Origin of the sequence: Streptomyces odontotermitis (genome assembly GCF_050510915.1) — a bacterium.
Taxonomy (GTDB): domain Bacteria; phylum Actinomycetota; class Actinomycetes; order Streptomycetales; family Streptomycetaceae; genus Streptomyces.
Genome location: NZ_JBNJLS010000002.1, coordinates 736,833 through 793,917 on the forward strand (window position 1 = coordinate 736,833; position 57,085 = coordinate 793,917).

50 protein-coding genes (2 of these 50 only partly in view) are annotated in these 57,085 nt (G+C 72.2%); 20 read left to right on the forward strand and 30 right to left on the reverse strand.

Annotated elements, in window-relative coordinates; all coding sequences use genetic code 11:
* From ACQB60_RS09480 to ACQB60_RS09510, 7 genes are all read right to left on the reverse strand, one after another.
* On the reverse strand, window positions 1–321 hold the 5' portion of the coding sequence (locus ACQB60_RS09480; protein ID WP_496925388.1) for a methylated-DNA--[protein]-cysteine S-methyltransferase. The gene continues 189 nt to the left of window position 1, outside the view; 321 of the gene's 510 nt are visible here — the first part of the coding sequence; the start codon lies at window positions 319–321; the stop codon falls past the left edge of the window.
* A 13-nt stretch (window positions 322–334) separates the two neighbouring features.
* Window positions 335–1,834: a DNA-3-methyladenine glycosylase 2 family protein gene (locus ACQB60_RS09485; RefSeq protein WP_496925660.1), complete on the reverse strand. Its 1,500-nt coding sequence runs from the start codon at window positions 1,832–1,834 to the stop codon at window positions 335–337.
* Window positions 1,835–2,033: 199 nt separating this feature from the next.
* Window positions 2,034–2,636 carry an O-acetyl-ADP-ribose deacetylase gene (locus ACQB60_RS09490; RefSeq protein WP_496925389.1) on the reverse strand — a complete coding sequence of 201 codons (603 nt, stop codon included), beginning with the start codon at window positions 2,634–2,636 and terminating at the stop codon, window positions 2,034–2,036.
* Window positions 2,633–4,045 (reverse strand): phytoene desaturase family protein, encoded by a 1,413-nt coding sequence (locus ACQB60_RS09495; RefSeq protein WP_496925390.1) that lies wholly within the window; start codon window positions 4,043–4,045, stop codon window positions 2,633–2,635. Before ACQB60_RS09495 ends, ACQB60_RS09490 begins: the two co-directional genes overlap by 4 nt.
* 126 nt (window positions 4,046–4,171) lie before the next feature.
* Window positions 4,172–5,023, reverse strand: a complete 852-nt coding sequence (locus ACQB60_RS09500; protein ID WP_496925391.1) for an inositol monophosphatase family protein — start codon at window positions 5,021–5,023, stop codon at window positions 4,172–4,174.
* Between the two features lie 209 nt (window positions 5,024–5,232).
* On the reverse strand, window positions 5,233–7,065 hold the full coding sequence (locus ACQB60_RS09505) for a gamma-glutamyltransferase family protein (protein WP_496925392.1): 1,833 nt from the start codon (window positions 7,063–7,065) through the stop codon (window positions 5,233–5,235).
* 21 nt (window positions 7,066–7,086) lie between these two features.
* Window positions 7,087–8,181 carry an acyltransferase family protein gene (locus ACQB60_RS09510; RefSeq protein ID WP_496925393.1) on the reverse strand — a complete coding sequence of 365 codons (1,095 nt, stop codon included), beginning with the start codon at window positions 8,179–8,181 and terminating at the stop codon, window positions 7,087–7,089.
* 131 nt (window positions 8,182–8,312) lie between these two features.
* Between ACQB60_RS09510 and ACQB60_RS09515 the strand changes: the two genes are divergently transcribed.
* Window positions 8,313–9,287: an SGNH/GDSL hydrolase family protein gene (locus ACQB60_RS09515; RefSeq protein ID WP_496925394.1), complete on the forward strand. Its 975-nt coding sequence runs from the start codon at window positions 8,313–8,315 to the stop codon at window positions 9,285–9,287.
* Window position 9,288: 1 nt separating this feature from the next.
* Here ACQB60_RS09515 and ACQB60_RS09520 read toward each other — a convergent pair whose 3' ends face one another.
* Window positions 9,289–10,011 (reverse strand): M15 family metallopeptidase, encoded by a 723-nt coding sequence (locus tag ACQB60_RS09520; protein ID WP_496925395.1) that lies wholly within the window; start codon window positions 10,009–10,011, stop codon window positions 9,289–9,291.
* 214 nt (window positions 10,012–10,225) lie between these two features.
* On the opposite strand from ACQB60_RS09520, the gene ACQB60_RS09525 reads away from it, so the two are divergent.
* From ACQB60_RS09525 to ACQB60_RS09550, 6 genes are all read left to right on the forward strand, one after another.
* Window positions 10,226–10,396 (forward strand): hypothetical protein, encoded by a 171-nt coding sequence (locus tag ACQB60_RS09525; RefSeq protein WP_496925396.1) that lies wholly within the window; start codon window positions 10,226–10,228, stop codon window positions 10,394–10,396.
* Window positions 10,397–10,874: 478 nt separating this feature from the next.
* Window positions 10,875–11,087, forward strand: a complete 213-nt coding sequence (locus ACQB60_RS09530; RefSeq protein WP_496925397.1) for a hypothetical protein — start codon at window positions 10,875–10,877, stop codon at window positions 11,085–11,087.
* 104 nt (window positions 11,088–11,191) lie between these two features.
* Window positions 11,192–14,215 (forward strand): helix-turn-helix transcriptional regulator, encoded by a 3,024-nt coding sequence (locus tag ACQB60_RS09535; RefSeq protein ID WP_496925398.1) that lies wholly within the window; start codon window positions 11,192–11,194, stop codon window positions 14,213–14,215.
* Window positions 14,216–14,390: 175 nt separating this feature from the next.
* Entirely contained in the window at window positions 14,391–15,416 is a 1,026-nt protein-coding gene (locus ACQB60_RS09540) for a terpene synthase family protein (RefSeq protein WP_496925399.1), read from the forward strand.
* Window positions 15,417–15,664: 248 nt separating this feature from the next.
* Window positions 15,665–16,696, forward strand: coding sequence for a sphingomyelin phosphodiesterase (sph, locus tag ACQB60_RS09545; RefSeq protein WP_496925400.1), 1,032 nt, complete (start codon window positions 15,665–15,667; stop codon window positions 16,694–16,696).
* A gap of 116 nt (window positions 16,697–16,812) precedes the next feature.
* Window positions 16,813–17,463, forward strand: a complete 651-nt coding sequence (locus ACQB60_RS09550; protein WP_496925401.1) for a M23 family metallopeptidase — start codon at window positions 16,813–16,815, stop codon at window positions 17,461–17,463.
* A 21-nt stretch (window positions 17,464–17,484) separates the two neighbouring features.
* On the opposite strand, the gene ACQB60_RS09555 is transcribed toward ACQB60_RS09550, so the two are convergent.
* From ACQB60_RS09555 to ACQB60_RS09575, 5 genes are read right to left on the reverse strand one after another with little or no spacing between them, the layout of a single operon-like run.
* Window positions 17,485–18,765, reverse strand: coding sequence for a cytochrome P450 (locus ACQB60_RS09555; RefSeq protein ID WP_496925402.1), 1,281 nt, complete (start codon window positions 18,763–18,765; stop codon window positions 17,485–17,487).
* Entirely contained in the window at window positions 18,762–19,409 is a 648-nt protein-coding gene (locus ACQB60_RS09560; RefSeq protein ID WP_496925403.1) for a GTP-binding protein, read from the reverse strand. The genes ACQB60_RS09555 and ACQB60_RS09560 overlap by 4 nt, the downstream gene beginning before the upstream one ends.
* Entirely contained in the window at window positions 19,390–19,761 is a 372-nt protein-coding gene (locus ACQB60_RS09565; protein WP_384828376.1) for a DUF742 domain-containing protein, read from the reverse strand. Before ACQB60_RS09565 ends, ACQB60_RS09560 begins: the two co-directional genes overlap by 20 nt.
* Entirely contained in the window at window positions 19,758–20,168 is a 411-nt protein-coding gene (locus tag ACQB60_RS09570) for a roadblock/LC7 domain-containing protein (protein WP_384828378.1), read from the reverse strand. The genes ACQB60_RS09565 and ACQB60_RS09570 overlap by 4 nt, the downstream gene beginning before the upstream one ends.
* 4 nt (window positions 20,169–20,172) lie before the next feature.
* On the reverse strand, window positions 20,173–21,921 hold the full coding sequence (locus ACQB60_RS09575; RefSeq protein WP_496925404.1) for an ATP-binding protein: 1,749 nt from the start codon (window positions 21,919–21,921) through the stop codon (window positions 20,173–20,175).
* A gap of 584 nt (window positions 21,922–22,505) precedes the next feature.
* Between ACQB60_RS09575 and lplB the strand changes: the two genes are divergently transcribed.
* Entirely contained in the window at window positions 22,506–23,624 is a 1,119-nt protein-coding gene (gene lplB / locus ACQB60_RS09580) for a lipoate-protein ligase small subunit (protein ID WP_496925405.1), read from the forward strand.
* Between the two features lie 27 nt (window positions 23,625–23,651).
* On the opposite strand, the gene ACQB60_RS09585 is transcribed toward lplB, so the two are convergent.
* From ACQB60_RS09585 to ACQB60_RS09595, 3 genes are all read right to left on the reverse strand, one after another.
* Window positions 23,652–24,332 (reverse strand): DUF4232 domain-containing protein, encoded by a 681-nt coding sequence (locus ACQB60_RS09585; protein ID WP_496925406.1) that lies wholly within the window; start codon window positions 24,330–24,332, stop codon window positions 23,652–23,654.
* Window positions 24,333–24,435: 103 nt separating this feature from the next.
* Window positions 24,436–25,104: a response regulator gene (locus ACQB60_RS09590; protein WP_496925407.1), complete on the reverse strand. Its 669-nt coding sequence runs from the start codon at window positions 25,102–25,104 to the stop codon at window positions 24,436–24,438.
* The gene (locus ACQB60_RS09595; protein ID WP_496925408.1) at window positions 25,101–26,312 is read right to left on the reverse strand and encodes a sensor histidine kinase; all 1,212 of its coding nucleotides are present in this window, start codon (window positions 26,310–26,312) and stop codon (window positions 25,101–25,103) included. Before ACQB60_RS09595 ends, ACQB60_RS09590 begins: the two co-directional genes overlap by 4 nt.
* A gap of 342 nt (window positions 26,313–26,654) precedes the next feature.
* On the opposite strand from ACQB60_RS09595, the gene ACQB60_RS09600 reads away from it, so the two are divergent.
* Complete coding sequence (locus ACQB60_RS09600; RefSeq protein ID WP_496925409.1) at window positions 26,655–27,557, forward strand: class I SAM-dependent methyltransferase; 903 nt, start codon at window positions 26,655–26,657, stop codon at window positions 27,555–27,557.
* 78 nt (window positions 27,558–27,635) lie between these two features.
* Here ACQB60_RS09600 and ACQB60_RS09605 read toward each other — a convergent pair whose 3' ends face one another.
* Window positions 27,636–28,604 (reverse strand): LysR family transcriptional regulator, encoded by a 969-nt coding sequence (locus tag ACQB60_RS09605; RefSeq protein WP_496925410.1) that lies wholly within the window; start codon window positions 28,602–28,604, stop codon window positions 27,636–27,638.
* A gap of 81 nt (window positions 28,605–28,685) precedes the next feature.
* Between ACQB60_RS09605 and ACQB60_RS09610 the strand changes: the two genes are divergently transcribed.
* The 3 genes from ACQB60_RS09610 to ACQB60_RS09620 all read left to right on the forward strand — a co-directional run bounded on the left by ACQB60_RS09610 (window position 28,686) and on the right by ACQB60_RS09620 (window position 32,084).
* A complete protein-coding gene (locus tag ACQB60_RS09610) occupies window positions 28,686–29,945 on the forward strand; it encodes an MFS transporter (RefSeq protein ID WP_496925411.1) in 1,260 nt (419 codons plus the stop codon).
* Window positions 29,946–30,041: 96 nt separating this feature from the next.
* A complete protein-coding gene (locus tag ACQB60_RS09615; RefSeq protein WP_496925412.1) occupies window positions 30,042–30,692 on the forward strand; it encodes an NAD(P)-dependent oxidoreductase in 651 nt (216 codons plus the stop codon).
* Window positions 30,693–30,893: 201 nt separating this feature from the next.
* A complete protein-coding gene (locus tag ACQB60_RS09620; protein ID WP_496925413.1) occupies window positions 30,894–32,084 on the forward strand; it encodes a glycosyltransferase in 1,191 nt (396 codons plus the stop codon).
* Window positions 32,085–32,146: 62 nt separating this feature from the next.
* On the opposite strand, the gene ACQB60_RS09625 is transcribed toward ACQB60_RS09620, so the two are convergent.
* Window positions 32,147–32,746: a hypothetical protein gene (locus ACQB60_RS09625; protein ID WP_496925414.1), complete on the reverse strand. Its 600-nt coding sequence runs from the start codon at window positions 32,744–32,746 to the stop codon at window positions 32,147–32,149.
* 80 nt (window positions 32,747–32,826) lie between these two features.
* Here ACQB60_RS09625 and ACQB60_RS09630 point away from each other — a divergent pair, with 80 nt between their 5' ends.
* Window positions 32,827–33,705: a 5'-methylthioadenosine/S-adenosylhomocysteine nucleosidase family protein gene (locus ACQB60_RS09630; RefSeq protein WP_496925415.1), complete on the forward strand. Its 879-nt coding sequence runs from the start codon at window positions 32,827–32,829 to the stop codon at window positions 33,703–33,705.
* 126 nt (window positions 33,706–33,831) lie between these two features.
* Here the strand turns inward: ACQB60_RS09630 and ACQB60_RS09635 are convergent, their stop codons facing one another.
* From ACQB60_RS09635 to ACQB60_RS09645, 3 genes are all read right to left on the reverse strand, one after another.
* Window positions 33,832–34,062 (reverse strand): DUF7683 domain-containing protein, encoded by a 231-nt coding sequence (locus ACQB60_RS09635; protein WP_496925416.1) that lies wholly within the window; start codon window positions 34,060–34,062, stop codon window positions 33,832–33,834.
* A gap of 125 nt (window positions 34,063–34,187) precedes the next feature.
* On the reverse strand, window positions 34,188–35,354 hold the full coding sequence (locus ACQB60_RS09640; protein WP_496925417.1) for a barstar family protein: 1,167 nt from the start codon (window positions 35,352–35,354) through the stop codon (window positions 34,188–34,190).
* Between the two features lie 101 nt (window positions 35,355–35,455).
* Window positions 35,456–38,956: an ALF repeat-containing protein gene (locus tag ACQB60_RS09645; RefSeq protein ID WP_496925418.1), complete on the reverse strand. Its 3,501-nt coding sequence runs from the start codon at window positions 38,954–38,956 to the stop codon at window positions 35,456–35,458.
* 398 nt (window positions 38,957–39,354) lie between these two features.
* Between ACQB60_RS09645 and ACQB60_RS09650 the strand changes: the two genes are divergently transcribed.
* The 3 genes from ACQB60_RS09650 (at window position 39,355) to ACQB60_RS09660 (ending at window position 43,650) form a co-directional block, all read left to right on the forward strand.
* On the forward strand, window positions 39,355–39,927 hold the full coding sequence (locus ACQB60_RS09650) for a hypothetical protein (RefSeq protein ID WP_496925419.1): 573 nt from the start codon (window positions 39,355–39,357) through the stop codon (window positions 39,925–39,927).
* Window positions 39,928–40,052: 125 nt separating this feature from the next.
* Window positions 40,053–41,615 (forward strand): S1 family peptidase, encoded by a 1,563-nt coding sequence (locus ACQB60_RS09655; RefSeq protein WP_496925420.1) that lies wholly within the window; start codon window positions 40,053–40,055, stop codon window positions 41,613–41,615.
* A 130-nt stretch (window positions 41,616–41,745) separates the two neighbouring features.
* Window positions 41,746–43,650: a trypsin-like serine peptidase gene (locus ACQB60_RS09660; protein WP_496925421.1), complete on the forward strand. Its 1,905-nt coding sequence runs from the start codon at window positions 41,746–41,748 to the stop codon at window positions 43,648–43,650.
* Between the two features lie 214 nt (window positions 43,651–43,864).
* Here the strand turns inward: ACQB60_RS09660 and ACQB60_RS09665 are convergent, their stop codons facing one another.
* From ACQB60_RS09665 to ACQB60_RS09685, 5 genes are all read right to left on the reverse strand, one after another.
* Complete coding sequence (locus tag ACQB60_RS09665; protein WP_496925422.1) at window positions 43,865–45,109, reverse strand: MFS transporter; 1,245 nt, start codon at window positions 45,107–45,109, stop codon at window positions 43,865–43,867.
* Window positions 45,106–45,909: a TfuA-like protein gene (locus tag ACQB60_RS09670; RefSeq protein WP_496925423.1), complete on the reverse strand. Its 804-nt coding sequence runs from the start codon at window positions 45,907–45,909 to the stop codon at window positions 45,106–45,108. The genes ACQB60_RS09665 and ACQB60_RS09670 overlap by 4 nt, the downstream gene beginning before the upstream one ends.
* A gap of 30 nt (window positions 45,910–45,939) precedes the next feature.
* The gene (locus ACQB60_RS09675) at window positions 45,940–47,301 is read right to left on the reverse strand and encodes a YcaO-like family protein (RefSeq protein WP_496925424.1); all 1,362 of its coding nucleotides are present in this window, start codon (window positions 47,299–47,301) and stop codon (window positions 45,940–45,942) included.
* The gene (locus ACQB60_RS09680) at window positions 47,298–48,716 is read right to left on the reverse strand and encodes a radical SAM protein (RefSeq protein ID WP_496925425.1); all 1,419 of its coding nucleotides are present in this window, start codon (window positions 48,714–48,716) and stop codon (window positions 47,298–47,300) included. Before ACQB60_RS09680 ends, ACQB60_RS09675 begins: the two co-directional genes overlap by 4 nt.
* Before the next feature lie 79 nt (window positions 48,717–48,795).
* Window positions 48,796–48,966: a hypothetical protein gene (locus tag ACQB60_RS09685; protein WP_496925426.1), complete on the reverse strand. Its 171-nt coding sequence runs from the start codon at window positions 48,964–48,966 to the stop codon at window positions 48,796–48,798.
* Between the two features lie 249 nt (window positions 48,967–49,215).
* Between ACQB60_RS09685 and ACQB60_RS09690 the strand changes: the two genes are divergently transcribed.
* Complete coding sequence (locus tag ACQB60_RS09690; protein ID WP_496925427.1) at window positions 49,216–50,784, forward strand: NCS1 family nucleobase:cation symporter-1; 1,569 nt, start codon at window positions 49,216–49,218, stop codon at window positions 50,782–50,784.
* A 43-nt stretch (window positions 50,785–50,827) separates the two neighbouring features.
* Window positions 50,828–51,193, forward strand: a complete 366-nt coding sequence (locus tag ACQB60_RS09695) for a hypothetical protein (protein ID WP_496925428.1) — start codon at window positions 50,828–50,830, stop codon at window positions 51,191–51,193.
* Window positions 51,194–51,208: 15 nt separating this feature from the next.
* On the opposite strand, the gene ACQB60_RS09700 is transcribed toward ACQB60_RS09695, so the two are convergent.
* Window positions 51,209–52,702: an amidase gene (locus ACQB60_RS09700; RefSeq protein ID WP_496925429.1), complete on the reverse strand. Its 1,494-nt coding sequence runs from the start codon at window positions 52,700–52,702 to the stop codon at window positions 51,209–51,211.
* 126 nt (window positions 52,703–52,828) lie between these two features.
* Here ACQB60_RS09700 and ACQB60_RS09705 point away from each other — a divergent pair, with 126 nt between their 5' ends.
* Window positions 52,829–53,425: a TetR/AcrR family transcriptional regulator gene (locus ACQB60_RS09705; protein ID WP_496925430.1), complete on the forward strand. Its 597-nt coding sequence runs from the start codon at window positions 52,829–52,831 to the stop codon at window positions 53,423–53,425.
* A gap of 6 nt (window positions 53,426–53,431) precedes the next feature.
* Here ACQB60_RS09705 and ACQB60_RS09710 read toward each other — a convergent pair whose 3' ends face one another.
* Window positions 53,432–54,262: an SDR family oxidoreductase gene (locus ACQB60_RS09710; protein ID WP_496925431.1), complete on the reverse strand. Its 831-nt coding sequence runs from the start codon at window positions 54,260–54,262 to the stop codon at window positions 53,432–53,434.
* Window positions 54,263–54,434: 172 nt separating this feature from the next.
* Between ACQB60_RS09710 and ACQB60_RS09715 the strand changes: the two genes are divergently transcribed.
* On the forward strand, window positions 54,435–55,397 hold the full coding sequence (locus ACQB60_RS09715) for a helix-turn-helix transcriptional regulator (protein WP_496925432.1): 963 nt from the start codon (window positions 54,435–54,437) through the stop codon (window positions 55,395–55,397).
* Here the strand turns inward: ACQB60_RS09715 and ACQB60_RS09720 are convergent.
* Window positions 55,295–56,704 (reverse strand): M20/M25/M40 family metallo-hydrolase, encoded by a 1,410-nt coding sequence (locus ACQB60_RS09720; RefSeq protein ID WP_496925433.1) that lies wholly within the window; start codon window positions 56,702–56,704, stop codon window positions 55,295–55,297. The genes ACQB60_RS09715 and ACQB60_RS09720 overlap by 103 nt on opposite strands.
* Before the next feature lie 80 nt (window positions 56,705–56,784).
* Window positions 56,785–57,085, reverse strand: the 3' portion of a protein-coding gene (locus ACQB60_RS09725) for an antibiotic biosynthesis monooxygenase (protein WP_496925434.1). The gene runs 290 nt beyond the window's last position; 301 of the gene's 591 nt are visible here — the last part of the coding sequence; the start codon falls outside the window, past its right edge; the stop codon is at window positions 56,785–56,787.

A 57,085-nucleotide genomic window follows, 5' to 3' on the forward strand; every position in this document is an offset into this window, starting at 1 on the left:
CGGCTTGCCCAGGGCCTCGGCCAGTTCGCCGTACGTGCGGGTCTCCCCGTACGGGATCTGCTGGAGCAGGCGCCACACGCTGCGCTGGAACGGGGTGCCGTCGAGCCGCAGCTCCAGGTCGAAGTGGGTCAACTCCCCCGCGAAGTAAGCCTCCAGCTGGCGGATGGTCTCCCCGAAGGGGGCCGGGTCGCGGTCGCCGAAGGTCTCCTCGGGCGGGCGGTGGCGCTGGTCGGTCATGTAGAGGCCGCTGAGCGTGCCGTCGGTGGCTACGAGCGTGAGGGGCCCGTAGGGGCTGTCCATCAGGGTGTGCTGACGATGCATGGCGTGATGTCCCTTACGCGGGGAGGTGGTTGATCGGGTGGTCGTCCGTCGCCCACAGGTACTGGACCGCGTACGCCCGCCACGGGCGCCAGGCCGCCGCGCGGGCGGTGAGCGCGGCCGGGGTGTGCGGGAGGCCCAACTCCTGTGCGGCGCGCCGCATTCCGAGGTCGGAGGGGAGGAACGCGTCCGGGTCGCCGAGTGCCCGCATCGCGATGACCTCGACCGTCCAGGGGCCGAAGCCGGGCAGTTCGGTGAGGCGGGCGCGGGCCTCGTCCCAGTCGCTCTCGACACCGAGGTTGAGGGAGCCGTCGACGAGGTGGCGCACGAGGGTCGTGAGGGTGGTGCGGCGGCTGCGCGGGAGCGCGAGGGTCTCGGGGTCGAGGGCGGCGAGCGACTCGGGGGACGGGAAGAGGTGAGTGAGGCCGCCCTCGGGATCGTCGATCCGCTCGCCGTGCGCTGTGACCAGGCGGGCGGCGTGCGTGCGGGCTGCGGCCGTGGAGACCTGCTGTCCGAGCACGGCGCGCACGGCGAACTCGGCCTCGTCCACGGTGCGCGGCACCCGCCGCCCCGGCGCCTTGTCGACGAGCGGCGCGAGCAGCTCGTCCCGGCGCAGCTGGCCGTCCACGGCGGCCGGGTCCGCGTCCAGGTCGAGCATGCGGCGGCAGCGGCTGATCGCGATGGTGAGGTCGCGCAGGTCGGTGAGGCTGAGGCGGCAGCCGATGTGGTCGGGGGCCGGTGTCAGGGCCACGATGCCGTGCCCGTACGGGAGCCGCAGGGTGCGCCGGTAGGCGCCGTCGCGCCACTCCTCCACGCCGGGCACGGCCGTGGCGACGAGGTGGCCGAAGAGGTTGTCGGGGTTGAGGGGCGTGCGGAACGGCAGCCGGAGGGTGAGCGCGCCGCCGTGTCCGGCGGGGGCCGTGCCAGGGCCGCCCTTCTGTGCGCGGGCGGCGCGGGCCGCGCGGGCCCGGAGCTCGCTCGGCGCGAGCGCGAACACCTCACGCACCGTGTCGTTGAACGTGCGGATCGAGGAGAAGCCCGCCGCGAAGGCGATCTCCGCCATCGGCAGCGGCGTCGTCTCGATGAGCAGCCGCGCGGTCTGGGCGCGCTGGGCCCGGGCCAGGGCGAGCGGGCCGGCGCCCAGCTCGGCGAGGAGCTGCCGCTCGACCTGGCGGGAGCTGTAGCCGAGGCGGGTGGCGAGTCCGGGGACGCCGTCACGGTCGACGACGCCGTCGCCGATGAGCCGCATGGCGCGGGCCACCAGGTCGGCGCGCTGGTTCCACTCGGGCGAGCCGGGGCTGCTGTCGGGGCGGCAGCGCTTGCAGGCCCGGAACCCGGCCTGCTGGCAGGCGGCCGCGCTCGGGTAGAACGTCATGTTCTCCGGCTTGGGCGGCACGACGGGGCAGCTGGGGCGGCAGTAGATGCGGGTGGTCAGGACGGCGGTGAAGAACCAGCCGTCGAAGCGGGCGTCCTTGGACTGCACGGCCCGCACGCACCGCTCGGCGTCGGTGTGGATGGCGCCGGCGGGAGCCGTGACGGGAGCGGCGAGGGGGGCCGCGGCAACCCGGCCGTCGGCAGGGGCTGCGGCGGTGTCCTTCGTGGTCGGCATCGGCGTCGGCTTCGGCATGGCTCAAGCATCGGACATCCCACGCCCACCTGGCTGGCGAGAATCCGACATCAACCTCGCGCTGCCTGGGCTGGGCCTGACCTCCCGCCTACGCCCGACCATCCCCCTCCTCCAGAGCCCGCTCGAACGCCCCGTACGCCGCCTCGTCGAAGAGCACGAACCGCACCTCCTCGACGGACGAGGCGACCCCGCCCGCCCCCGCGGCCTCCCGCACCGCCCCGACCGCGATGCGCGCCGCGTCGTCCAGCGGCCAGCGGTAGATCCCCGTGGAGATCGCCGGGAAGGCGACCGTACGGGCTCCCGCCTCGGCGGCCACCCGCAGCGACTCCCGGTAGCAGGAGGCGAGCAGCTCGGAACGGTCCTCGGAGCCGGAGTACACCGGCCCGACGGTGTGCACGACGTGCCCGGCGTCGAGCCGCCCGGTCGTGGTCGCGACCGCGCGGCCGGTGGGCAGGCCCTTCCCGAATGGGGTCTCCCCTGCTCGAACGGAGCTGAGAGCTTGGGGAAGCGCGGCACGGAGCCTGCGGCAGTCGGCCAGGATGTCCGGGCCGCCTTTGCGGTGAATGGCGCCGTCGACCCCGCCGCCGCCCAGGAGCGAGGAGTTGGCGGCGTTGACGATCACGTCGGCGGACTGCTGGGTGATGTCGCCCTGGACGAGGGTGATCCGCACCTCGTGCGCACGTCCCGTCATGACTCCTCCCGCAGCCGCCTCCAGACCGCCTTCGCCGCGTTGTGCCCCGACATTCCGTGGACGCCCGGCCCCGGCGGGGTCGCGGACGAGCAGAGGAAGATCGCCGGGTGCGGCGTCCGGTACGGGAACAGGGTGAGCCTGGGGCGCAGCATCAGCTGGAGTCCGCTCGCGGCGCCGCAGGCGATGTCGCCGCCGACATAGTTGGCGTTGCGCTCGGCGAGCTGGGGCGGGCCCGCGGTGGCCCGGGCCAGGACGCGGTCGCGGAACCCGGGTGCGAACCGCTCCAGTTGGCGCTCCACGGCGTCGGTGAGGTCGCCCTCCCAGCCGTTGGGCACATGGCCGTAGGCCCAGAAGACGTGCTTGCCCTCGGGGGCCCGCGTCGGGTCGACGACGCTCGGCTGGACGGTGATGAGGAACGGCGGATCGGGTGCCTTGCCCTCGCGGGATGCGGCGCGCAGTGCGGTGGCGATCTCGCGGCTGCTCGCGGCCACTTGGACGGTCCCGGCGGTGCGGGCCTCCTTCGCGGTCCAGGGCACGGGGCCGTCCAGGGCGTAGTCGATCTTGAAGACGCTGGCCCCGTAGCGGTATCCCTCATAGGCGCGGCCGAGGCCCGCGATCCGGGCGAGGGCGGTGGGCGAGGTGTCGAAGACGTACGCGCGGGCGGGCGGCAGGTCGTCGAGCCGCTTCACCTCGTAGTCCGTGTGGACGGCGCCGCCGAGGTCGCGGAGGTAGGCGGCGAGGGCGTCCGAGATCGACTGGGAGCCGCCGCGGGCGACGGGCCAGCCGCGGGCGTGCGCGGCCAGGGCGAAGACCATGCCGACGGCGCCGGTGGCGAGGCCGCCGAGCGGGGCGATGACGTGGGCGACGAGTCCGGAGAACAGGGCTCGCGCGCGGTCGTCGCGGAAGCGGCGCATCAGCCAGGTGGAGGGCGGCAGTCCGGCGAGGCCGAAGCGGGCGAGCGTCACCGGGTCGCGGGGCAGGGCGGTGAGCGGGAGCGTCATGAAGTCCCGCACCAGCGCGTCCCACTTGGGCACGAAGGGCTCGATCAGCCTGCGGTAGGCGCCCGCGTCGCGCGGCCCGAACGAGGCGGCGGTCTCGCCCACGGAGCGGGAGAGCACGGCCGCGCTGCCGTCGAGGAAGGGGTGCGCCATGGGGAGTTCGGCGTGCAGCCACTCCAGGCCGTACCGCTCCAGGGGCAGGGCGCGGAACGCCGGGGAGTTGATCCCGAGGGGGTGGGCCGCGGAGCACGGGTCGTGCCGGAAGCCGGGGAGGGTGAGCTCTTCGGTGCGCGCGCCGCCGCCGACCGTGGACCGCGCCTCGAAGACGGCGACGGAGTGGCCGCGGCGGGCCAGCTCGACGGCAGCGGTCAGCCCGTTCGGTCCCGCCCCCACGACGACGGCATCAAGCATGGACGGCACCTTCGGACTCCTTCGTCAGCCGGTGGCCTCTGCCGCCAGCATAGGCCGGGGCCCTGACAGCGCTTGCGGCGCGGGGCCCGCTGGGCGCGGGGACTCCCCCGGGCTCCCGAAGTGGAATCAGGCAGCCCCGCCCGTGAGCAGCCCGACGACGCGGTCGACCGTGGCGCGGTCGCGCGCGGCCGTGAAGGGAAGGGCGTTCCCGCCGGCTATGCGGAAGGGCTCTCCGGCGACCGTCAGGTTCGTGCCGCCCGCCTCGGCGACGAGGAGGAGGCCCGCGGCGTGATCCCACGCGTTCTCCCACGAGAAGGCGATGGCGTCCAACTCGCCCTTGGCGATGGCGAGATACTCCAGTCCGGCCGAGCCGCAGGGCCGCGGCCGCACCCCGTCCGTGCGCAGGCCGATGAGGGCCTGCTTCTGGTCGTCGGTGGTGAAGTCCGGGTGGGACGTGGCCACTTCGAGGGTCCGGCCGGGGGCGGGCGGGCCTGCCTGCAGCGGCGCGCCGTCCACCGTGGCGCCGTGACCGCGCACCGCCACGGCGCACGTGTCCAGGGCCGGGGCGAACGTCCACGACGCGAGGACCTCGCCGCGCAGGGCGAGCGCGACCAGGGTGCAGAAGCCGGGGTCGCCGTGGACGAACTGGCGGGTGCCGTCGACCGGGTCGACGATCCACACGGGTGCCTCGCCGCCGAGCGCGTCATATATCGCGGGGTCGGCGTGGACGGCCTCCTCACCGACGACGACGGAGCCGGGCAGCAGGGCCTTCAGCACCGGTGTGAGGTGCTCCTCGGCGCGGCGGTCGGCGACGGTCACCAGGTCGTGCGGGCCGTTCTTCTCCACCACCTCGTCCGCCGCGAGCTGGCGGAAGCGGGGCATGACCTCGGCTGCGACCGCCTTGCGGACGGCCTCCTCCACGTCGGTCAGGCCCCCGGCCAGCAGAAAGTCTTCGATCACTTCGGTCGCTTCGATCATGACTCCATGAGAGCACGCCCCTCTGACATTCCGTACGCCGCTGGTGTACGGAGGGTGGATTCCGCATGAATCCGGCGCTCCACCACCCTTGGCCCGGCGCTCCGCAACAGCCCGACGGGCCCCGTACGCCCAGCGGCCCAGCGACTCAGCGACTCAGCGACTCAGCGACTCAGCGACTCAGCGACTCAGCGACTCAGCGACTCAGCGACTCAGCGGCCGACCGCGTACCCCTGCATCCCCCGCGGATTCGCCCCCGCCGAGAGCACCCCGGTCCGCGGATCCCGCGCCACCGCGCACAGCCGCCCCTCCGACCACTCCTCCCCCACGGTCACGTCGTGCCCGCGCCGCCGCAGCTCCTCGACGACCTCCGGGTCCATGCGGGCCTCGACCGTGAGGCTGCCCGGCCGCATGCCGCGCGGGTGGAAGGAGCCGGGGAAGCTGTCGTTGTGCCAGTTCGGGGCGTCGATGGCGCCCTGCAGGTCGAGGCCGCCGCGCACCTGCGCACGGAGCGCGACCGCGAGGAAGAAGTGCACCTGCCACTGGTCCTGCTGGTCTCCGCCCGGCGTCCCGAAGGCCATGACGGGCACGCCGTCCCGCAGCGCGAGCGACGGGGTGAGCGTGGTGCGCGGACGGCGCCCCGGGGAGAGGGAGCCCGGCAGCCCCTCGTCCAGCCAGGCCATCTGGAGGCGGGTGCCGAGCGGGAAGCCGAGTTCGGGCACGACCGGGTTGGACTGGAGCCAGCCGCCGCTGGGCGTGGCCGCGACCATGTTGCCCCAGCGGTCCACGATGTCGAGGTGGCAGGTATCGCCCCGGGTGGCGCCCGAGCCGTCGACGGTCGGCTCCCCCGCGCCCGCGGTCCGCGCCGCGAGGGTGTCGGCGTCCAGCTCCCCGGAGGCCACCGCCCGGGCGTGGGCGGAGAGTCGGGGCTCCCGTCCGCCGGGGCTGCCCGGGCGCAGCTCGTACGAAGCCTTGGCGCCGATCAGTTCACGGCGCCCCGCGTTGTACGCCGCGGACAGGAGCGCGTCGACGGGCACGTCCGCCGCGTCCCCGTACCACGCCTCCCGGTCGGCCATCGCGAGCTTGCAGCCCTCGACGAGGAGGTGGACGTAGTCGGCGGACCCGTATGCCGGGAGCTCCTGCGGGAGCAGGGCGAGCTGCTGCAGGAAGGCGGGGCCCTGGCTCCAGCCGCCCGCCTTGCAGAGGGTCCAGCCGTTCCAGTCGTACGTCACCGGGTCCTCGTAGGTCGCCTGCCACCCGGCGAGGTCGGCGGCCGTGAGGGTGCCGGTGTGGCGGTGGCCGCTGGTGTCGAGGGTGGGGCGCCCGGCCTGCGCGACGAGGGCCTCGGCGATGAAGCCGGTGCGCCAGATCTCCCGGGCAGCGTCGATCTGCGCGGTGCGCGAGCCGGTGCCCGCCTCGGTGACGGCGCCCGCCTCCGCGAGGGTGGTGGCCTCGGCGATCAGCCGCCGCCAGGTGGCGGCGAGCGCGGGATTGCGCAGCAGCTCACCCGGCCGCGGAGCCGCACCGTCCACCAGATAGACGGCGGCCGAGGAAGGCCACTCGCTCTCGAACAGCTCCCGCACCGTCGCGACGGTCTCGCCGACGCGCTCCACGGGCGCGTGCCCGTCCTCGGCGTACCCGATGGCGTACTTCAGCACGTCGGCAAGGGACTTGGTGCCGTAGTCGCGCAGGAGCAGCATCCACGCGTCGAAGGCGCCGGGCACGGCGGCGGCGAGCGGCCCGGTGCCGGGGACCAGGTCGAGGCCGAGCGAACGGTAGTGCGCCACGGTGGCACCGGCCGGGGCCACGCCCTGCCCGCACACCACCCGCACCGGCCCGTCGGCGGGCCCGACGATGATCGGCACCTCGCCCGCGGGCCCGTTGAGGTGCGGCTCCACCACGTGCAGCACGAAGCCCGCGGCGACGGCGGCGTCATAGGCGTTGCCGCCGTCCTCCAGGACCGCCATCGCGGACTGCGAGGCGAGCCAGTGGGTGGAGGAGACCATGCCGAAGGTGCCCTGGAGCGTGGGTCGCGTGGTGAACATGGCCGCAGGCTAACCGCCGCGTCAACCGGTCTGCCGGGCGGGCCTCGTACGCTCGCCCGCCCCCTGACTCGCCCCCTGGCCCGCACCCTGACTCGCGTCCCCGCCCGCGTCCCGGCCCGCCCGCTGGAAGGCCCAGTCCATCCGCGGCTCCACCACCCATCTGAAGACGCGCCGCACGGGCGCGCTGCAGAGCAGGCTGATGCCGCCCACGGCGACGAGGGTCACGGCGACCTCACCGGCGGGGCTGTGCAGCCACGGGTGGTCGTACCAGTCCCAGAACCGCGCGGACTTGATGAGGAAGCCGTGCAGCAGATACGCGTACAGGGTCCCGGTGCCCAGCGTGCTGAACCACGTGTGGCGCCCCGGCACCCAGGCGAGGAAGCAGGCGCTGAGCATGAGGGCGAGCGCGAACAGCGCGGGCGTGGTGAACAGGGCCGCCCACCGCGGCGCGCCTTGGCCGACGATGCTGCCGCGGTGGTACAGCCAGCCGGCGTCGAACCACGGTGCGGCCCAGTAGGCGGCGAGGAGGGCGGCGAGCACGACGGGCAGCGCGGCGATCCGTACCCGCCGGGTGCGCAGCCGCTCGAAGTGCTCGGCGCGCAGGGTGAGTCCGAGGACGAAGAACGGCAGGAACGCCACGACCCGGTGCAGCGCCAGGTCCCCGCCCGCGTCGGGCATGGCCGCCATCGCCACGGCGCACGCGAGCGCGACGGGCACGGGATGCCTCAGCAGCAGCCAGATGGGGGTGGTGACCCGCCAGATGAACAGCGCGAGCAGGAACCACATGACGTACCAGGGGTCGAGCAGGCTGATCGGATACCCCGGATCGTCCTGCGCCCACCGGTAGAAGAGCGTGTACGCGACCTCGAAGACCACGTACGGCACGGCGACGGAGGTCACCAGGCGTCTGAGCCGCCCCGGCCCCATGTCGAAACTGCGCGAGAAGTACCCGGAGATGAGGGCGAAGGCGGGCATGTGGAACGCGTACACCGTGAGGTAGAGCGCGGTGGTGGCCCGGCTCCCGTAGGTCAGCGGCTCCCAGGCGTGCCCGCACGCCACCAGGACGATGGTCAGGAACTTCACGTTGTCGAAGTAGGGGTCGCGGCGTGCTCCCATGAATCCCCGTTGTCTCCCTTCGTGCCCTACGACTCGCCTGACCCGGGCCCCTGCCCAAGAAGGCACTTCTCATTCCGCCCCGGCTGTGCTTGCCTGAGTGGCCGTTTCGCTCGCCGGGGCAGGAGTCGCTCATGCGCAAGCAGTGGATCACCGGGGTGTACGGGGTGCCGTGCACCGTCGCCGTCTTAGTGCTCGGGTTGCTGCTCGGCGGCTGCGGGGACCCGTCGTCGGGGACGGAGGCGGCGCCACCGCCGACGGCCACTGGCAGCGACGACGGATCGAAGCCCCCGTCGTCGACCTCGCGGGAGAGGCCGGCACCGTCGCAGCCGGCGAACAAGGCGACGAACGGAGCACCCGGCACAGGAAGGGCGCCCACGGTCCTCTACCTCGGCGACTCACTCGCGATGGAGAACCAGAAGGTCCTCGGCGGCCTCCTCAAGACCCAACTCAACGCCCGCTACACGAGTGCTCCCTATTCCGGCACGACACTCTGCGACTACTTGACGGGCACGGGCGCGAAGTCTCTCGTACCGGACGGCGACAAGGCGGCGACACTGGTCCGCAAGCTGCACCCGGACGTCGTGGTCCTCCAGTTCTGGGGCAACGCGTGGGGCTACACGCCGTGCATGGACGGCATCACGTACGACAAGGACAAGGCCACGTATCTGGCGCGGTACGCGGCGGACGCGAAGAAGCTGAGCACGCAGATATCCGAGGCGGGGGCAGGAGCGGGACGGCCGAAGGTGATGTGGGTGCTGCAGGGCCCGGACGCCATGACGCCCGACCGCGTACGCCAGGTCAACGACGTCTATCGCGGGCGGGCGTCGTCCTCCGGTGACCTGCTCGCCGACGCGGGCAGGGCCGTGAGCCCGGCGTCCGGGCGCTACACCTGGACCGAGACGCTCCCCTGCACGGCGTACGAGCGCGCCCATCCCGTGTACTGCACGAAGCCGTCGCAGAACCTCACGGAACTGCACCGCGGCGACGACATCCTCCACTTCTGTCTGGCGCCCACGACGCCCAAGTCCCGCCCGTGTCCGGCGCGTTCGCCGGGGGTGCTGAGGATGGCGCGGGCGATCACGGAGGCGGTGGCGAAAGCTTCCTAGGTCACCGCCCGTTGGCGGAGAAGTGCTGGTAGTCGGGGTTGGCCCACCGCCCGCCCCAGAGCCACCCCACTTTCCGCATGGCCGTCCACACGACATCACCGCGCCGGATCATCCCCTTCACGGGGCGGCTGCGATCGAGGTAGCGCGCACCGGCCGCGGGGTGGACGCGCCCGTTGACGTCGACATAGGGATTCTCGACGGTGTTGATGTCGAGGGCGTCTCCATAGGAATGCTGGGAGAGCTTGCCCGGATCGCCGGTCACCTGACGGCAGTTGAAGGCGGAGGTGTTGTCGTCGGCCATGGCCGCCGGGTCACTTCCCCGATAGGCGGCCATGGGGCGCATGCGCCGGATCGGGAACTTCGCGTCGAACGCCTTCTTGAACACGTACAGCACGGGCTTCACGGCCCGGTCCCGGACGACCAGCTCACCGGAGTGGACGCGCCCGTCGAACCCCCAGTGATTCATCCGGATCAACCGCAGCCGCCCCGGCACCACGGGGCAGCCCGGGTGGTACGTGACGCCGAGCGCGCCGCGGGGCACGGCGGTGACGACGGCGGCGAGACCGGGGACGGGAGCGGAGTCGGAGCCCGAGCCGAAGCCGGGGCTGGAGCCGGAGTCGGCGGGCACGCGGGAGGGCGACTGTGCCACGGCGTCGGCGGGCGCGAGGGAGAGGCAGAGCCCCAGAACGAGAGAGGGAATTGCACCCTTAAGTCCGTTATGCACCCGCTCACGCTAAGTGCCTCTCCACCGAATTCGCGGCATTCACGCTCACCGACCCAGCGAGTTCCAGCCCTGCCCCGGCGCGGCGGAGACGACCAGGGCCGGCACGTTGAGGAGATCAGGGCCATCCACTGCCCCACTGCGCCTGCCGCTTGGGCAGAGGTGCCGGGTCGACCCTCAGAACTGCTGTCCGTAAGGTGTTTGCCAAGGGGGCGGCATGCTTGATCAGGACTGGGACGACGACACCGACTATCGCCGGGCCGTCGGGCGCACCCGGATCATGGTCGTCGTCTCATTGCTCTGCTCGTTCCTGGTCGTCGGACTCGTGGCCACCGCCCTCTTCGGTGTCGGCTTCTTCCTTGATCTCGTGGACGCCCTCAGCCGGTAGCCCAGTGAGCCCCTTGGCACTCCCAACGTGAAGGCCACCGGTCCGGCGTGCGGTCAGGGCTGGTCCAGGGCCGCGAAGCCGGTCTCCTCGTGCTTCTCGGTCACGGACGGCTTGAAGCCCGCATCGGCGTCGTCGAGCGAGACCTTCCGGGACTTCGGCAGGTGAGGAGTCATCGTGGTCGGTGCTCTCGCGCTGGGAGGGGCGGGCGCCTCGTGAGAGGCAACCATCCGAAGCCAGGCAAGGAGCATCAGGGCCACCTATGAGCGAAGGCCGCATCATGAGCGCGTCACGGGCTCTTGGTGAGGCACGTACGGCCTGGTGGCCCGGTAAGGCACGTACGGCCCGGTAAGGCACCTGCGCCCCACGCCTAAGGAACCCCGCGTGCCGCTGGATGCGCACGCCTCCCGATGTGGCGGCCCCGCCTTGGGGACCACGCTGGAAGCACCACAAGACGCCAGCTCGTCCCAAGGAGACCGCCGTGATGCACCACGAATTCCAGGCCGCCCGCCGGGCCGCGTCCCTCTCCCGTACCGCGCGGCGGCGCCTGGTCCGCGAGGCCGAGAAGGCCCAGCGAGCCGCGAAGGCGGCCCGTATCGCCGCCGACGGCACCGCCTCGGGTGTCGGCGGCCGTGAGCACCGCGTCCGCGCCGGGGCGAGGAAGCGGAAGGGCATCGCATGGCCCGCCCTCTAGCCACCAGAGCCGCAGCCCCGGCCGCTCCGGCCACACCAGCCACACCGGCCGCCCCCACCAGCACCGAAGCCGAAGACCCTGTCCCTGACCTCCTACGACATGCGATGCTCGGCGTCGTGCTCAGCAGTCACATAAGCCCCGTCTTCGTCGGCCGCAGCGCCGAACTCACCGCCCTCAGCGAGGATCTCGCCCGGGCGGACACCGGAGAGCCCCGCGCCCTCTTCGTGGGCGGCGAGGCCGGGGTCGGCAAGACCCGGCTGGTGCAGGAGTTTCTGCGCAGGGCCGAGGCGGACGGGGCCGTCGTCGCCGTGGGGGGCTGCGTCGAGACCGGGGCCGACGCCCTGCCGTACCACCCCGTCTCCACCGCCCTGCGCTCCCTGCGCCGCAAGCTCGGCGCGGAGCTCGACGCCGCCGTCGCCGGACAGGAGGGCGAGCTCGCCCGACTGCTGCCCGAGCTCGGCGAGATGGACCGGGGGCGCCCGGAATCCGACGGCCGTGCGCGGCTGTTCGAACTCACCGCCCGGCTCCTGGAGCGCCTCACCGAGGACCGGACCCTCGTCCTGGTCCTCGAAGACCTGCACTGGGCCGATCGGTCCACCCGCGAACTGCTCAGCTATCTGCTCCGCGCCCTCACCGACAGCCGTCTCCTCATCGTCGCCACCTACCGCGCCGACGACCTGCACCGCCGCCACCCGCTGCGCCCCGCCCTCGCCGAGTACGAGCGGCTGCGCACCGTCACCCGCCTCGAACTGCTCCGCTTCGACCGCGCCGAGGTCCGCCGCCAGCTCGCCGCCATCCGCGGTGAGGCACCGGACGAGCAGGTCGTCGACCGGGTCTTCGCGCGCTCCGAGGGCAACGCGTTCTTCGTCGAGGAGCTGGCCTGCAGCATCCTCGAAGGCTCCCGCAGCATCCTCGACGGCTCCCCTGCCGGGATCAGCGACTCCCTGCGCGACCTGCTGCTCGTCCGGGTCGAGGCGCTGCCGGACGAGGTGCAGCGGGTGGTGCGGATCGCCGCCCAGGGCGGTTCCGAGGTGGAGTTCAGGCTCCTTGCCGTCGTCACCGGGCTCGGCGAGGACGAGCTGATCGAGGCTCTGCGTACCGCAGTGAGTGCCGCTGTTCTGCTGCCCGGCGAGGAGGGTGAGTCGTTCCGCTTCCGGCACGCCCTGACGCGCGAGGCCGTGGCCGAGGACCTGCTGCCCGGCGAGCGCTCCCGGCTCAGCCGCCGCTATGCCGAGGCGCTGGAGGCCGACCCCACGCTCGTACGGGCCGAGGAGCGGGCCGGTCGCCTGGCCGGCTTCTGGTTCGGCGCCCGGGTTCCCGACAAGGCGCTGCCCGCCGTGCTCGCCGCTGCGGCCGCGGCCCGCCGCCGGCACGCGTTCGCCGAGCAGCACCAACTCCTCGAGCGCGCGCTGGAGTTGTGGGACGACACCCCCGAGGAGCTGCGCCGCCGGGCGATGCGGCAAGGCGTCGACGACGGCCTGTGCCTGGACATCTGCCCGGACATGCCGGGGGACTTCGCGGACCTGCTCGCAGCGGTCACCGTCGCCGCGCGGCTCGCGGGAGAGCGGGAGCGGGCGCTCGCCATCTCCAAGCGCGCGCTCCGCCTGCTCGAAGGCGATCCGCTGCGGGCGGCCTGGCTGTGGGTCGAGCGCTATCAGCTGGTGCGCGAACTCGCCCGCTCCGACGGCTGGGACGAGATCAACCGGGCCCAGACGCTGCTGAAGGACCTGCCGCCGTCCGTCGCCCACGCCGAAGTGCTGACGCGTGCGGCGCACTGGTACATCGTGCACCAGCCGGGGCCGACGGTGATGGAGACCGCACAACAGGCGGTGGAGCTCTGCCGGGTGACGGGCGCGGAGATCACCGGCCTGACCGCGCGGCTCACCCTGGCCTGGCTCACGATCCACTCCGGCGCCGTGGAGGCAGGGCTCGCACAGGCCCGTGCCGTGCTCGACCGGGAACTGGAGCCGGGCAACGCCAACGTCCTGCTGCGCGGCTACGGCAACCTGGCCACGGCGCTGCACGGACTCGGCCGCTATGCCGAGGCCGTCGAGACCGCCGAGCGGGGCAGCAGCCTCGCCGACCGTCACGGGCTGCCGGACACGGCCTCGTACATCGACGCCAACCTCGCCGACTCCCTCATCCAGTACGGCCGTTGGGCCACCGCCGACGAGGTGGCCGAGCGGGCCCTCGGCCGCCGCGCGGTGAGCGTCCGCATGCGGGCGCTGGTCGCCGAACGGCAGGCCGAACTGGCCGTGGCCCGGGGCGCGTACGACGACGCCCGGCGCCACTTGAAGGACTCCGAGGACAGCACCACCGGCCCTTACCCGGAGCCGCAGCACACCCTGGCCGTGGGCCGCTTGGCCATCGCGCTCGCGGCCGCCGACGGGCGGATCCTCGACGTCCGCTCACTGCTGGAGTCGGCCGTCGGCGAGGCCATCCCGCCCGGCCACCAGCGCTACGGCTGGCCGCTGCTGTACGAGGCCGCGGCGGCGGAGGCGCGGGCCCGCGGGCTCGCGGTGGCCGCTCCGGGGCGCGCGGCGGCGGTGACGCGGATCCGCGAGGCGATGAAGGGCCAGCCCCAGTTCGCCCCGGTGTGGGCCGCGCAGGCCCTGATGACCGAGGCCGAACTCCGCACCGCCGAGGGCGCCGACGCCACCGCCCACTGGACGCGGGCCGTCGCCGCCGCCGAACAGCTGGAGGCCCCCGCGCTGCTGGCCACCGCCCGGTCGCGGCTCGCGGAGGCCCTGATCACCCAGGGCGGCGACGGGTCCCGCACGGCCGCGGGCGAGTTGCTGCGGCAGGCCGAGGCGGTGGCGCGCGAACTGGGCGCGGAGCCACTCGCGATGGAGATCACCACGCTGGCCGGGCGGGCCCGGATCCCGCTGCGGCAGACCGAGGGGGAGGAACCCCCGGCGCCCGCGGCGGAGCTGGGGCTGACCGCCCGGGAGCGGGACGTGCTGCGCCTGGTCGCGGCCGGACGCAGCAACCGCCAGATCGCGGAGGAACTGTTCATCTCGCCGAAGACGGTGAGCGTGCACGTGTCCAACATCCTGGCCAAGGTGGGCGCTTCGGGGCGGGGGGAGGCCGCGGCCATCGCGCATCGGCTGGGGGTCTTCGACGCGTGACGCTTCGGGTGGTGCACACGGGTGTTGAAGTGGTGCACACGGGTGTTGAAGAGGTCACAGCATAGATCGTTTACGGTCAGGGCAGCCTCAGTAGGTCAGTTGAGCGGTGAACCAAACACACGTTCGCACGCGGGGTGCGGGGGGCTCCCCGCGCGTGCAGCACTAGGAGAAATGAATGCCCCAGGACGTCCGGTTCGACCTCCCCTTCACCACCCCCGTCAGCGGCCACCTCCACTCCGCACGGGAGCAACACCTGCGGTGGGTCTGGGAGATGGGGCTGGTGAGAAGCGAGGCCGCGTTCGAGGAGTATCAGTCCTGGGATCTGCCGCAGGCCGCGATACGCACGTATCCGTACGCCAACGCCGAGGACATGGTCGTCCTCATGAACTGGTTCTCGCTGGCCTTTCTGTTTGACGACCAGTTCGATGCGGCGCGTCCCGACCGCGCCGATCGCGTCGCCGAGGTCGCCCGTGAGCTGATCGCCACGCCCCTGCGGCCGGTGGGCAGCAAGCCCCGCGTCGAGTGCCCGATCACCGTCGCCTGGGCACAGGTGTGGGAGCGGCTCGCGGAGGGGATGTCGCTGGCCTGGCGCAGCCGGTTCGCCGCGTCGTGGGGGCGGTTCCTCGTCGCGCACACCGAGGAGGTCGATCTGGCCGCGCGCGGCGGGCACTTGGGGCTCGACGAGTACGTGGGGTTCCGGCGGCGCACCGTCGGGATCCACCACAGCATCGACGCGGGCGAGCGTGCCCGGCGCTTCGAGGTGCCCGCGCAGGCGCAGGCGCACCCCGTGCTGATCGGGCTGCGGGACGCGGCGGCGGACGCCATCGGGTTCATGAACGACGTGCATTCCTTTGAGAGGGAGAAGCGGCGGGGGGACGGCCACAACCTCATCACCGTCCTGCACCGCGACCGCGGCCACTCCCTCGCCGACGCCGAGGCCGAGGCGATCCGCATGACCAACGAACGGCTCGCCGACTACCTGGAGTTCGAGGCCCGCATACCCGAGATGTGCGAGGAGCTCGGGCTGAGTTACGAGGACCGGCGGCGCGTCGACATGGGCGTGGAGGCCGCACAGCACTGGATCAACGGGAACTACGAATGGGCGCTGACCACGGGGCGGTATGCCGCCGTGAAGGAGAGCGCGGCGGCCGCGGCCGAGTTGCAGGGGCGTGGGTCGCTCGACGATCTGCTCACGGTCTGAGGTTCGCAAGCACTGGGCCGTCGAGGCTCTGAGGCTCTGCGGCTCTGAAGCCATGGCGCCGTGAGGCTCTGAGGCTCTGAAGCCCTGCGGCCCCGATGCACATCGGTGGCCGGTCCCGCACCAGGTCCGGCCACCACTCCCACTCGCCCGCTCCCGTCCACATTCACGCCATCCAATGCCTACCCATAGGTAACTCCCGCTGCTTGGATGGCTGCGCTCCATGTCCCCCCACCACCCCGGGAGTTGCTGTGCCCCGTCCCCCGCTCCGCCGTGCCGCCCGAGGCGCCGCCCTCGCCGCGACCTCGCTGGCCCTCGCGGGCGCCACCCTCACCGCCGGGCCCACGCCCGCGTCCGCCTCCGCCTCCGCCGCGCCCGCCTCCGCCCCGGCACGGGACGCCGCGACGCCGAAGCTGAGCGTCCTCACGTACAACGTCTTCCTGATGAGCAAGAACCTCTACCCCAACTGGGGCCAGGACCACCGCGCCCAGGCGATACCGGCGGCGTCCTTCTTCAGCGGTCACGACGTCGTCGTGCTGCAGGAAGCCTTCGACAACTCCTCCTCCGACGCCCTCAAGAGCAACGCCGCCGACCGCTACCCGCACCAGACCCCCGTGGTCGGCCGCTCCAAGAGCGGGTGGGACGCGACGGGCGGGGCCTATTCGGCGACGACGCCGGAGGACGGGGGCGTCACGCTGCTCTCCAAGTGGCCGATCCTGCGCAAGGAGCAGTACGTCTACAAGGACGCCTGCGGCTCCGACTCCTACTCCAACAAGGGCTTCGTGTATGCCGTCCTGGACGTGAACGGCACCAAGGTGCACGTCGTCGGGACCCACACCCAGTCCACCGACTCCGGGTGCGGCAGCGGTGAGGCGGCACGGATCCGTGCCGCCCAGTTCAAGGAGATCGACGCCTTCCTGGACGCCAAGAAGATCCCGGCCGGTGAACAGGTGCTCGTCGCGGGCGACTTGAACGTGGACTCGCACGGATCCGAGTACTCCTCGATGCTCGCCGACGCGGGGCTCGCGGGCGCGGACTCCCGCACCGGGCACCCGTACTCCTTCGACACGAAGGAGAACTCGATCGCGCGCGACCGCTACCCGGACGACCCGAGCGAGGACCTCGACTACGTCCTGCACCGCGCCGGGCACGCCAAGCCGTCCGGCTGGACCAACGAGGTCGTCAAGGAGCAGTCGGCGCCCTGGACGGTCTCCAGCTGGGGCAAGGACTACACGTACACGAACCTCTCCGACCACTACCCGCTGACGGCCTCCGCCCGCTGACCGTCCCTGCCGCCGGCCGCAGGCCGCAGGTCGCCGGTCGCAGGCCGCCGTGGCGCGTTACCCCGGACGGCCCTGCCGGGGTGCACGTCGCGGCCGTCGCCAGTGTGCTGTCACAGATGGGTGACCACATAGACAGCCCGCGTATCGCGGGCAGCACACGACGTGACGCGCTGGGACTGGCCGCGGGCCTCCTGACGGGCGGCGCCCTCGCTCTGGGCGGCGCACCGCCTGCCGCCGCGGCCGAACCCGACGACGACTGCCTCGCCGACTACGACGCGGACTACGAACTGGCGCTCGCCCTCTCGGAGGCCGAGCTGCCGGAGGACTCCGCCGAACTGGAGCGGTACGGGCCACCGGGACGGTGCGCGATGCCGCTGCGGCGCCGCTTCCGCATCACCACGCGCTACGGGGTGCCCGGCAACTGGATCGCCGGGTACCACACGGGCATCGACCTGGCGGTGCCGCGCGGGACCCCGGTATACGCGGTCGGCGGCGGCCGCGTGGTCCTGGCCCGCTGGTCCGGGGCGTACGGCAAGGCGGTGACCATACGGATGCCGGACGGGCACTACGCCGTCTACGCGCATCTGTCCCGCATCTCCGTGCGCCGCGGGGCCCGGCTGCGCACCGGGGCCTACCTGGGCAGCAGCGGCGCGACCGGGCGGGCCACCGGGCCCCATCTGCACCTGGAGATACGGGCCCACCGCGGGTACGGGTCGGACGTCAATCCCGTCCAGTACCTGGCGCGCAGGGGTGCCCGGCTGCGCTGACCCGGCCGTCCACGCCCCACCTCACGCCGTCTGCGCCGCCGTGAACTCCACCGGAAGCCGGTCCAGGCGGGACTCCCACGTGGAGGCCGTGGAGGTGAGCTCCTCCGGGCCGACCGCGAGGCGCAGTCCCGTCAGGCGGTGCAGCAGGACGTCGACGGCCGTCGCGATGATGGCCTGGCCCATGCCCTGGCCGGGGCACTCGTGGGCGCCGCCGCTGAAGGCGAGGTGGGCCTGGTTGCCGTGCAGGTCGGAGGCCGTGTCGGGGCGGATCACCGGGTCGTAGTTGCCGGCCGTCAGACCGAGGACGAGCAGGTCGCCGGAGGTGATGTGCTGGCCGCCGAGCTCCAGGTCGGCGGTGGCGAAGCGGCCGGGGCAGACGGCGAGCGGCGGGGTGTTCCACATGACTTCCTCGACGACCGCCGAGACGTGCAGCTGCCCGCTCACCAGGCCCGCGAGGTGCGAGGGGTGGGTGAGGACGGACTGCAGGACGCGGGCCAGGAGGTTGCTGGTCGTCGTGTGCGCGGTGATGAGGACGAGGCGCAGATGGCTCAGGACCTCTTCCTCGTCGAGCTCGGCCGCGTGGTCGATGAGCCCGCTGGTGAAGTCCGCGCCCGGCTCGGCGCGCTTGCGCTTGGCGAGCTCCTGCAGGATCTCCATGATCCGCTCGTTGTGCGCGAAGCCCTCCTCGCCGCCCTTGATGACCTGGGCGCAGGAGGTGGCCAGGCGGCGCCCCTCGCCCTCGGCCAGGCCGAAGAGGCGGGTCAGGACGAGCATCGGCAGGTACTCGGCGTACTCGGCGACCAGGTCGGCGCTGCCCCGCTCGGCGAACGCGTCGATCTGCTTGTTGGCGAACCGGGTGACGTGGCGCTTGATGCCGCGGTCCGCGAGCGCCTGGAGGTTGTCGGTGACCGCGCGGCGCAGCCGCCGGTGCGGCTCGCCGTCCTGGGAGACGCAGTCGGGGCGCCAGGCGAGCATCGGGATCAGCGGGGACGAGCTCTCCAGGTTCCCCTCCTTCCAGTCCCGCCAGATGCGCGCGTCACGGGCGAACTGGCGCGGGTTCTCCAGGACCCGCCGGTTCTCCCGGTACCCGAGGACCAGCCAGGCGGGCACGTCCCCCTCCAGAAGGACGGGCGCGACCGCCCCGTACTTCTCCCGCAGCCGGTCGTAGACCGCGTGCGGGTCCGCCGAGACGCCCTCTCCGTAGAGGCGCGTGACGCCTCCCGGACCTGCCGGGCCGTCGTGCCGCACCGGGCAGCCACCCGCCGAGGGAGCAGCGGGAGGAGTCTGGGGCTGGTCGTTCACTGGGGCTCCAAGACGGTGGCGGCCGAGCGGTCCTTGAGGTGGCGGATCAGCGCGATGAGGACGTCGCGGCTGGAGGCCCGGTCGCGGGCGTCGCAGGCGACGACCGGGGTGGACTCGGGGATGTCCAGGGCCTCCCGTATCTCCTCGACGGGGTGGTCCTGCGAGTCCGGGAAGACGTTCAGGGCGATGACGAAGGGGACGCCCTGGCGCTCCATCTCCTCGATGGCGCGGAAGCTGGAGGCCAGGCGCCGGGTGTCGACCAGGACGACCGCGCCGAGGGCGCCCTTGAACAGGCCGTTCCACAGGAACCAGAAGCGCTCCTGGCCGGGCGTGCCGAACAGGTAGAGCACCAGCTGTTCGTTGATGCCGATGCGGCCGAAGTCGAGGCTGACCGTGGTCTCCTGCTTGTCGGCGATGCCGACCAGGTGGTCCACGTCGACGCTGGCCTGGGTCAGGGTCTCCTCGGTGGTGAGGGGCTTGATGTCGCTCACGGAGCGGACCATGGTGGTCTTGCCCGTGCCGAACCCCCCGGCGATCATCACCTTGACCGAGCGGCTGCCCGCGGCCAGGGAGTCCGCCGACGCCCCGCCCTGATGGGCGGCGTGGCCGGGATGACCTGGACGGTCAAAGCCTTTCAAGTCCACTGAGTACCTCCTCAAGGAGCGCGAGGTCCGGCCCGCGGCCGGGTGCGGAGACCGGGATGGGGTTACGGGCTTCCACCCGGCCTGCGTCCAGCAGGTCGGCCACGAGCACCGCGAGAATGTTGAACGGCAGCCCCAGGTGGGCGCCCAGCTCGGCCACCGAAAGCGGGTCGCGGCAGCGGCGCACGATCTCCTGGTGCTCGTGCTGCATGCCGGGGGCGGGCGCCGACCGGGAGACGATGAGGGTGGCCACGTCAAGCCCGGCGGCGGCCCCGCCCGGCCCGCTGCGCCCGCCGGTCAGGACGTAGTAGCGCTCGAGGCCGGACGGTTCGGTGGACCGGCGGGGGCCGCTCATCCAGGCTGCTCCTCCCGGCGCGGAGTGGTGCCGAGCAGCTCACCCATCCTGCGGGCCAGGTCTCTCATCTGGTGTCCGAGCAGGCCCTGGTCGAGGCCCTCCTTGGCGAGGACGCCCAGATAGGTCTCCACCCCGGCCCGCACCACGAACAGGTGCCCGCCGTCGACCTCGATCATCGCCAGGCGCAACTGGCCCCCGTACTTGGGGAACTGCTCGGCGACGGGCTGCGCGAGGGCCTGCAGCCCTGCGACGACGGCGGCGAACCGGTCGACGTCGTCCGGGTCGTCGGCTCCGTACGACGTGATGGCCTTGCCATCACTGGAGGCGACGAGGGCGAAGCGGATCTCCTGGATGCTCTCCGTCAGATCGCGGAGCGCCCAGCTCACGTCGGTCTCGTGTTGCGGCATGTGGCTAGTCGCTCCCTTCGGTTCGGGACGCGTCGCCGGGGGTCTCCGGGGACTCGTCGGTGTCGCGGCCGGCCGTGGCGAACGCCGCGAGGCCGGTGAAGGACGCGTCCGGCGGCACGGCCGACCGCTCCGGGCGGCCCGGGTCCGCGGCCGGCCGCGCGATCGGGTCGTGCTCCTGCGGAGCGGTCGCGCCGGCGGCCTCGGCGCGCTTGCTGCGGCGCCGGGGCAGGCCGCCCGCCGTGGTGTCGGCGTCGCTCATGTCGGCCGACTGCGGCTGTACGGGGACGGAGGCCGAGGCGGAGACGGAGGCGGCGGGCCCGGCGGTGGTGGCCGGAGCTGCGGCGGCCATCGGGGCCTCCGGCGCCGAGGCGGCCGGCAGCGGGCTGAAGTACTTGTGCGGCACGACGACGACCACGGAGGTGCCGAGCCACGGGGAGTCGGCGAAGGTCACCTTGATGCCGTACTTGCGGGCGAGGGTGCCGACGACGCGCAGGCCGAGGTGCGCGTCCTCGGACAGCCCGCCGAGACCGGCACCGGCGGCGACGCCCTCCAGTGACTGCAGGGCCTGCTGCTTCTTCTCGTCGGTGAGGCCCTTGCCCGCGTCCTGGATCTCGATGCCGACGCCGTTGGGGACCTCCTTGCCGGAGACCACGACGGGCTCGGTGGGCGGCGAGTAGCGGGCCGCGTTGTCGAGGAGGTGGGCGAAGATCAGGGTGAGGTGGTCCACCAGGCCGCCGTCGACGCCGAGTTCGGGGAGCTGGCGTACGTCGATGCGGTCGAAGTCCTTGATGCGGCCGATGCCGCCGCGGACGACGCCGAGCAGCCGCTGCGGCTCCTGCCACTGCCGTCCGGGCCGTACGGTGCCGCCGAGGACGCCGATGCTGGCGGCGAGACAGTCGGCGGGGCCGATCGCCTGGTCGAGCTCCATCAGGCCCTGGGCGACGGCGGGCACGCGCCCGTGCTCGCCCTGCAGTTCGTGCAGTCGCCCACGGATCTTCCCGGTGAGCACGTGGATGCGGTTGCCGATGCTGATGACGGCCTGCTCGGCGGAGGTGCTGCGGTTGAACTCCTCCTCGACGGCGATGAGGCCCGTGCGCAGGACCCGCCGCACGCCCTGCCGGAACTCCGGCGTGACGTCGGCCTCTTGATCCAGCGGGGGCAGTACGTCGTCGATGGCCTCGCCACCGCGCAGACCGTCGATGCCGGCGGGCAGGAAGTCCCGGCCGAGCCGGTCGAGCAGCTCCTGCTGGCGGTGCAGGCTGCGCTGGTAGGCCGTCACTTCCTGGGCGAGCCGGGCCTCGTGGGCGGCGACGGCGTCGGCGAGGCGGGCCTCGTGGTCGGCGGACTCATCGGCGAGCCGGACCTCATAGGCGCTCGACTCATCGCTGAGGCGCGCCTCGTAGGCAGCGGTCTCGTCGGCCATCCGCGTCTCGTAGGCGATGCGCCGCTCCTCGAACTGCCGCTCAAGGGAGGCCACATGCTGCTGCCACTGCTGGGAGTGGCTGACCTGGGTGGCGCGCGACTCCTCGGCGGCGCGGGCGAGGTCCTCGCGGGTGCGCAGCAGCTGCCGGACACATGCGGCGGCGGCCACGGACGCAAGGACGCCGAGTCCTGCGGTGGGTATTCGGGCCCCGTCGGACCCGAGGGCGACAGCGGCGACGGCGGCCCCGACGAGGCCGGCCGGCAGCAGCCACCAGCTGTACCAGGCGCCCGGTGCGCGGGCCGCCGCCGACGGCGGAGTGGCAAGTTCCATCTGCATCCTCAAACCAACGCGATCGAACAGTGGACAACCCCCCTGGAGGGAGCCGCACTCATCGCATCGGCCGGTGCCCCGGCCCGGCGGCACACGCCCCGATCACTTCCGTGATCCCCCGTACGACAGCGCGACGACGCCGAGTACACGACTGGTCTCAATCGCGTCAACTCGCAGCGCCGCAAGGGAGCTTATCTGGTTCCGCATACAAAAGATCAAGTCGCCCTGGTCGCACTGCCGGTGCGTAGGTGATCTTCAAGCCAGGCGGCCGAAAGTCGCGGTGGGCGTGGGGAGATGGGGATGGATGCAGGGGCCAAGCAGTGAGCGGGAGGGAGCGGCATCGACTCGAACCAGGCACACCCTTTTGATTCCGCATTAGTCCGGCATTGGTCCTGCATTGGCTCTGCATTCATCCCGCATTGATCCCGCATCGGCCCCTCAATGGCTCCGTACTCCAGGGCACCGGCCGTACGGGCGGGCCTCCTGGACCCGGTTCGCCCATCCTGAGCTAGCGTTATGGACGATTCGGACAATCGCCGTGGACCTGGATGGGTGTGCGGTGGGCCTGGAGGCGAGGCGACACAGTGCACGGTGAGTACAAGGTTCCCGGCGGCAAGCTCGTCGTGGTGGACCTGGACGTCGAGGACGGCGTGCTGCGGCGGGTACGGGTGGCCGGGGACTTCTTCCTCGAACCGGACAACGCCTTCGAGGCGCTCAGCCACGCCCTGGAGGGCGCCCCGGCCGACACCGACACCGCGGGGCTCGCCGCCCGCATCGACGCCGCCCTGCCCGAGGGCACCGTGATGTACGGCCTGACCTCGGAGGGTGTCGGCGTCGCCGTGCGCCGCGCCCTCGCGCACGCCACCGACTGGACCGACTACGACTGGCAGCTCATCCACGAGGGCCCGCAGTCCCCCGCCCTGCACATGGCCCTCGACGAGGTCATCACGACGGAGGTCGCGGCGGGGCTGCGGCCGCCGACGCTGCGGGTCTGGGAGTGGGCCGCGCCCTCCGTGATCATCGGCAGCTTCCAGTCCCTGCGCAACGAGGTCGACCTGGACGGCGCCGCCCGCCACGGCATCGAGGTGGTGCGCCGCATCTCCGGCGGCGGCGCCATGTTCGTGGAGCCCGGCAACACCATCACGTACTCCCTGTCGGTGCCCGAGGCCCTCGTCCAGGGACTCTCCTTCGCGGACAGCTACGCCTACCTCGACGACTGGGTCCTCGGCGCCCTCGGCGACATGGGCATCAAGGCGTGGTACCAACCCTTGAACGACATCGCGACCGACGCCGGGAAGATCGCGGGCGCCGCGCAGAAGCGGATGGTGGGCCCGGTAGGCAGGGGCGGGCCCGCAGGGTCCCCCGTTGAGGGCGGTGGCGGGAGACGGGCGGGCGGGCCCGGCGCCGTGCTGCACCACGTGACCATGTCGTACGACATCGACGCGGACAAGATGCTCGAAGTGCTGCGCATCGGCCGCGAGAAGCTCTCCGACAAGGGCACGAAGAGCGCCAAGAAGCGGGTGGACCCGCTGCGGCGGCAGACGGGGCTGCCGCGCGAGACGGTCATCGAGAAGATGATCGACTCGTTCCGCGGCCGGTACGGCCTGACGGCGGGCAAGGTCACCGAGGACGAACTGGCCCGTGCGGAGGAGCTTGCGCGGACGAAGTTCAGCTCGGCGGAGTGGACGGGGCGGGTGCCGTAGGGCGCGGGCGCCTTGGGCTGCGACGGGTCAGGGCTTCGCAGACTTCTTCCACGCCGTCGACCCGATCTTCCCCGTCGACCCGAGGTCGATCCCACCGTCCACCGCGAGCAGGCGCGCCACGCCTCCCGGGGTCGGGACCACCTTCAAGTAGGTGCCCTTGAGCGGGGGTTGGGCGGTGTTGTCGTACGTGTTGCGCCAGACGACCGCCGTCGTGGCCGTCTCGCCGCGCTTGAGGGTCACGGGGTGGGGGCCGGGGTCGTCGAGTCGGGTGATCGGTTCCGTGCCCTGGAGGACCTGCACGTGGAAGGGCTCGCGCTTGTCGCCGAGGACCTTGAGGGTGGGGTAGCCGTTCAGGCGGTACGGCTTGGTGGTGCAGTTGGTCAGCGTCACCGTCATGGCGCGCAGGCCCATCGCGGCGTCCACCGGGCCGGGTTCGACGAGGACGGCGGACTGGCCGTTCGCGCAGGCCCGTTCGTGCACCGACTGCGGCCGCGGCGTGGCACCGGGGCGGGCGCCGGGACGCACGTCGGGGCCCGGAGAGGCCGACATCTCGACGTCGTCGAGGTCGAAGGTGCGCGGGGACGCGGGCGTCTCGGGAGTTCCCCTCTTTTCGGCCGCCGGGGTGGACGAGGGGCCGCCGCAGCCGGTGAGGAGCAGGATGGCTGCTCCGCACAGGACGGCGGCGTGTTTGAGCGGTATGACGGTCACGGGGCGATCATGTCATGGCGTGTCACTGTGCCCCTTTTCCGGCCATATCCCGGACGTACGGGGCGCTGGTCGTCCCGTACAGGGCCTGCTCATCCCGTACGCGTCACTGCTCCGGGCCCCGCGCCGTCACCAGCCCCGACTCGTACGCGAACACCACCAGTTGCGCCCGGTCCCGCGCGCCCAGCTTCGTCATCGCGCGGCTCACATGTGTCTTCGCCGTGAACGGGCTGATCACCATGTGCGCGGCGATCTCCTCGTTGGTCAGGCCGCGTGCGGCGAGGACCGTCACCTCGCGTTCGCGGCGGGTGAGGCCCTCCAGGCCGGGTGGGGTGGAGCGGTCCGGTGGGCGGGCGACGAACTCGCCGATCAGACGGCGCGTCACCGAGGGCGAGAGCAGTGCGTCGCCACGGGCGACGACCTCGATGGCCTGCAGCAGGTCCGCCGGTTCGGTGTCCTTGAGCAGGAAGCCGCTGGCGCCCGCGCGCAGGGCCTCGAAGACGTACTCGTCCAGGCCGTAGTTGGTGAGAATGACCACGCGCACGGCCGCGAGGCGGGGGTCGGCGGCGATGCGGCGGGTCGCCTCGATGCCCGTCATGACCGGCATCTGTACGTCGACGAGCGCCACGTCGGGTATCTGTTCGCGGATCAGTGCCACGCCCTCCTCGCCGTCGGCGGCCTCTCCCACGACCTCGACGCCCTCCTCTGCCTCCAGAAGGGCACGGAATCCGGCCCGCATCAGCGCCTGGTCGTCGACGAGCGCGACCCGGATCACGTGCGCGTCACCCCTTGCCCAGCAGGGCGGGCAGGGGCGGTCGCCTCCTGTGAAGGAGGAGGAGCAGTAGGTGTGGGTGCCGTCGTCGTCGCCTTGCCCTCTCGCTCCCGCCCCTCTCGCTCCCGCCCCTCTCGCTCCCGTCCCTCTCGCTCCCGTCCCTCCGCCGTCAGCGGCAGCGACGCCCGCACCGCGAAGCCGCCCTCCTCCCGCGGCCCGGCCCGCAGCTCGCCGCCGAGTGCCGTGACGCGCTCGCTCATGCCGGTCAGTCCGGTGCCGGGTATGGAGGCATGGTCCGCCCTCGCCGCCCCGTCGTCCGCGACCCGGATCGTCAACTCCCGCTCGCCGTAATGGAGATGGACGTCGACTCGGTCCGGGGCGCCCGCGTGCCGTGCCGCGTTGGTCAGGGCCTCCTGGACGATGCGGTACGCGGCCAGGTCCAGCGGCGGTGACAGCGGGCGCTCGCGGCCGGTCACCGTCAGCTCGACGGGGAGCCCGGCCGAGCGGGCGCGCTCGACGAGGAGCGCGGGGCTGCCGGTGGGCTCGTCCGTGCGCAGCACGTCGAGGGTGGCGCGCAGCTCGCGCATGGCCTCGCCGCTCGCCTCCTGGATGGCGAGGAGTGCCGGGGGTATCTCCTCACCGCGCTTGCGGGCGAGGTGCACGGCGACGCCCGCCTGGAGCTTGACGATCGAGATGCTGTGCGTGAGCGAGTCGTGCAACTCCCTTGCTATGCGCAGCCGTTCCTCGCCCGCCCGGCGCAGGGCGGCCTCCTCACGGGTCCGCTCGGCCTCCAGGGCGCGCTGCTCCGTCTGGCGCAGATACGCGTGCCAGTTGCGGCCCGCGACGCCGGTGGCGACCGCGCACACGAACCAGCCCATCAGCAGCAGCGTCCGCTCGACCCCGTCGCCCTCCCCCACCTGTGTGGCGACGAAGACGCCGAGGAAGAGGAAGCTCGCGATCCCGGCGAACGTGCGGTGGCCCAGACGCGCCGTGGCGAACACCGCCACGATCATCGGGAACGCCGCGACCGCGCCCGGTCTGGCGTGGACCACATAGGCGAGGAGGCATACGAGGGTCACGACCAGGACCGCGCGCGGCGCCTCGCGGTGTACAGCAAGGGCCAGGGATCCCGCGACGATGAGCGCGATGTCGAGCGCCGTCGTCCCGTCCTCCGACGTCAGCGCGGCGAACACCACGGCCGCGGCGATCACGGCGCCGAGTACGCCACCAAGTGCCGTTTCGGCCAGCCGACTTCGCCATCGGTTCCCCCGTGCCCCCGATGGTGACGCCGACTCCGTGCGGGATCCCTGATCCCCCGGTTCCCCCTGCATGCTCCGCACCCTAGACCCCGCCACTGACAACGGCGTCGCCCCTGGGGACCGACCCCGCACTACTCCCCCGGTAGTACTCGGCGCGGCGGTCGGCCCACCCGGCGTAGGCCCGACTTCACCCGCCCATACGACGACCGGGGCACCCCGCCCGGCGAGCATCGACCCCATCACCACCGATAGCTCCGCTCACCATCCGCAGCACTCCACGAGGAAGGGCCAGCCATGCTCACCCAGAAACTCGGCGCCACGGTCAACTCCCAGCAGGCGCACGTCTGGAACGGTCCCGTCGGCACGCACTGGGCCGACCACCAGGACCGCTACGACACCATGCTCTCCGGCGTCAACGACGCCCTGTTCCACGCCGCCGCCGTCCGCGTGGGCGACCGCGTCCTGGACATCGGCTGCGGTGCGGGCGCGACCACCCGGATCGCCGCCCGGCTCGCCGCGCACCGGCACGGGCTCGGTCCGGGGCAGGCGCGCGGGCACGCCGTCGGCGTCGACATCTCGGCGCCGCTCCTGGAGCGGGCCCGGGCGAGCACCGCCGCCGAGGGAATCGCCAACGCCTCGTACGAACTGGCCGACGCGCAGACCCACCCCTTCCCTGAGGCGGGTTACGACGTCGCGCTGAGCCGTGGCGGGGTGATGTTCTTCGCCGACCACGCGGCGGCGTTCGCCAACGTCGCGCGGGCGTTGCGTCCCGGCGGGCGGCTGGTGTTCGTGTGTCCGCGGCCGGCCGACGGGGAGAGCGAGGAGTCACGGGCCCTCGGCCTGTTCGCGCGGCTGCTCGCGGAGAGCGGGGCGGAGAGCGGGGCGGAGAGCGGGGCGGACAGTCCCTCCCCGTCCGCCGTCGCGGCCCACACCGCCATGGCCTCGCTCTCGGACCCGGCCCGCATCCGCGAGGTGCTCGACGGGTACCGGGAGGTGGCGATCACGCACGTGCCGGTGGAGACGGTGTGGGGTCAAAGTCCCGCGGACACCGTCGAGTTCATGCTCTCCCGTACGCCTGGGCGCGCGATCCCGGCGGCCACGCGCGCCGCGCTGGAGGAGGCGTTCGCCCCGTACGCGACCGCGCGGGGCGTGCGGATGCGGGCGGGGGTGTGGCTGGTGACGGCGGTGCGTCCCTGATGCCGCCACTCCGGCAGCATCACGTCACCTGAGTACGCCGGTAGGCGAGGAGGTGGGTCACGATGCCTCTCTGGTTGATCAAGTGGTGGGGGCCGTCTCGGGGGCCGCTCTCATCGGCGCCGTCATCGGCGCCGTCATCGGGGCCGTCATCGGCACCGTCTCCAAGAACGCTGCCGCCGCCGGTGAGCGTCGCGCCTCGTTCCACACCAGGCGCTCCTCGCGCGTGGGCCCGTCGAGCAGCGGCACCACCGTCACCCCCGGCAGCCGCGACACGAGCCGTGACGGGAGCAGCGTGATGCCGAGGCCGCCGCGCACGAGGTCGACGAGGAAGCCGAGGTCGTTGGCCTCGAAGGCCACCTCGCGGCGGAGCCCCGCGGCCGCGAACGCCTCGTCTGCCTGGGCGCGCGCGGCGAGGCCCGCGGGGAAGTCGACGAACGCCTCGTCGACGATCTCCGCCAGCGGGACCGGGTCGCCCGCGGCCCGTTCGGCGCCCGACGCCCGTTCGGCGAGCGGGTGGTCCGGGGCCACGACGGCGACGTGGTGGTCGACGACGAGGGTGCGGCTCTCCAGGCCGGAGCCGACGTCGCCCCGGTAGGACGGGGGCACGCCGAGGAGGCCGAGGTCGAGGCCGCCGTCCCGGACGCCCCGTACGAGGGCCTCGCTCATGCCGTGCTGCAGGCGCATCGTCACCTGCGGATACCGGTCGTGGTACGCGCGCATCAGGCGGGGCACGTCGACCGCCGTCCCCGTCGCGATGGCTCCGACCGCGAGCCGCCCGCGGATCTCCCCGGTCGCCGCCGCCACCTCGGAGCGGGCCCGCTCGGCGGCCTCCAGGGCCTGGCGGGCGGCGGGCAGGAACGCCTCGCCCGCGGCGGTGAGCCGCACCTTCCGGCTCGTGCGCTCGAACAGCCGCGCCCCGAGCTCCTTCTCCAGCTTCCCGATCTGGTGGCTGAGCGCCGACTGCACGACCAGGCAGCGCTCGGCGGCCCGCGTGAAGCCGCCCGTCTCGGCGACGGCGATGACATAGCGCAGCTGTTGCAACTCCATGCGATCCATCGTGATACGCGATCATTTGGATGACAAGCATGTGTTGGACTCATCAATGGTGGCGGCCGCAGGCTTACTGCCATGACCTCAACGGGACAGACACCGACGGGACTTCGCGCCGAACCCACGGCCACCACGGCCACATCGGCCACCACGGCTGCCGAGGAGCCCCGCTCCGGCGGACCGCGCCGCGGCCTCCTCCTCCTGATGGCCGTCGCCACCGGCCTGTCCTGCGCGGGCAACTACGTCGCCCAGCCGCTGCTCGACCTCATCTCCCGCGACCTGCATCTCGGCAGCGTCCTCGCGGGACTCGTCGTCACCGCCTCGCAGGCCGGGTACGCGCTCGGCCTGATGCTCCTCGTGCCGCTCGGCGACGTCGTCGACCGGCGCCGCCTCGCGGTCATCCTGTTCTCGGCGACGGCGCTCTTCCTGACCGTCTCGGCCCTCGCGCCCACCGGCCCGCTCCTGCTCGCGGGCACCGTCCTCACGGCCCTCACCTCGGTCGGCGCCCAGGTCGTCGTCGCCCACGCCGCCGCGCTCGCCACCGCCGAGACGCGGGGCCGGGCCGTCGCCACCGTCATGGCGGGCGTCCTGCTCGGCGGGCTGCTCGCCCGCACCGCGGCGGGCGGGCTCTCCGAACTGGGCGGCTGGCGCACCGCGTACTGGGTCCTCGCGGTCCTCATGGCGGGCGCCGCCGTGGTCCTGCACCGCGTGCTCCCCAACCTCCCGGTCACCGCCGACCTGCGCTACCCGGCCCTGCTCCGCTCCACCCTCGCCCTCCTGCGCGACGAGCCGCTGCTGCGCCGCCGGTCCCTGCTCGGCGCCCTGTCCCTCGCTTCCTACAGTGTCCAACTCACCGCGCTCACCTTTCTGTTGGCAGGCTCCCCCTACAACTGGTCGGCGCCCGCCATCGGCCTGTTCGGACTCGTCGGGGCCGTGGGGGTGCTGTCGATGACGTTCGCGGCGCGGCTCTCCGACCGCGGCCACGTCCAGAAGGTCACCGGCGGCGCGACCGCCCTCCTCGTCGCCGCCTGGCTGATCCTGCTCGCCGGCGAGCACTCCCTGGCCTGGCTCGCGGTCGGCGTCGTCGCCCTCAACATCGGCCAGCAGGCCGTCCTCAACAGCAGCCAGACCGTCCTGTACGCGCTCCGCCCCGAAGCCCGCAGCCGCATCAACTCGGCCTTCATGACGAGCTTCTTCCTCGGCGGCGCCCTGGGCTCCGCGCTGGCCTCCGTGGTCTGGGCGACCGCGGGGTGGAGCGGGGTCTGCCTGCTGGGGGCGGGGCTTTCGGCGGGGGCGTTCGCGGTGTGGGGGTGGGAGCGGGGGCGGCACGCCCACTGAGCTCTCTTCCCCCCCCACCCGTCGTCCCTCCCTCCCCCTCCCCCTCACACACTCCCTCACGCACTCGCACTCGCACTCGCACTCAAGGAGAACGCCATGAAGATCACAGTCTTTGGAGCCGCGGGCACCGCAGGCAGCCGCATCGTCGCCGAGGCCCTGAACCGCGGACACGAGGTCACCGCCGTGGTCCGCGACCCGGCCCGGACGGGCGGGATACCCGCCGCCGCCCGCATCCGTACGGGCGACGCGTCCGACCCGTCCGCCGTCGCGGCGCTCGCCGAGGGCCAGGACCTGGTCATCTCCGCGACCCGCCCCGCCCCGGGCCGGGAGAGCGAACTGGCCGCCGTCACCAGGGCCTTGCTCGCCGGGCTGCACGGCACCGGCGTACGCCTGCTGTTGGTCGGCGGCGCCGCGAGCCTCACCCTGCCCGGCACGGACGGCACCGGCGGCACCACGGTCGCCGACGCCCCCGACTTCCCCGCCTTCCTGCGCCCCATCGCGCTGGCCTGCAACGAACAGCTCGACGCCGTCCGCACCACCGCCCACGACGTCGACTGGGCCTACCTCAGCCCCGCCGCCGAGCTCGAACCGGGCGAGCGTACGGGCCGGTTCCGGCTCGGCACGGACGAGCTGATCGTCGACGCGGAGGGGGTGTCCGCGCTGTCGATGGAGGACCTGGCGGTGGTGCTGGTCGACGAGGCGGAGCGGCCGAAGCACCACCGGGCGCGGTTCACGGCGGGCTACTGATCGCCTGGTCGCTGCCCCATCGACCGTCGGCCTCCTGGCCGTTGTCCCAGTCCGGCGTTCCAACCACCCCGCGTTCCTACGGGTCCGGGGTGGTTTTCGCGTTCCTGTGTCCCAAACCGTCCGGCTTTTGTGGCGGTTGGGACGGAACCTCCCGCAGGCTCACCCCGTTCAAGCAGCCCCCTAGGGCCTGGGAGAGTGTCCATGCCATTACGTCTGGCCATCACTGCCGAGCCGATCCCTTCGCATGTGTCCGCGCTCGATTACGTCACCGTCCCGGCCCGCCGACAAGGGCACCACGTCGCGCTGTACGCCCCGCTCATGTTCCGCGGCGAAGCCGGACGCCGAGGCGTGGAGTTCTACCGGGCCGGGCCCGACTGGACCTGCAATCCCATCGTCCAGCTGGCGGCGAGCGAGATCTGGAAGGAGTACGGGAACGCGCCCTTCAACCGCTACATCTTCGGCCGGCTCTGGCCGGACCAGGCCGGGGCCAAGGCCACCGAACTGATCGCCGCGTGGACCCGGACGCGGCCCGACCTGGTGATCGCCGAGTGCAGCGACCTCGGCGCGCACCTCGCGGCGAAGGTCCTGGGACTCCCCGTATACGCGGCGGACAACGGACTCGGCCCGATGCTCCTGGACCTCTGGGACACCGACGTCGCGCCCGTGCTGACCCCGCTCTACAAGCGCCACGGGCTGGACGCGGCCCCGGAGTTGCCGCCCCTGCTCACCCCGGCGCCGGTCCCGTGGTTCTACGGGACGCCGCCGGCTCCGTCCTCGGTGCGCGCGGTGCGACGCACGCTCGCGCCGTTCCGGAGCACCCTCCCCGATTCGCTGGACCACTCCCCCTCCTCCCCCTCCCCCCTCTCCTCCTCGTCTTCCTCCTCCCGCCCGTTCGTCTACGTGAGTCTCGGCACCCTGACGACAGCGATGACCGGTCTGCGTACGGTCGTGGGGAACCTGCACGAGAAGGTCATGGCCGCGCTCTCCCGCATCGGCGTCGACGCGCTCGTGTCCGCGGGCGACCTCGCGCAGGACCTGCGGAGCCCGAACCCCCGTATCAAGGTCGTCGAGCATGTCCGGCAGCCCGCGCTCCTGCACCACGCCGACCTGTTCGTGACGCACGGCGGCCGGGCGTCCCTGCTCGACGCGGTGCAGGCCACAACACCCGTACTGACCTTGGGAGTTCTGGCCGACCAGCCCGCCAACGCCGAGGCGTTCGCCCGGCGCGGACTCGGCCGCGCGCTGGACCTCACGGCGCAGCGCGCCGAGATCACGGACGCCGTCGCGGCCCTCCTCGGCGACTCCTCCTACAAGGCCGCCATGACAGCCGCCGGCGCCGAGCTCGCGCAGCTCCCACCGCTCGACGTCACGGGCCTGTGGGAGAGGGCGTGACCGGGCGTACCGGCATCCGGCATCCGCCATCCGCCATCCGGCATCCGACATCGCAAGACGGGCTACCCGGCCGCCGCCCCGCGTCGCACCAACGGCCGCGCATACGACACCACTTGCCACCCCAGCACCCCCGTGACCAGCGCCTCGGCCACCGACACCGCGAGCAGTAGCCCGCCGCCCTCCCCCTCGCCCGCCACCCAGTACACGCACAGCCCTGCCAGCGGTACGACGCAGAAGGCCAGCAGGTCGACGGCGCACTGGATGGCCTTGCGGGAGCGGCGGCGGACGTCTCGGCGGTGGGCCGTCTCCCAGCCGAAGACCTCCGCGGGCGGCTGTCCGCCCTCGGCGGGAAGAGCGGCGAGGGTGGCGAGCCGGGGTCCGAGGTCATCGCGGACGTAGGCGCCGATGGCCGAGATCTTCTCGTCGTTGACCAGGTAGGTCCAGCCCAGGATCGTGCACACGGGCGGCAGCGCGAGCAGCATCGGCACCCGCCCGGTCTGCGCGGCGGCGGCGCTCACCGCCGCGACGGCCGCCAGCGTCACGTACAGGAGGTTGTCGCGGAACCCTATGCGGGCCTTCTGTTCATCCTTGACGGTCTGGTACTCCGTGAGCAGCAGTTTCCCCATCGTGACGTCCGGCTCGCGCCGCGCCCCGTCCCCCATGTTCCCTCCCGCATCGGCTCCCCCACCGCCCCCGTACGAGCGAGCAACCACGCCCGGGACGATGCCCTACCGTCAACACCGTGACAGACGCGACAGACATCGCAGACACCAACCGTCCCACCGTCCTGGTCCTCGCGGCGCTCCCGTCGGAGTTTCTCGCCATGCGGCAGCACCTCACGGACGTCGAGGAGCGCGAGGCCGAGGACGGCACGCTCGTCGACTACGGCACGCTCCCCGACTCCCCGTGGAACATCGCCCTCGTCGAGCTCGGCGAGGGCGCCGCCAACGCGGCCGCGCTCACGACGAGCCTGGCCTCCTGGCTGCGGCCCCGTGCGGCGGTGTTCCTGGGGGTCGCGGGCAGCCTCAAGGAGGACGTCGGGATCGGGCACGTCGTGGTGGCCACCAAGGTGTACGGGGTGCACGGCGGCAAGGTGACCCCGGAGGGCTTCGACGCGCGGCCGCAGGCGTGGCCCACCTCGCACCGCCTGGTCCAGGCGGCCCGTGCGGCGCTGCGTGCCTCGGAGTGGCAGGGCCTGGTCCACTTCAAGCCGGTGGCGGCGGGCGACGTGGTACTCAACTCCCGCGAGAGCACCCTCTCTTCGCAGCTGCGCCACCACTACGGCGACGCGGTGGCCATCGAGATGGAGAGCTCCGGCTTCGCCCAGGCAGCCCATCTCCGCGACCAGATGCACATGCTGACGGTGCGTGGGATCAGCGACCTCGCGGACGGCGCCAAGCACGCGGCGGACGCGGCCGGTTCGCAGCCGTACGCCGCGGCGCAGGCGGCGAAGGCGGTGGCGGCGCTGCTGCGCAAGCTGCGCCCGTTCGGCGACGCGCAGCCCGACTCCGCCTCGGCCTCGCCCGCCACGCCGGGCAAGCGCGTGTACGGGGGCGACCACATCGACTTCAGCGGCAGCACGTTCCACGGGCCGGTCACGGGCAAGCGCACGGACCGCTGACGGCGGCCGACGGCCAACGAGTGCTTCTGACCGACCAGTTCACGGGAGGACGACCGTGACGCCACGGCATTCCAGGTGCCGCACGCGGTCCCACCGAGAGGTGTCCCGGCGGGGCCGCGCCGCAGGTCATGCGTCGACGGCCTCCAGGAAGTACTCGTAGGAGTCCAGGTCGAGGATCACGCCGGCGAGCCGCCCGAGCGCGGCCGCCTGGCTCTCCTCGAGGGGGTACACGTCGACGAGCCGGTCGGCCGGGATGCCCACCACGTCGGCTGCGGCCTCCAGGCCGATCCCAGAGACATCCAACTCCCGCTCAGGAGAGTCGGAGTCCTTCCTGTAGACGGTGATAAGGATCTTCACGGGTCACCTCTCGCTACTTGGCGTCCTGGGCTTTGCTCTGAGCGTCACGCAGTGCCGTTTCACCGGCTCCCGCTGAAGATCGTTGGCGATCACTGGCTGCCGATGAGCCAGGCTGATCGCTCAGTTCACCGCAGAACCACCGTGACGCCACGGCCTTCCAGGTGCCGCACGATCTCGTCCAGGTACGTGACGTCGTCGCCCATCGACTCGCGGGCGGCCTTCGCGTCGTGCCAGTGCAGGGTGAAGGGCGGCGCCACCCCGAAGCCGCCGGCGAGACAGTCCGTGAAGGACTGCCAGTCCGAGCCGTAGTACGCGCCCGGGCCACGGAGCGCCTCAGCCAGCGCACAGTGCAGGCCCTCGACGTCCGTGACGAAGCGGCCGTCGAGATGATAGGTCCCGCCCACCTCGTCCACGTCCGGGGTGGCGGTGTGGTGGTAGGCGAGCCTGGTCCACGCCCGCCTGCCCTCCGCGTCGTACGGGGCCCACAGGTTGGGCTCGCTCGGGGCCCCCTCGTACCAGGCGTCCCAGACCGGACGGACACTCGGCGACGGCGGGTCCTCGACGCCGTCGGCGAGCGTGATGTCGAGGAGGTCCTCCCCCAGGGCGGACGGGCGCGACGACACGAGGTCGAGCGCCAGGGTCCGGTTCTCCATGGGGCGCCCGCGTCGATCGAGCGCCCAGAGTTGCAGCCACTGCATCCGCTGCGGGTCGCGCATCGCCTCTCGCAGGAGCTCCGTGGGCTCGCAGCCGATGAGCTTCATGGGCGTGCCTACGGGCTCCGGCCGGTCCACTCGCAGGCCCTCAACTCCCGTGCAGGAGCCGAGGGAGAGGTCGCCCGACGCGAACAGGCCGTAGCGGGCGGCAGACGCAGGCAACTCCCTATGGCCCGAATGGTCCGAGTCGGAGTGCGCGTCCGGGTCCGTGACCGCGGCTTCGACCACGACGTCGACCAGGGAGCCGTCGCCGCCGGAGGGTCGATGCCCGGTCACCACCACGTCGGTCAGGTCCCACCACTCCACCGGACGCTCGCCGTTGGAGATCTCGACGCACACGTCGCCGAGGCGGGCCACTTCTCCGGCGGGCTGCTGGAGAGCGTCACGCAGGGGGCCGTCCGGACTGCACCCGAGGAAGGTGAGAGTCTCCCTCGGCAACGGGACGGGGTCCACGAACAGCCCCTCGACATCGGCGCAGCCTCCCCAGGGGTGCTCCTGCCCCGCGCGGTCCTCGGCCACAAGTACGTACGTCAGCGGGATGCTGCGTTCCCACGTCCAGCGGCCGTTCTCGACCTGCATTCTTCTGTGCTCCATTCTCACGTTCTCGATATCGGACCTGTGGGGGCAGTAGGTCCCCGCCGTGGAATGAACGGCGGGGACCCACTGCCCCATGTCAGGAATCAGCCGCGCGGCTTATACGGCATGATTTTGGTGTAGTCGTGGTTGTCGACCCACCCGATGTCCCCGTACTTGTTCACCAGGATCCGGTATCGGTTTCCGCCCCCGTCGATATCGTAGATGTACGCGTCGCCCCACTTCCGGGCGATGGAGCGCGGTGTGTTCTTGCGCACCGTGAACTTGTCCGGTCCCCCGTCCTCGCCCACTCGTGGCCGTCGTCCGTTCTTCATGACGTCCTCGACGCCGTCGTGGACGATGTTCGGAGTCTCCGGGGGCTGCTGGCCTCCGCCCCGCTTGCCGCGGGCCTCGCGGAGCGCCGTCCCCAGACCTTCGTCGAAGCGGCCGATGCCATCGGCTGTGGTGAACGCGCCGCCGACGACCAGGGTGGTGCTGGCGGCGATGGCGGGGGCTCCGGCGAGGCAGCCGATGCCGGTGATGCACAGCGCGCCGCCGCCGATGTCGCCGCCCGCGCCGCCCACCATCATCACTACACCGAGGGCCGATTCCGCGGCCCCGGCCCAGACGTCGGGGTTGGTGAGGATGGACGAGCCGTAATCGGCGACGGTGCTGAGCGAGTCCTTCAGCCAGCCGGGAACCCAGCTGTCGTCCTCATGCTTCGCGGCCTCCTGCGCCTCGGCGTACTTCTTCCGCCACAGCTCCTGCAGCTCGCGCCATTCCGCCTCCTCCTTCTTCTTTTTGTCGGCGATCGCATAGGCGTCCTGTGATGCCTTGTCGGCGGCTGTCGCGTCCTTTCCAGCGGCGGTCGCCGATGTGCGTGCCCGATTGGCCGCGATCCAGGCGCTGTCAGCGGAGCCGCGGGCCCTGTCCGCCGAATTCTGCGCGGCCGCGGCCGAATTGATGGCGTCGGCCGCGGCCCTGTTGGCATCAGCCTGTGCCTTACGAGCAGTCCTCGCCGACTCCCTCGCCTGATCCGCCGACGCCTCCGCGGCCTTCGCCGACTTCTTCGCCTGGGCGGCGTACTCCCTGGCCTCGGCCTCCGAGTCCTTCGCCCGCTTGGCGGCCTTGTCGGCCTCGGCCGCGGCCTTGTCGGCCACGGCGGCGGCGCGTGCCGCCTCGGCGGCGTCCTTGCGGGCCGTGGCCGCGACGCCCGACGCCTCGGCGATGAGCCGTTGCACGTCCGCGACGTGGGACGCGGTGAGCTTGTCCCTGCGGGCCGCCTGGTACTGGCCGGTCTGGACGAAGGCGTGCATCAGCTGCGGCGGGCCCGCCTGGGCGACCTTCACGGCCGCCTTGACCTCGGGGCCGCCGACACCGGCCAGCTGCACGGCGCGGACCTGTTCGTCGGCCTTGCGGGCCGTGAACTGGCCTTCGTTGAGGAACGCGGCGAGCTTCGCGGGTGCCCCGTCCTTGAGTGCGGCCCGTGCGGCCTCCTTGACCTCGGTGCCGCCGGTGCTCGCGATCTGCACCACGCGTTCGCGGAAGTCGCCGGCCGCGGCCTCGTTCCCGCCGCTCACGAGGAAGGTGTGCACCTTCCCCGCGTCGCCGGCGAGGGCCTGCTGTGCCGCCTTGCGCACCGCGGCCGACCGGGGGTCGTCCGCGAGGCGTTCGACGCGGGCGCGTTCGTCCTGCTCGGCCGCCTTCTTCCAACCGGTGCGCAGGTACTGGGAGATCGCGTCGTCCGAACCCGCGAGGGCGACCTCGGCCGCGGCACGGCTCCAGGGCCCGCGGGTCTTCATGGCGATGACGGCGACCCTGCGGCCCTTGGCCGCGACCTCCTTGGTGTCCACGCCGGGCTTCGCGGCCTCCGCCGCGAGGCGGCCGGCCTCGGCGTCGAGGTCCTTGGCCTCCTTGGCGGCGCGGTCCCGGTCGGCGGTACGGGTGTCGTCCGCCTCCTTGAGGTCCTTGGCCTCCTCGACTCCGGCCGCGGTGCGGGTCTTGAGCTCCTCGGCCTCGATGGTGCGCGCCAGGTCGTGGGCCGCGGTGGCCTTCTTCACCGCGTCGGTGGCGGCGTCCGCGGCGCCCTTGGACGCCTTGGCGTGCCGCTTGGACTCCGAGGCCGCCTTGTTCGCGTCGCCCGCGTGCTTGGCGGCCTTGTCCGCCTCGGCCGCCGCCGAATCGGCGTGGTCGGCGGCCGAGTCGGCCGCGGTCCTCGCCTCGTCGGCGGCCTTGCTCGCGCGGCCCGCCAGCCTGGCGGCCTCGTTCGCGGCACGGGTCGCCTCCCGCGCCTGCCGCCGGGCGGAGGCGGCGGCGAGCCGGGCCCGCCGGGCCTCCGCGCCCGCCTGGTCGGCGTGGCCGCTCGCCTCGGTGGCGGCGTCCGCCGCCGCGTCGGCGTTGGCACCGGCGCTGGCCGCCGCGTGGGCCGCGTTCCCGGCTTCCTTGGCCGCGGTGCCGGCCTCCTTGGCGGCTCCGGCCGCCGCCCGCGCGCCCTTGGCCGCGCCGCGGGCCTCTTCGGCCGCCTTGCGCGCGGCCGACGCCTTTCCCGCGTCCGACGCGGCGTCCGCCGCCGCGTTGCGCGCCCGGCTCGCCGCCTGGGCCGCACCGGCCGCAGCGGTGGCGGCCTGCGAAGCGGCGCTCGCGGCGATGCGCGCCGCGCTGTTCGCCGCCTGGGCCGCGTTGATGGCCTGCTGGGCGGCCCGGGCCGCACCGCTGGCCGCGGCCGCGGCACGTCCGGCCGCGTTCGCCGCGCGGACGGAGTCCTTCTTGGCCGCCGCGGTCTCCTCGGCGGCCTTCTTCGCCGCCTCCTTGGCCAGCCCGGACGCCTCCACGGCGCGCGCGGAGGCGTTCTTGGCCGCCTGCGTCTCCCGCTTGGCGAGCTGTCCGGCCTCCTTGGCCTGCTGCGCCAACTGCGCGACGGTGGCGCGCTCCTGGTCGCGGGAGCGGGCCGTGTACTGGCCCACGTCCAGGAACTCCCGTACGTCCTCGACGCCGCCCTTGAGCGCGACCCTCGCGGCCTGCTTCGTGGCGGGGCCGCCGATGCTCATGAGCTGGACGATCCGCACGCGTTCGTCGGCCTCGCGCGCGGTGTACTGCCCGTCGTCGAGGAACTTCCTGACGTCGTCGATCGAGCCCTTCAGCGCGGTCCGCCCGGCTTCCTGGACCTCGTTGCCGCCGGTGCTCATGACCTGCGTGACCTGGACCCGCTGGTCCTTCTCCAGCGGGACCTTCCAGCCGTCCTTGAGGAACGCGCGGAGCTCTGCGGGCGATCCGTTCAGGGCCGTGCGCGCCGCGGCGCGGACTTCCTGGCCACCGACGGCGGAGGAGATCTGGACGATGGCGACCCGCTCGTCGCTCTGTTCGGCGACCGGCTTCTCGCTGTCCAGAAATCGCCGTACGTCCGTGTCGCTGCCCATGAGGGCGGCTTCGGCCGCGGCCCTGACACCGGGACCGCCCTGTTTCCACGCCTCGACGACCCGGCCCCGGTCGGTTGCCGGTATGGGGCTGATGATTTCCGGTTCTTCGCCCCCGTCCCGGTCGGCCGCATGGGCCGGACTGGTGCCGATAATTCCGGCCAGGAGCGCCATCGGAAGGATGGCCGTACTCAAAGTTCTCAGGCCGCGCACACTATGCGGCCAGGTTTTCCCCGCCCAGTTCGAGCGGTTACTACGCCTCACGAAGCAGACCCTTCTTGCTTGTTGCGAATTGCCGCGAACGGCGCCGCGAGCATAACGCTCCATTTGGATTGCTTCGAAGGTGACTTGACGACGCATCAGAATGTAGATGGCGCATGCACGCGGATGCGTGTACCCGGGGTCACGTTGCCCCTGCACATGCGTCGTTCCCGATTTGTTATCCCAACTCCACCACCCCGCTCCACGATTCACCGGTGTCCGTTAACGGGTGTTACGTTGCTCCGGTCCCTTACGCGATGCTTAGCAGCGCTTCGCGGCTCTCGTCCGCCTCAACACCGCTGCGGCCGCACCCCACTTGGAAGGAATCACTGGTGATACTTCGCGCGCGCAGAAAGCTGCTCGCCGGCGTCATCGGCATCACGATGGCCGTCGCGGGAGCCGCCACCGCCGCCGTCGCCCAACCGGGAAGCAACCCCGGGAGCCAGCCCGCCGACGCCGCCAGGTCCGCCGAGTCCGCCGCCGCCCAGCAGGCCGGAACCGGGGCGGCGACCCCGCCCCCCGCCGTGGAGGACTTCGCCTACCCGGACGCCGCGCGGCTCCTCAAGGAGAAGGGCATCACCCTGAAGCGAGGGGACGGCCACATCGTCCTGAGCGACTGCGCCGACGCCAACATCCTGGTGCGCACCACGCACACCAACGACGACGGAAACAAGTACTGCTTCAAGGCCACCGGCAAGAAGGGATACCTCAGCCTGGAGGTCCCGAAGGTGTACTCCGTCGATTCCGAGGGGCCCGCGTTCCAGGCCACCGTCACTTCCGAGGACGGAAAGAAGACCGTCCAGGTGGAGAAGGGCGGTTTTCAGCCCGTCGGCACGGGAGATCTCAGTCCGGGAGCGAGCGGAAAGCCCGCGGTCCTGGTCGAGCTCCGCGTCAACGGTAATTGAGCGAATGTCCCGGATGATTCGCGATGTGCGGCGTGCACCACGCAGCGCTCTCTCCGGCAACTTCCGCTGTTCTTCTGTGATTTAGGAAATGAAACGTGTTTAGCAGACGTCCGCGTACCGCGTGGATGACCGGGCTTCTCGCCACCGCCGTCACGGCCGGTGCCATGACCGCCGCTCCCGCCCAGGCAGTGGGGGGCGGTGCCGCGAAGGACGGCACCTACGCCTTCACCGCCAAGCTCGACATCGGCGGCGGCCACCGCAGTTGCTCGGGTGCGCTGGTCGACAGGCAATGGGTGATGTCCGCCGCCAGTTGCTTCGCCGCCGACCCCGCCAAGGGCTTCAAGGTCGCCGAGGGCGCGCCGAAGTGGAAGACGACGGCGACCGTCGGCCGGACGAACCTCACCGGCTCGGGCGGCACCGTGGCGAACGTCGTCGAGCTCGTCCCGTACGAGGGCCGCGACCTGGTGATGGCGAAGCTCGACAAGCCGGTCACCGGCATCACCCCGGTGGCCCTGGCGACCGCCGCGCCCGCCAAGGGCGACCGGCTGCGGGTCGCGGGCTACGGCCGCACCCGCACCGAGTGGGTGCCCGACAAGCTGCACAGCACCGGGGTCACGGTGGACTCGGTGCAGGGCGCCACCCTCGGCCTGACCGGCGACGACCCGGCCACGGCCGCCGTCTGCAAGGGCGACACCGGTGGCCCGGCGTTCCGGGAGAGCGACGGCCGCCCGGAGCTGGTCGGCGTCAACAGCTCCTCCTGGCAGGGCGGATGCGTGGGCACCGACCCCGCCGAGACCCGCAGGGGCGCCGTCGACAGCCGCGTCGACGACCTCAACACCTGGGTGCAGAAGGTCAGTTACCGTACGGCCTTCCCCAACGCCCCGTGGCAGTACGCCGAGCACATCGCCTCCGGCTACTTCACCGGCGGCTCGGCCGGCGGCACCCGCCACATGGACATGATCGTGCGCTGGATCGACGGCGAGGTCACCCTGTACCAGGGCGCCGACGACAAGGACGCCCGCCACCCCTTCTCGGCCGAGTACCGCATCGCCGCCGCGAACAGCGTCTTCAAGCACGCCAAGCAGATCACCGGCGCGAGCTTCGGCGGCGGGTCCGACGGTCTGATCGTGCGCTGGGTCGACGGCGAGCTGACGCAGTACACGCACGTGGACAAGAAGGGCTTCCACGGCGAGAAGAAGCTCGCCCCCGCCAAGAACAAGACGTGGCCGTACGCCAAGCAGATCACCGCGGGCAAGTACACGGGCAACGCGCAGCGCGATGACCTCCTCGTGACCTGGGTGGACGGCGAGGTGTCGCTCTACACCGACGTCGACACCAACGGTCTGCGCGGCGAGAAGACCCTGCTGAAGCCCAACAAGACCTGGCCGCACGCCGAGCAGATCACCTCCGGCGAGTTCACCGGCAAGAAGACCGCGGACCTCCTGGTGCGCTGGTCCGACGGCGAGGCCACCATCTACCCGGGTGTGAACACCAGCGGGTTCCACGGCGAGACCAAGATCCGGCCTGCCAAGTCCGCCTGGAAGTCGGCCACCGTGGTCAACACCGGCGCCTTCGTCGCCAACGACCGGCCGAACGACGTCCTCGTGCGCTGGGCCGACCACACGCTCGGCCTCTACCCGGGCGTGGACGCGGCCGGTACGCACGGCGAGGTCAAGCTCGTCGGCTGAGCGCCGCCACCGCTGAACAACAACCGCGCGGGGCCGGTGCTTTCGGCACCGGCCCCGCGCGCACTCCTCTGGGCAAGAAGGAAAGCAAGCAGTGCCTCTCACGAGACGAATCCCAAGACGAACACCATGGATGCGTGCCGCTCTGCTCGGCATGAGCGCCGCGATCGCCTTCACCACTCCGGCGACGGCCGCACCCGCCTCGGAATCGACATCGACGTCCGCCCCCGCTTCCGCCCCCGCGTCCGCATCCGTGGACGCGGACGCGGACGTGAACTTCACCCAGGAGGGGATACGCGAGGCGCGGGAGGCGGAACGCTACTGGACCCCTGAGCGCATTCGCGGCGCCGTCGCGATCGACGCGAAGGGCCAAGAGGTCAAGGGCAATTCCGCCACGGGCGACGAAGCCAGGCCCGGCGGCCGGCAGAAGCGCTCGCTGCGGGCGCCGAGCAGGCCGACGGCCGAGGGGATCGCCTCGGTCGGCGTGTTCCTGATCCGAGGCGGCGACGGCGAGGCGACCTCCGACCAGTTCTGCAGCGCGAGCGCGGTGGCCTCGCCGACCAAGAGCCTGGTCATCACGGCGGCGCACTGCCTCAAGGGCGACCGCAGCTACCGCAGCATCGCCTTCGTCCCGGGCTACCGCGCCGGGGCCGCCAAGGCGGGCCAGGTCGGCGAGACCCCGTACGGGATCTTCCCGATGCAGCCGGGCAAGGTCTGGATCGACGGCCGCTATCTCCGGCCGACGCCCAGCGACGACGTGGACTTCGCGTTCCTGCGGGTCGGCCCGAACGCCCGGGGCCAGCTCCTGGAGGACGCGATCGGCCGGGGCAACGAGCTCACCTCGGTCGGCTCCGCCCACCTGGCGCGCAAGAAGGTCACGGTCGCCGGATACCCCGGCGGCACGAGGACCCCGCTGCAGTGCACCAATGACACGACGGCGTTCCAGGGCCGGTTCATGGAGATCCGGTGCGACGGATTCCGCGCGGGGGTCAGCGGAGGCCCGTTCCTGGAGAACTTCGACGGCCGTCGCGGGAAACTCGTCGGGGTCATCGGCGGCTACAAGACCGGCGGACTCTACGACCACATCTCCTACACCTCGCAGTTCGACGACGACGTGTTCCGCCTCTACCGGAAGGCGGTCGGCGACGCACCGCCGGACAAGGGCAGCGTCCTGGGCGACGCGCAGAGCTGGCAGCACGCCAAGGCCATGACCGCCGGACGGTTCCACACCACGTCGGCGCGCGACACCTCCGCCCGCGACACATCCGTAAACGACGGAGTCAGCGACCTGATCGTCCGCAGGGACAACGGCGAAGTCAGCCTGTACCGCGGCAACGGAAAGTTCGGGTTCGCCAAGGAGGTCCGGCTGATCGGACCCAACGGCACCTGGAAGCACGCGGAAGTGATCACCGCCGGAGACTTCACGGGCTCCGCCACGTCCGACCTCTTCGTACGGTGGTCCGACGGCGAACTGACCCTCTACAAGGACGTCGACGAGCACACCAAGCTCCGCGACGAGATCCAGCTGCGCCGCCCGAACAGCCTCTGGAAGAACGCGAAGGCCGTCACCGCCGGCCACTACACGGGCGCCGGCACCCGCGCCGACGACCTGGTGGTCCGCTGGTCGGACGGCGAGCTCACGCTCTACCCCGACGTCGACGAGAAGGGCACACACACCGAGCGGAGGCTCACCGCCCCCAACAAGACCTGGACGCACGCGCGGGACATCTCGTCAGGCAGCTTCACCGGCTCCGCCACCGCCACCGGACAGGACCTGTTCGTCCGCTGGTCCGACGGCGAGGTCTCGGTCTACGAGAACATCGCCGCCAAGTCCCTGAAGTCCGAACACCGACTCCGCCCCGCGGGCTCTCCTTGGCGCCAGGCAACGCTGACCACCGTCGGCGCCTTCGGCGGCGGCAGCGCCCGCGAGGACGACGTCATCGTCCGCTGGTCGACCGGAAAGCTGTCCGTCAACGCCGACACCACCCCCGCCTCCCTGTCCCGCGAGCACACCCTCGTCCCCAACCCCGGCGGCTGACGCACGTTTCCGAGGCGGGCGCGGCCACGCCCTGATCGGTGCCCGTACGGTCCGAGACCGCACGGGCACAGCGCCTCAACCACCGTGCCCTTCCCCATCACCACCACGAGAGCGACGGCGGCGGCACCCGCGGCCTTGAAGTGCAACGAACAGCCCTCGCGACGGCCCTCGCGGCCGAGCAGCGGCTCGACCGCCCTGGTCAGGAATCCCGGCACTACGTGGGGGTGGCGTCCGCACGCCGCTGCGTCCAGATGAACTGCCCTGCCGCGACGGCGAGAAGAAGAGCGCCCGCGGCGAACGGCACGCGGTTGCCTGCCGCGTGGGCGAGGAGTCCGGCGAGGACGGCGCCCAGCGGGACCGCGCTGACGGACAGGGTGCGGTAGGCGGCCATGACGCGGCCGCGCATGTCCTCGGGGGCGCGGTCCATCAGGAGCGTCATGCCGGGGACGTTCCACATCCCCGCTGTGAATCCGTGCAGGGCGACGCAGGGCAGGGCGACGGCGTACGAGGGGGCCAGGGCGAGCCCCGTGAAGGCCGCGACCTGGACGGCGACTGCGGCGCGGGACACACGGGTGGCGGGGATCCGTCGCAACAGCCGGCCGGCGAGGAAGTTGCCGCAGATCATCGCCGCTGCACTGCCCGCGGCGAGCGCACCGAACGCGACGGGCGGCATGTCGAGGGTGCGCAGCGCGAACAGCGGCATGATGCCCTGCGAGAGCCCCGAGGCGAGATTCATGATGCCGACGGTCAGGGTGAGGGAGCGTACGAGCGGTGTGGCCGCGATCCAGAGCAGGCCGGCGCCGACGTCGGCGCGCAGTGACCCCGGCGGCTTCCGGGTCCCGGCGTCCGAGGCGCTGTGCGGGAGGCGGCGGACCGCGCCCGCGGCGGCGAGGAAGCACAGCGCGTTCCCGAGGAAGGGCACGGTGGCGTGCCAGGTGAACGAGGTGCTGCCCGCCGGTCCTCCGGCGAACTGCCCGATGCCGTTCTGCGCCATGCTCAGCCGGGCGTTGGCCTGACCGAGGTTCTCCTTGGCGACGACGGCGGGCAGCAGGCTGTTGAAGCAGCTGTCGGAGACGGTCTGCAAGGTGGTCAGGGCGAACGCGCACACCAGCACCGCCGCGATGGTGATGTGTCCGGTGGCCACGGCGAGGGCCAGCCCCGCCGTGAGCGCGCACCGGGCCAGATCGGCGACGAAGAAGGCGCGCCGCTTGTCGTGCCGGTCCACGAACGCCCCGGCGGGCAGCCCGAACAGCAGCCAGGGCAGGAACGCGGTGGCGGCCACGGCGGAGACCACGCGTGGGTCGTCGGACAACGTGGCGGCGAGCAGCGCGAAGGCGGCGGTCCTGCTGGCGTCGGCGAAGCGGGTGGCGACGGCGGCGGTGAGCAGGAGCCGGAAGGGGTGGCCGAACTCCCGTATGGATGCGGTGGAGTTGGTGGTCTCGGTGGCGTGCCGGGTCACAGGGCGACCCGGTCGGGGGCGAGGAGGGTTTCCGGTGTGTGCAGTGCCGTCACGTCGGCGGGCACGGCTCGGGGCGGGCCCCCTCGCCGAGTCTGCTGGGCGTCCTGTGGTGTACGTCCCTCGGCCCGCGCCCTGAGGACGTGTGTGACGGCGGCCTCGGCGTCGGCGAGTTTGGCGTCCCAGAGGGGGCGTGCTCCCGGCTCCAGGAGGTGCCGGGCCACGATTGCCGCGCCCCCGGTAAGGCTGTTCTCCACGATCCGGCGCAGCGCCGCGAAGGTGCGCTGGCGGAAGTGCACGGCACGGGCCGCCGTGAGCACCCGGGCCGCCTCCTCCTGGGTGGTGGCTCCCCACGCCGTCAACACCCCTGTCAGGCGCCGCACGTTGACGAGTGGGACCGTGAACGGCTCGTAGGTGTCGGGGTCGTAGGCGAGCGCCACCTCGTCGTCGGCCACCAGGTCTCCGGAGAGGTAGGCGCCCGCGATGGTGCCGAGCGCGGCCATGCCGAGGGGTGCGCACTCGGCGGCGCGCAGGGCGCCCATGCTGGCGGCGCCCCACAGGTGGAATCCCGCGTCGACGGCGGTGCGGATCTCCGTGAGCGTGATGGCCTGGGACTGCCCGAACTCGCCGTCCACGATGAGCACATGAGCCCCGGCTTCGAGCTGCCGCGTCGCCTCCGTGAGATCCCCCGCGCGCACGGGCGGGCGCAGGACGTCCGCGAGCGGCCCGAGGAGCGGGGACGCGGCGAGGCTGGGGCCGGCGAAGACAACGAGGGTGCGGGGGTCGGTGATCCGGGGGTCCATGATCCGGGGCTCCATGAGGGGGTACACGGTTCATTTCCTGACGGCGGTTGCGGCTGCGCCCTGGCAGCGTGCCTCCTGTCGCGTCCGCATCGCGCCGGCGAGCCGGGGGCCGAGTCTGCCCGGCTCCTGGTTGAAGAACTCAAGTCCTGGCACCACGGCCCGTACTACGGAGAACGGGATGCCGGGCAGCGTCAGATCAGTGACGTACGCGGCGGCGAGACCGGCCTGCCGCAGGTGTCCGAGCAGGGACCTCAGGTCTCCGGCGAGGCTACCCGTGCTCAGGTCGGCGTGGTCGTCGAAGGCCCGTACCGGCCAGCCGTCCGCCCAGGCGTCCATCCGCTCTCTGGCCTGCCGGTATCCGGACTCGCGCCGTGCCACGTGCTTGGCGATGTCCTCGCGGCCGCCGGAGATGACGCTGAGCCGGGACTGCGCGGCCTCGGTGAGCGCCCGGTAGAGGGCGACGCGCGGGGACAGGTGGCAGCCCGCGCCGCCGTTGATGAGCAGAGGATCGTCGGACTGCCGGTCGTCCACCGTGACGTAGAAGACGGGTACGCCGATGTCGCTCGCGAAGGAGAAGACCCGGACGGCGATGCCGTTGTCGTGGAAGCGGCCCACCAGTTCGTCGTAGTCGGCTGGGAGTGTGTCGAGGGGTACCCGGTGGCCCTGCTTGAGGACTTCACCGAAAGCGGTGGCGTCCCGCTCGATCAGTTCGTACAGGGCGTGCATCGTGGCCTCGGCCCGGCTGTTGCCGGAGGCGAGGCCGTCCGCGGAGCGGAACAGCCAGGGGTGGTCCGCGGCAGGCGGCTCGTACGGCCAGAAGGCGCTCTCAGCGGGCAGCAGGATCTCCTCGCCGCTCACGAGGTCGTGGAAGGGCCACCACTCCAGGGCGGCGTCCTCCGTCCACGGCGAGGCCCGGTCGAGGATGAGCGCCCGCGGGTGCAGCACCTTGCCCCGGCCCGCCATCTCGCGCAGGAGGCCGACGGGGCCACGGCGGCCGTACTGTTCCCCGCAGTACCGCTCCACCGCCTCCATCAGCGCGGACGCCAGGGCGGCCTGCCGGTCCGCGCCCTTGCCGCAGGTGACCGTGAGGTTGCCGTCCTGGGCGCGCGGGCGGAGGGTGTTGAAGACCGGGATGCCTACGGAGTCCAGGCCGGTGACGTCCGCCACCCGGGATATCCCCGCCAGGTCCCGCACTCCCCAGGCCAGTTCCACGGTGCGCTCGAGGGTGCGGACCCGGTGGGTGCCGGCATAGGTGTGCTTGCCGGAGTCGGCCTCACCGAGGAATCCGATGGCCAGGGGCGGGAGTTCGGGCGAGGTATGGGCAGCGGCTCCGTTGGCGGCGCCGGTACCGGTGGCGGCGCCGGTACCCGTACCCGTCAGGACGGCCGTCATTCCGCGTACGGGGAGAGGTCGGTGTACTCGTACGCCGGGGCGAAGGGCTCGACGCGGGAGTACCTCTGGGTGACGACGGCCTTGAGCGCGTCCGGGCGCCGGGCGGCGACGTCGGCGAGGACGTCGAGGGTGAGCCCGATCAGGGACTTGCGGTGGCGGCAGGTGGCCGGGAGCGTGCCGGTGTACCCCGCTCCGGCCGCATGGGCCCGGTGATAGCACTCGCCACCGCAGGCGTGCTTGGCCCAGCAGGAGTTGCAGGGCTCGCGCTCGTCGACGCGCTGGAAGAAGGGCTGCCGTACCTCGACGATCGGCAGGCCGCGGCGCACGTCCCCCATCTCGAAGGAGCCTTCCTCCAGGAAGTGGTGGCAGGGGTAGAGGGTGCCGGTGGGTCCGACGGCGAGGGCGTTGCGTCCGGCCGAACACGGATACCAGGATCCGGTGCCCTTGCCGCGCAGCACCAGCTTGCCGATGAAGCCCTCGAACGGCATGACGCCGAGCGCGGTGCCCTCCAGGAGCCGTTCGCGGTACCACTCCAGGAGCTTGACGAGCTCCTGTTCCTCCGCGGCGGCGATGCCGCTCTCGTCGTACATCGGCTGGACGTGGATCTCGTTGAAGCCGAGGTCGTAGAGGTAGCGGTGCAGGGCGACGAGGGGGGTGCCCGGATTGCTCACCGCGCGCACCCGCAGGATGTGCTGGGTGCCGGACTCCACCAGGCGCTTGATGTTGCGCAGCACCGGCTTCGTCGTGGGGCGCCCGGACAGATAGATGCGGTGGGTGTTGAGGTCGGCGGGACCGTCGAGGCTCACCACCAGGGACACGTCGTTGTCCCCGGCCCAGGCGATCGTCTCGGGATTCATCAGGGTGCCGTTGGTGTAGACGGCGAACGAGACCTTCTGCCCTGTGTGCTTGGTCCGCTCCTGCGCGTAGGCGACGGACTGCCGCAGTATCTGCTTCTCCAGGAGCGGTTCCCCGCCGACGAAGAGGAGTTGGAGCGCGGGGGCTTCGGCCTGGGCGAGGAGCGCGTCGATGCTGGCCTTCGCCGTCTCCCAGCTCATCCCCGCCGGGACTTCCGATCCCTTGCGGTCCTTGAGGTCGAGCTCGTTGTAGCAGTACGTGCAGCCCATGTTGCAGTGGTACGTGTTGCCCACGATGAGCTTGGTGATGGAGGTGCCGCCGAACTCGGGCGGCACGAGCGGCGCGCACGCCTGCAGGGCCTGCTCGACCTTGGCCCACACGGCGTGGTCCTCTTCGGTCAGCGCGAGCTCGCCGTGCCCGAGACGGGCGTAGCGGTCGGCCCGGTCCGCAAGGCCCGCGTCCACGCGGGCGAATGTCAGGCGGTCCGGGTCGAAGACGATGCTCCGGCCTTCGTCGAGGGACGGGAGAGTGACACGGTTGCTGACGGAGCTGACGGACATCGGCGTTCTCCTCGGAGGCCCAGAGGGCCGGTCCGCCGTCGGATTGCCGGACCAGCCCCCTGTCTGCTGCGGGCTGGGATCAGGTGGCGGAGTTGCAGAGAACGACGGGACGGTCGAACTCGCCGCCCTCCGGGTCGATGCCGAGGCTCTCCCAGTCGACGGCGGCGAAGTCGCCACCCTCGATGTTCGACTCGACGGCGACCGTCTCCGCAACCTCGTCCGCCGTGATCGTCTCGACCACTGTTGCCATGGCTGAGCTCCTCTCGTACGAGAACCACATGCATGGTGCATGCCACTCAGCAGTCTCAGTACGGCGGTCACGAACCACCGGCATCAGGTAAGAGAGCGGAAAGAACCCTTCCGCCCACCCGTCCCCGACTCCCCCACTCCCCCTGTTCCCCTACTCCCGCCCGGGGCCGGAGAGTTGTACAGTCCACCCCACTCCGCGCGAGATCACCGACATCGGTACCGGTCCCGGTACCGGCAAGTGGGGGCTGCGATGTCACCGACCGTACCTTCCGCTCCGGGTACGGGGCCTTCGGCTCCGGATGCCCGCACCACGGACACGACCCCGACGCAGCGCTCCGACCCGGACGGCCGCGTCTCCCTCGCAACGGGCGTCACCCTGGACGACCCCCGGTTCGCCAACGACGACCTGCTGCCGGTGCCGATGGAGCGGCGCACCTGGGGCATCTACAACTACACGGCCCTCTGGGTCGGCATGGCCCACAACATCCCCTCCTGGACGCTTGCTTCGGGCCTCGTCGCGCTCGGGATGGACTGGAAGCAGGCCGTCTTCGTCATCGCGCTCGCCAATGTGATCGTGCTGCTCCCGATGCTCCTGACGGGCCACGCGGGCCCGAAGTACGGGATTCCCTTCCCTGTCCTCGCCCGCGCCTCCTTCGGGCTGCGCGGCGCGAACCTGCCCGCCCTCGTCCGGGCGGCGGTGGCGTGCTGCTGGTTCGGGATCCAGACGTGGATCGGCGGCCAGGGCATCTTCCTCCTGGTCGGCAAGATCTTCGGGGGCTGGGCCGACGTGTCGAAGGTGGGCGGCTACCCCTGGACCCTCTGGCTCTGCTTCATCGCCTTCTGGGCCTTCGAACTCGCCGTGATCTACCGGGGGATGGAGGCGCTGCGCCGCTTCGAGAACTGGGCGGCGCCCTTCGTGCTCCTCGGCGCGCTCGCGCTCCTCGGCTGGATGGCGACGAAGTCGGGCGGCCTCGGTCCGCTCCTCGACCAGCCCTCGAAGCTCGGCTGGGGCGCGGACTTCTGGAAGGTCTTCTTCCCCTCCCTCATGGGCATGATCGGCTTCTGGTCCACGCTGTCGCTCAACATCCCCGACTTCACCCGCTTCGGGAAGGGGCAGCGGGCGCAGGTCTGGGGCCAGTCGCTCGGCCTGCCCACCACGATGACCGCGTTCGCGCTCCTCTCGGTCCTCGTCACCTCGGGCTCCCAGGCCGTGTACGGCGCGGCGATCTGGGACCCGGTGGAGCTCTCCGCGAAGACGGACAGCGTCTTCGGGCTGCTCTTCGCCCTGGTGACGGTCCTGATCGCGACGGTCTCGGTGAACATCGCGGCCAACGTCGTCTCCCCGGCCTACGACCTCTCCAACCTCGCCCCGAAGCTCATCAACTTCCGTACGGGCGCGCTGATCACGGGCGTCGTCGGCGTCCTGGTCATGCCGTGGAAGCTGACCTCGACGCCCGAGCTGTACATCTTCACGTGGCTCGGCGTGGTCGGCGGCCTGCTCGGTACGGTCGCGGGCGTTCTGATCGCCGACTACTGGATCATCCGCCGCACCGTCCTCGACCTCGCCGACCTCTACCGCCCGCACGGCCGCTACTGGTACGCGGCAGGCTGGAACTGGCGCGCCCTCCTGGCCTTCACGGTCGGCGGCACCCTGGCGGTGGGCGGCTCCCACTCGGCCCCCGGCAAGGGCCCGTTCCCCGAGGACGGCCTCATCCCCTTCCTCAAGCCCCTCGCGGACTACGGCTGGGCGGTGGGCCTCGGGGCGGCGCTCGTGCTGTACACCGTGACAAGCTGGAGCACGTCACAGCGCGGGCATTGAGCGCACGCTGAGAGGCGTCACCACAGGGGGAAGGGGACCGTCGATGCACTGGTTCTGGATCGTGCTCATCATTTTCTGGACCGGCGGCTTCGCCTGGGCTGCCGACAACGTCCGCACCGCCCTGCGCCACCGCCACGAGCGCAAGATGGAGCGCCTGGAGGCGGCGAAGCAGGAGCGGCTCGCCGTGGAGGCGGCGCACCAGCCGCCGGAGCCGGTGTGCGGCTGCACGCACCACCTCGCCAAGCATGACAAGGACGGCAAGTGCCATGAGCGGGTCGAGGTGCCGACCGCCTGGGACGAGAACAAGAAGCCGCTGCGTTACGAGGCGGGGCAGTGCAACTGCCAGCAGTACGTGGGGCCGCAGCCGTTGTCGCAGGTCTTCGCGGAGGAGCTTACGGACCGGGCGTGAGCCTGGTCCGTGTCGTCAGTCGCTCGTACGCTTCCCCGCCCATACCGCGGGCCGCCGCCCCGACCACGGACTTGCCTGTTCCAGTTGGCCCGCGAGGCGGAAGAGGCGGCCTTCGAGCCCGTAACCGGTGGCGAACTGCATGCCGATCGGGAGTCCGGTCGCGGGGTCGGTCGTCAGTGGTACCGACATGGCCGGTGTGCCCGACACGTTGAACGCCGTCGTGAAGGGCGAGAGTTCGAGGACGCGGCGCAGCCAGCCGAGGCCGTCCAGGGCTTCCGCGCCTTCGGCGTGCGTGCCCAGGGGCACGGGCAGCTCCGGCAGGGTCGGAGTGAGCAGAATGTCGTACGTGGTGAAGGAGCGGGCCAGGCTGCGGGCGATCCGGTTGCGGGTCTCCAGCGCGGTGACGAACTGGGTGGCGGTGACCCGCCGCCCGTAGTGGTAGCTGGCCAGGGTCGTCGGCTCGAGGGTCGAGGAGTCGATGGGCCGGTCGAAGGCGGCGGCCAGCGCGTCGATCGATGCCGCAAGGTTAGCCGTCCATTGGTGGGTGGTGGAGAGGATGAACTCCTCCCAGTCCACGCCCAGTTCGCCCCTCTCTTCCGCTCTCCCCGCCGCTCTCCCCGCCGCTCCCCCTTCCGCGTCCTCCACCTGGTGGCCGAGCGATTCGAGCAGGCGGACCGTGCGGGAGAGGGCGTCGGCCACGGGTGCCGTGGTGCGGTGGCCGCCCCACGCGTGGGTGAGCACACCGATGCGCAGCACGCCCGGGTCGCGGGTGACTTCCTCCACGTACGGGCGGGGCGGCTCGGGGGCGTAGTAGGGGTCGCCCGGTTCCGGGCCGCTGATCTGGTCGAGCAGGACCGCGCTGTCGCGCACCGTGCGGCTGACGCAGCCCTGTACGGCCAGGCCGTTGAAGACCTCGTCGGCGTCGGGGCCCATGGAGACGCGGCCCCTGGTCGGCTTCAGTCCGAAGAGGCCGTTGTACGCGGCGGGTATGCGGAGCGAGCCCGCGGCGTCGGTGGCGTGCGCGACCGGGACCACCCCGGCGGCGACGGCCGCGCCCGCGCCCCCGCTGGACCCGCCCGCACTCCGGTCCAGGTCCCACGGGTTGCGCGTCGCGCCGTACAGCACGGGTTCCGTCGTATTGCTGTAGGCCAGCTCCGGTGTCGCGGTGCGCCCGAACGTCACGAGGCCCGCGCGGCGGAAGCGTCGCATCAGGGAGGAGTCGGCGCGGGCGGTGTTGCCGGCCGCGAGGCGGCTGCCCAGCTCCATGCGGTGCCCGGCCATGGAGACGCCGATGTCCTTGATCAGGAAGGGGACGCCGGAGAGCGGGGCGGGGGCAGGTTCCTCATCAGCGCCGGTCGGCCATGTCTCGACGATGGCGTTGATCTGCGGATCGACCGCTTGCGCGGCCTCGCGCGCAGCCGCCCCCACTTCGGCGGAGGTCACCTGGCCGCGGGCCACCAGCTCCGCGAGCCCCACCGCGTCGAAGTTCACGTACTCGGAAACTCTCACTGTCTCTCCCACCTCTCAACTCCCCGCTCCCCCCATCTCCGTGGAAGGAGCGCCACCCAGCGATACCTATGAGTCCCTGATGATACCGATCGGTACCACATGGGAGTGACTGGTACCGTAGCAGCCATGACAACAACCGCCGGCAGGCCGAGCAGAGTGGCGAAGCTGCCCCCGCGCGAGCGCATCCTCGACGCGGCGGAGGAGCTCTTCCAGAGCGAGGGCATCCGGCGGGTGGGCGTCCAGGCGATCGCCGAGAAGGCCGAGACCACCAAGATGGCGATCTACCGGCACTTCGAGACGAAGGACGCGCTGGTCGCGGAGTGGCTGCGGATCGTCGCCGCCGAGTACCAGGCGGCCTTCGACCGGGTCGAGGCCGAGCACCCCGACCGGCCGAGGGAGCAGATCCTGGGCCTGGCCCGCTTCATCGCCGAAGGGCTGCCCGCGATCTCGTATCGGGGCTGCCCGTTCATCAACTCCCTTGCGGAGCTGCCCGATCGCTCGCATCCCGCACGGCAGGTGATCGAGCAGCACAAGGCCCTCCAGGCGCGCAGACTGCTCGGCATGTGCACCGCGGCCGGGCTGCCCGATCCCGAGCAGGCCACGGCCGAGATCACCTTCGTACTGGAGGGCGCACAGGTCAGCACGCAGAACGGGAGCATCGACCGGGCGGGCGACCGGGTGATGAGGATCGTCGAGCGGATCGTGGGCTGGCACGACGGCTAGCCCCCACTACGCCTCCCGCGTGGGGAGAACGGAGATCTGGGACAGGTTGACGTGGCGCGGGCGCTCGACGGCGAAGGCGATGAGCTCGGCGACGTCGGCCCCGGAGGGGATGCCTTCGATGGAGCCCACGGCCTCCTGGACGGCGGCGCTGATGGCCGGGTCGTCGATGTGATCGCGCAACTCGGTGTCGACGGCGCCGGGTTCGACGTTCGTCACGCGTACGTCGGCGGGGCTGAGCCGGGCCCGCAGATTGCGGGAGAGGTGGCTGAAGGCGGCCTTGGAGGCGGCGTACCCCGCGAAGCCGGGCAGGACGGACTGGGCGGCCACGGAGGAGATGTTGACCAGGTCCGCATGGCCCCGCTCGGCCGCCGCCGCGAGCAGGTCCGGGACGAACGCCTCCACGACGGCGAACGCGCCGGTGACGTTCACGTCGATCATCCGCTGCCAGTTGGCGCCCGCGGACCCGTCCAGGAGGTCGGGCAGGGCGAGCCCGGCGTTGTTCACGACGAGGTCGACGCGGCCCAGGCGGGCGCGGACACCGGCGGCGGCCGCGGCGAGCGAGGAGGGGTCGGTCACGTCGGTCGGCAGCGCGAGGGCGGTGCCGCCGGCCGCCTCGATCCGGGCCACGTGCTCGTCCAGGCGATCGGCACGCCGGGCCAGCAGGGCGACGCGCGCCCCCCGCGCGGCCAGTTCGCGCGCGGTGGCCTCGCCGATGCCGCTGGAGGCTCCGGTCACGACGGCCACCCGGCCCGTGAGAGTGCGGGCGGGGGACGCGGTCTGCTCGGTCTGCTCGGCGGTGGTGACGGCCGTGGTGGTCGTGGTGGCCGTAGTGGTCATGGTGGTCTCCGGAGTGCGTGTGCGGACCGCGTTCGGTGCGGGGTCCTTGGGTGTTCCTTGGGTGTTCCTCGGGTGTCTTGCGCTACCGACTCTGCGGGAGTTCCACCCGCCCACCCAGGGCTCGGCTCGACCCTGGGTCTGGCAGAACCACCCTGTGACGGACACTTGATCCATGGACTTCCGCACCGAACTCACCGCGTTCCTCCGCTCCCGCCGCGCCCGGCTGCGGCCGGAGGACCTCGGCGTACGCCCCTTCGGCGGCCGCCGACGCGTGCCAGGGCTGCGCCGGGAGGAGCTGGCGGACCTGGCGGGAGTCAGCGTCGACTACTACGTACGGCTCGAACAGGGCCGCACCCACAACGTCTCCGACAGCGTCCTGGACGCCGTCGCCAGGGCCCTGCGCCTGGACGGGGCCGAACGCGCGCACCTGGGCCACCTCGCCCGCGCCCTGCGCCACCCGGCCGCGACACCTCCCGTCCCGCAGCCGGTCAGGACGGGCGTGCAGGTGCTGCTCACTGCGCTCGGCGAGGTGCCCGCGTACGTGCTGGGACACCGACTGGACATCCTGGCCTCCAATCGGCCGGCCCGGGCGCTGTTCACCGACTTCGACGCCCTGCCGCCGGAGCAGCGCAACGCGGCCTGGCTGCACTTCCTCGACCCGGCCGTACGCGGCCTGTACCCGGACCGGGAGGCGTGGGAGGAGACCGCGCGCGGCACCGTCGCGGCCCTGCGCCTGGACCTGGGCCGGCACTCCTGCGACGACCGGCTGTGCGAGCTGCTCGGCGAACTGTCGGTGCGCAGCGAGGACTTCCGTGCCCTGTGGGCCGAGCACCACGTGGGCGAGCACGCCTACGGCATCGAGCGGCTGTGCCATCCCACGGCCGGCGAGCTGGTCCTGCGCCGCGAGACGCTGCGGCTGCCCGGAGAGGGCGGCCAGACCCTGGTCACGTACGCGGCGGAACAGGACACTCCGTCCCGCCCGGCCCTCGCCGCTCTCGCCGCTCTCCCGCCTCTCGCCGCCCCCGCGGCGCCTCAGCGCTGCGGCGCGGGGAACGCCACGGGGCTGCGCAGGCCGGAGCGGCCGACCGCGCGTACGCCGAAGAAGACGTTGTCCTTGGACAGTTCGACGGTGTGACGGGTGGCGTCGCCGACGTCGATCACATGGGTCCAGTCGTTGTCGGTCGTCTCGCGCCACACGATTTCGTACCCGGCGAGATCGGCCTCGGTGCCGCGCTCCCACACCAGCTCGGTGTCGTTGGTCAGCGCGGCGGTGAGGATCTTCGCGCCGCGCGGGGTGCCGGGGGCCTGGGCGAGGCTCCACAGAGTGGCGGCGTTGACGCGGGCGACGCGCGCGACGAACGGGAAGTCGCAGAACTCCGGCAGGTCCCCGTACTGCTTGCCGTCCACCACCCGGACGTCCTGGTGCTGATGGGCGAAGTCCTCGGCGGGCTCGGTGAACCGGGCGGCGGGGTAGGCGCGTTCGAGGAAGGGGATGTGGTCGCCGCCGCGCAGATAGCGGTCGCGGCGGTGGACGACGCGCACCCGCATCCCGGTCGCGTCGTTCACGGCCACGTCCTGCACGAAGCGGGCGAGCTGGCGGGCCGGTGAGTCGTTCTCGCCGCCCACCGAGCGTCGGACAGCGGCCTCCTCCGGGGTCTCGGAGGAGGGGACGCCTTCCGCGAAGAGGCGGATCGTGCGCGGGTCGCGGGTGCCGTCGTCGGCGGTGGAGCTGCCGACGATGTCATTGGTGAACATCGCCTGGACGTCGGCCTTGCGCTGCTTGAACTGCTCGGCCATGTGCGCCGCGCCGAGCAGCCCCTGCTCCTCGCCCGCGACGGCCGCGAACACGAGCGTCGCGCCGATGCGCCGGGTCGCCAGCACACGTGCGAGCTCCATGACGAGCGCGACCCCGGAGGCGTCGTCGTCGGCTCCGGGTGCGTCGCTCGTGAAGTCCATGACGTCACTGGCACGCGAGTCGTAGTGCCCGGAGACGACGTACAGGCGGTCGGGGGACGCCGAACCGCGCAGTGTCGCCACGACGTTGGTGATCCGCGTCGGGGCCGGGACGCGCGGGCCCGGCTCCTGGACGTACGACTGGAGCTCGACGCTCATCCGCCCGCCCGAGGGCCGCGCGTGGCGCCGCATCTCGGCGAGGATCCAGTCGCGGGCGGCGCCGATGCCGCGTACGGGGTCGTCCTGCGAGGACAGCGTGTGCCGGGTCCCGAACGCGGCGAGCCGGCGCACCGTCGCCTCGATGCGCCGGTGGTCGATCTCCCGCAGGATCGCGCGCAGTTCGCGCGGCGGTTCCTGTGCGGTGGGACGCGCGCCGTCACGCGCGGCGGCGGTTCCCGTCTGCGTGCCGACGGCTCCGGCCGTGAGGGCGGCCGCGGCGGTGGCTGCGGTCAGGACGGCGCGCCGGGAAGTGCCCGTCTGCTGCGACATGCGGCCATAGTCATGGACACCACAATGCTCCGCAAGGGTGCCCGGCAGCCACACGGCCGGGTCCGGACGCGTACGGCGGGCTAGTTGGCGTGGTGGTCGAGGGCCGCGTGGTGGAGCACGTACCGCTTGAAGTCGAGCTCACCGGCGTTGGCGATGGCCGCCTCGTGTGCGTCGGTGTCGGTCCATTCGGCGAAGACGATCGCCCGCTCTCCGTCGGCCGTGAGGTGGACGTGCGCCGCGAGCAGCCCCGGAGCGGGCGCGAGAAGCCCTTCGATGTCACCCGCAGCCTTGGTCACGACGAAGGCACCACAAGGGCTCTCCGCATCATGAACCACACTGCGCCGCAGCCGAGTTCGGTTGAGGCCGGGACGCTCGATGCCG

Coding starts and splice junctions, on each gene's coding strand:
- ACQB60_RS09525 (WP_496925396.1), top strand. CDS start 10,226: ATGCTTGATCAGGACTGGGACGACGACACCGACTATCGCCGGGCCGTC.
- ACQB60_RS09565 (WP_384828376.1), bottom strand. CDS start 19,761: ATGAGCGGCCCCCGCCGGTCCACCGAACCGTCCGGCCTCGAGCGCTAC.
- ACQB60_RS09685 (WP_496925426.1), bottom strand. CDS start 48,966: ATGGCAACAGTGGTCGAGACGATCACGGCGGACGAGGTTGCGGAGACG.
- ACQB60_RS09610 (WP_496925411.1), top strand. CDS start 28,686: ATGACCTCAACGGGACAGACACCGACGGGACTTCGCGCCGAACCCACG.
- ACQB60_RS09660 (WP_496925421.1), top strand. CDS start 41,746: ATGCGTGCCGCTCTGCTCGGCATGAGCGCCGCGATCGCCTTCACCACT.
- ACQB60_RS09550 (WP_496925401.1), top strand. CDS start 16,813: ATGGGTGACCACATAGACAGCCCGCGTATCGCGGGCAGCACACGACGT.
- ACQB60_RS09495 (WP_496925390.1), bottom strand. CDS start 4,045: ATGCTTGATGCCGTCGTCGTGGGGGCGGGACCGAACGGGCTGACCGCT.
- ACQB60_RS09655 (WP_496925420.1), top strand. CDS start 40,053: ATGACCGGGCTTCTCGCCACCGCCGTCACGGCCGGTGCCATGACCGCC.
- ACQB60_RS09670 (WP_496925423.1), bottom strand. CDS start 45,909: ATGGACCCCCGGATCACCGACCCCCGCACCCTCGTTGTCTTCGCCGGC.
- ACQB60_RS09575 (WP_496925404.1), bottom strand. CDS start 21,921: ATGGAACTTGCCACTCCGCCGTCGGCGGCGGCCCGCGCACCGGGCGCC.
- ACQB60_RS09690 (WP_496925427.1), top strand. CDS start 49,216: ATGTCACCGACCGTACCTTCCGCTCCGGGTACGGGGCCTTCGGCTCCG.
- ACQB60_RS09505 (WP_496925392.1), bottom strand. CDS start 7,065: ATGTTCACCACGCGACCCACGCTCCAGGGCACCTTCGGCATGGTCTCC.
- ACQB60_RS09500 (WP_496925391.1), bottom strand. CDS start 5,023: ATGATCGAAGCGACCGAAGTGATCGAAGACTTTCTGCTGGCCGGGGGC.
- ACQB60_RS09515 (WP_496925394.1), top strand. CDS start 8,313: ATGCGCAAGCAGTGGATCACCGGGGTGTACGGGGTGCCGTGCACCGTC.
- ACQB60_RS09710 (WP_496925431.1), bottom strand. CDS start 54,262: ATGACCACTACGGCCACCACGACCACCACGGCCGTCACCACCGCCGAG.
- ACQB60_RS09535 (WP_496925398.1), top strand. CDS start 11,192: ATGCTCGGCGTCGTGCTCAGCAGTCACATAAGCCCCGTCTTCGTCGGC.
- ACQB60_RS09640 (WP_496925417.1), bottom strand. CDS start 35,354: ATGCAGGTCGAGAACGGCCGCTGGACGTGGGAACGCAGCATCCCGCTG.
- ACQB60_RS09695 (WP_496925428.1), top strand. CDS start 50,828: ATGCACTGGTTCTGGATCGTGCTCATCATTTTCTGGACCGGCGGCTTC.
- ACQB60_RS09540 (WP_496925399.1), top strand. CDS start 14,391: ATGCCCCAGGACGTCCGGTTCGACCTCCCCTTCACCACCCCCGTCAGC.
- ACQB60_RS09605 (WP_496925410.1), bottom strand. CDS start 28,604: ATGGAGTTGCAACAGCTGCGCTATGTCATCGCCGTCGCCGAGACGGGC.
- ACQB60_RS09705 (WP_496925430.1), top strand. CDS start 52,829: ATGACAACAACCGCCGGCAGGCCGAGCAGAGTGGCGAAGCTGCCCCCG.
- ACQB60_RS09680 (WP_496925425.1), bottom strand. CDS start 48,716: ATGTCCGTCAGCTCCGTCAGCAACCGTGTCACTCTCCCGTCCCTCGAC.
- ACQB60_RS09625 (WP_496925414.1), bottom strand. CDS start 32,746: ATGGGGGACGGGGCGCGGCGCGAGCCGGACGTCACGATGGGGAAACTG.
- ACQB60_RS09615 (WP_496925412.1), top strand. CDS start 30,042: ATGAAGATCACAGTCTTTGGAGCCGCGGGCACCGCAGGCAGCCGCATC.
- ACQB60_RS09675 (WP_496925424.1), bottom strand. CDS start 47,301: ATGACGGCCGTCCTGACGGGTACGGGTACCGGCGCCGCCACCGGTACC.
- ACQB60_RS09620 (WP_496925413.1), top strand. CDS start 30,894: ATGCCATTACGTCTGGCCATCACTGCCGAGCCGATCCCTTCGCATGTG.
- ACQB60_RS09510 (WP_496925393.1), bottom strand. CDS start 8,181: ATGGGAGCACGCCGCGACCCCTACTTCGACAACGTGAAGTTCCTGACC.
- ACQB60_RS09720 (WP_496925433.1), bottom strand. CDS start 56,704: ATGTCGCAGCAGACGGGCACTTCCCGGCGCGCCGTCCTGACCGCAGCC.
- ACQB60_RS09490 (WP_496925389.1), bottom strand. CDS start 2,636: ATGACGGGACGTGCGCACGAGGTGCGGATCACCCTCGTCCAGGGCGAC.
- ACQB60_RS09570 (WP_384828378.1), bottom strand. CDS start 20,168: ATGCCGCAACACGAGACCGACGTGAGCTGGGCGCTCCGCGATCTGACG.
- ACQB60_RS09600 (WP_496925409.1), top strand. CDS start 26,655: ATGCTCACCCAGAAACTCGGCGCCACGGTCAACTCCCAGCAGGCGCAC.
- ACQB60_RS09715 (WP_496925432.1), top strand. CDS start 54,435: ATGGACTTCCGCACCGAACTCACCGCGTTCCTCCGCTCCCGCCGCGCC.